The following is a 57,267-nucleotide window of genomic DNA, read 5'->3' on the forward strand; positions in this document are numbered from 1 at the left end:
AGTCGTTAGACATCCTGTCCATAAACTTCCTGGACTCCGCGTCAAAAAACTAACTGGACTCCGAGTCCAAAAAGTCAATGGACTCCGAGTCCAAAAAGTCACTAGACATCACAAAGCTAGCTGGCAAGGCGAAGGGCCACTTCCTCACAATCCGGTCTCCCGCAATGCTGGGTTTCCACATTTTGGATGCAGTCATCACAGATGAGCACCTGCTGGCGGCACGTGTTCTCATTAATGCAGTTGTGGAAGGTATTAGTTCCCTTGCCGCAGTGCACGCAGTGGCCCAATTGGATAAAGCCCGGGTCCTCTAGTCCTTGGCCAAACTCCTGGTGCATGCGCTTGTCAAAGACATACATGGAGCCTTCCCACAGCCCATCATTGCCGTACTTTTCGCCATAGCGCACGATGCCGCCATCGATTTGGTAGATCTCGTTGAAGCCACGGTTCTTCATTAGAGAGGAAAGGACCTCGCACCGGATGCCGCCGGTGCAATAGGATACGACCGGCTTGTCCTTCATCCAGTCATATTTGCCGGATTCCAGTTCCTCAATGAAGTCATGGGTTGTGCGCACATCCGGCACGACGGCATTTTTGAACTTGCCAATCTCTGCTTCCATGGCATTGCGGCCATCGAAGAATACGACCTCATCGCCGCGCTCTTCTACCAGCTTGTTGACCTCTTCCGGCTTGAGGTGCGTGCCGCCGCCCACGACGCCGTTTTCATCTACCTTCAGCTCGCCCGGCGCGCCAAAGGCCACGATTTCATCGCGCACCTTGACCGATAGGCGCGGGAAATCCTCGGCTCCACCATCGGACCACTTAAACTGCATGCGCTTAAAGCCCGGGTATTCACGGGTTTGGCGCACGTAGCGCTTGCAGGCATCCATGTCGCCGCCAACGGTGCCATTGATGCCGTGTTCCGAAATGAGGATGCGACCCTTCAAGCCCAAGGACTCGCACAGGGTGCGCTGCCACAGCATGACGGCGGTCGGATCCTCGATGGGGGTAAAGCAGTAATACAGGAGAACTTTGCCGATAGTCACGCCCATAATCTTAGGCCCGCTACCGGAAAGATCCCCAATTCCTTAGCGTTTCTGGTAGAGCGCTTTCTTGCGGGCGAAGGCCGGATCCGAGGTCACGAGCACGCCAAGGTTGCGGAAGATTCCCTCATCCACCGAGCCCAGGATGGTGGTGGTGTGGACGTCGCAGCCGGCGAGCTCCTTGATCTGCTCCAGCGCCTTGCGCGCATCCTCGTCCTTCGCGGCGGATACGGATAGCGCGATGAGCACCTCATCGGTGTGCAAGCGTGGGTTGGAAGATCCCAGGTGCTTCGTCTTCAGCGTTTGGATTGGCTCTATCGACTCCGGCGAGAGCAGGTGCGTTTCGTCATCGATGCCGGCTAAATACTTGAGGGCATTGAGTAGCATCGCCGCGGAGCACCCCAGCAGCGGGGAGGTGCGGCCGGTGATGATGGTGCCATCGTGCAGCTGCATTGCGGAGGCGGGTCCATCGGTTTCCTCCGCGCGCTTGCGGGCCGGGCCAACCACAGGGCGGTCATCGGCCTTAATGCCGGCCTTTGCCATGACGACGGCGGCGCGCTCGGACTGCTCATCGCCCAGCCCGGCGCGGGCTTCTTCTACTTTGGCCTTGAAATAGCGGCGGATGATTTCCTGCTGTGCGGCGGCGCGGCAGACCGCATCATCGGTAATGCAGTAGCCGGCCATATTCACGCCCATGTCCGTGGGCGATTCGTATGGCGTGGTGCCGGTGAGCTTTTCCAGCAGGGTCCGCAGCAGCGGGAACGCCTCGACGTCGCGGTTGTAGTTCACCGTGGATTCGCCGTGGGCGCTCAAGTGGAAGTGGTCAATAATATTGGAATCATTAAGATCCACCGTGGCAGCCTCATAGGCGAGGTTGACTGGGTGCTCGAGGGGAAGATTCCAGATGGGGAAGGTTTCAAACTTGGCATAACCAGCGTTATTGCCGCGCTGGTGCTCGTGGTAGACCTGCGATAGTGCGGTGGCGAGCTTGCCGGAACCAGGACCTGGGGCGGTCACAACGACCAAATCCCGGGAGGTTTCGGCAAATTCGTTCTTACCAAAACCATCCTCAGAGACAATGAGGTCAGTATTCGTGGGATAACCAGGGATAACGCGGTGGCGGGCAACCTTGAGGCCGAGGCGCTCAAGCTTTTCGATGAACGCCTCTGCCTGCGTATTTCCGTCTTCCACCTGGGTCATGACGATGTTTTCGACCAAGAAGCCGCGGCTGCGGAATACGTCCACTAGGCGCAGGAGGTCGTCTTCATACAGGATGTCTAAATCGGCGCGTACCTTGTGGCGGGCAATGTCTTTGGCATTGATGCACGGGAGGATTTCAATGTCCTCTTTAATGCGCTCCAGCATGGCGATCTTGTTATCCGGGGTAAAGCCCGGCAGCACGCGGGAGGCATGCATATCATCGAAAAGCTTGCCGCCCATTTCCAGATAGAGCTTTCCACCGATTTCTTCGCGGCGGGCCTGGATGTGCTTTGACTGCAGCTCTATGTATTTTTCACGGTCAAAACCGATTTCATGCGTCATGATTTATCGACCCTTCAATAGAAATAAAATCAATCCGCGCTTTGAGTTTACTCTTTTTCATTCCCCGGCGCCACGCGCCCTAGTTGGGGGCGACCAACTATTTCACTACACTGAAGTTATGCCTGAAGGTCACGTGATCCACCGCCTAGCCCACACTCTCAACGCGGACTATCGCGGGATGCCGCTCAACCTGACCAGCCCGCAAGGCCGCTTCGCCGCTGAGGCGGCCATTCTGGACGGTACAGAAATCGACCACGCAGAGGCCTTTGGCAAGCACCTCTTCGTGCACTTCACCGCCGCGGACCCGGAGCATATCCTCTATATTCACCTGGGGCTCATCGGCAAGCTCAGCTTCGAACCGCGCGAGGAAACCCGCGGTCAGATCCGCATACGCATAGACAATGGGACGCAGGCCGCACAGCTGCGCGGGCCCCAATTTTGTCTGCTGCTTACGGAGGAGGACTACCAGGCCCGGCTGACCAAGGTAGGACAGGATCCGCTCCGCGCCGATGCCGACCCCGAAGCCCTGTGGGCCAAGGTACACAAATCCCGCCGCAGCATAGGCTCCCTCATGATGGACCAGCACCTGTATGCCGGTGTGGGCAATATCTACCGCGCGGAGGCCCTCTTTCGCGCCGGCCTCTCCCCTTTCACTCCTGGCAAGGATGTTTCCCGTGAAACATTCTTCGCCATCTGGAAAGACCTGGTAGAGCTCATGAACTACGGCGTGGAGCACGGCCGCATCGATACCGTGCGGGCCGAGCACTCCCCCGAGGCCATGGGCCGCGACCCGCGCAAGGATGATCACGGCGGCGAAGTCTACGTCTACCGGCGCGCGGGCCTATCCTGCTATGTCTGCGGCACGCCGATTGCAGAGCAGGTAATGGAGGGCAGAAACCTCTTCTGGTGCCCCACCTGCCAATCCGCTGCTTAAGGCCTATAGTGGCGGGCATGCGACCTGCCTATAGTGTATCCGCCGTTCGTTCCGCCGAGTCCGCGCTCCTCGCGCAGCAGAGCCACGATGATGAGCTCATGCGCCTGGCCGCGCAGGGCATTGCCGCCACGGCGAAATCCATGCTGACAGGCCCAGCGCCTCGCCGCATCTCCATCCTGGCCGGGCCTGGCGGCAATGGCGGCGATGGCCTTTATGCAGGCGCTTTCCTCGCCGAGGAGGGCTATGGCGTCGAAGCAATCCTCGTCGCCGGTTCCGCGCACGACCCAGCGTTGCAGGCCTTTAAGGCCGCCGGAGGAACCATTACTGAGCAACCGCGCGCGGAGGCCACAGGCCTGCTTATTGATGCCGTCGCTGGCCTTAACTCCACCCGCGGCCTCAGCGGAGCGGGTCTTGCCGCGTACCGCGCGGCCAAGCAGCACGATATCCCGGTGCTTTCGGTGGATATCCCCTCTGGCATCAACGCCGATACGGGCGTGGCCGCAGAGAACGCGGTCGAGGCAACGATTACCGTGAGCTTCGGTTGGGCGCGCGCCGGTCACGTCTTCGCCCCGGAATGCGGCACGGTGGTCCTGTGCGATCTGCAGCTGCCCAACGCGCCGCGGTCCTTCGCGGAGGAACTAACGGCCTCGGCGGAGCCAGCGGGCTATATCGCCAACGAGCCCACCATCGATCTCCCCTACCAGTGGCCTGCGGAGCCCGTGCTTGCCGATGTCCACTTGGGCCACGTCACCGCCCCCAAGCCCGTGGGCTGCACAGGGCCCATCGTGGACCCCACTCCCCACGCTTCAAGCACGAAATACACCGGCGGGGTCACCGCTATCTGTGCTGGCAGCAGCGCGTATCCCGGCGCGGGCATCCTGGCGGCTACCGGCGCGGTGCGCGCCACGCCGTCCATGGTGCGGGTGATAGATAACGATGCCGTGGTCCCCCACTTGCCCGAGGTGGTTCCTCACCCGAGCGCCGAGGACAAGGTACATGCCCAGGCGTGGGTAGTAGGCCCTGGCCGCGGCACCGATGAAGCAGCGGCGCGCGAGCTCCGCACCGTCTTAGATCGCGAGCTGCCCACCATCCTGGATGCCGATGCCCTGACGCTGCTCGCCCAGAGCGCTGAGCTGCGCGATCGTGTCCGCACCCACCCGCGGGTCATCCTTACCCCGCACGCCGGCGAGTTCCGCCGCCTGTACGAGGCCGCCCTCGGCCGCGAGCTCGATCTCAGCGAGGGCGTGGGCCCGCGCCAGCGCGAGCTGGCCGAGGACTTGGACTGTTTTATCCTGCACAAGGGCCGGATCACCACGGTGACCGCGCCCGACCAGGCCATCTATGGGATGAATGCCGGTCACTCTTATGCGGCCACCGCAGGCTCCGGAGACGTATTATCCGGCATCCTCGGCGCCACCATTGCGCAGGTAAACCACGCGAAGGCCGATGCCGAGTACATCATCATGGAGATCCTCCACGCCGCCGCCCTACACCAGCACGCCGCAGCCATTGCGGCACATACCCCCGATGGTTTTGGCATTTGTTCCGCTTCCCAGATTGCCGCGGCGATGCCCCAGTCCATCGCCCGCCTGCTAGTTATGCACCGTTAACGTCCTGCTTGCTCACGCGGCCGTCTTTGACCTCGACCACGTGGTCGGCGAAGGTGAGCAAGGAACGATCGTGGGTGACCAGCACGGTGGCGGTGTGCAGCTCCTGGGTAATATCGCGCAGCAGGCGGATGATTTCCTGCGAAAGGTGGGAGTCGAGGGCGGAGGTGGGTTCATCGGCAAGCAGCAGGTTCGGCTCATCCATTAAGGCGCGCGCGATATTGACACGCTGGCCCTGGCCGCCGGAAAGCTGGCCGATGCGGCGATTGCCCATGCCCTTAAGGGCAACGAATTCTAGCAGCTCATCGGCGCGATCCTTGCGCAGCTTGCGCCCGGCCATGTGGTCCATGATGAGCAGCTGATCGCGCACCTTGAGCGAGGACAGCAGGTTGGACTGCTGGAAGATGATGGAGTTCGTGCCGTCGACCTCGACGGTGCCGGAGTCCGGCGTGATGAGCCCGGCGCCGACGGAGAGCAGCGTGGACTTACCGGAACCGGACTCGCCCACGATGGCGGTGAGGGTATCGGAGTCGGCGCTAAAGGTGGCATTATCAAGCGCCGTGGTCGTCGTCGTACCGTCCTGGAAGGTGACGGTGGCGTTGCGAATATCAAGAATGGTGGACATTTTAGGCATTTCCTCCCAATGCATCGAGGGGGTTGGCTTTGGCTACGCGGCGGGTGGAGACTAGGGCACCGGCCATGCCCAGGATCCAGATGCCGACCGCGGGAACGATGATGGTGCGCACGGTTACGTCGAAGGGGACGGTGCCAGAGGCCAACAGGCCCAGTAGCCAGCCGACGAATGCGCCGAGGATGGTGCCGGCCGCCAAAATCAGCGCGGCTTGGGCCAGGGCATCGCGCAGCAGGTAGCGCACCGAGGCGCCTAAGGCGCGAAGGATGGAGAGATCGCGGGTGCGCTGCAGGGTCCACACCGTCAGGAAGGCGACGGTGACCAGGGCGGAGATGCCGTAGAGGAAGCCCTGCATGGTCAGCAGCGAACCGCGCTCGGACTGGTAAGCGGGCAGGCCGGAGAAGGAATCAGACATCTCGACCGAACCGGGTACCTCTTCGGAGTGCAGGGCAACCGTGCCGACTACCCCCTCTGGGGCATGGCTTACCTTTTGCCAGGTCTGGGTAGATACCCACACCACAGGCGAGTGGGAGAACTGCGTTTCGGCAACGGTGCCCTCTACGGAAAGGTCTACTCCGCCGATATTCACGGTGCCGGAGGCATCAATCGTGTCAGACAGGACGGCGCCATCTTCCGGAATGGTGGCGTTAGTATTGGGGATGGTCGTACCGGCCGGAAGGCCCATCACGCCTACCGCGCCCTCGCCCTCCAGCTTGGTTTGCGCGGTGCCCAAGGCAATCGCATCCCCGGAAAGATCCTTTTCATGGATCTCGGACTCGTTATAGGCGGGCTCTTCGGTAGAAAAGCTGACGTAGGGGTGATCTTGCGCCACGGCCTCAAGCGCCGAGGTATTTTGCTTGGACAGGCCCTCCGTCAGGCCGGAGAGCATAACCAAAAGCAGGGTAATAAGCGCTACGGTGCCGCCGATGAGCCCGAAGCGGCCGCGCGCAGCGGTGATTTCACGAATAGCTAAGAACATACTTCTATAGTCCCTTTGTGCAGGTCAGAAGTAATCGACGGCCTAGTTGAACCTCCAGTCAACCAACTGGTTGATCCCTCATCCACCCTCCGGCAGATACTGTAGGAAATTGTGTTTTCTGGACAGAAATTATGGCTCTGGGGCCTACACGCCATGTTCGCGTTTCTGCTGCTTTTCGGCGTGGCCCGCGCCTATATCGATGACCGCTTGGACGCCCGCGCCATCCTTTTGGCCATCGGCCTAGCCGCGGTGTACGCGGCCGAGCGCTGGCTTCCCACCTGGCTCTGGCTCACTGGGCTGTGCCTGCTCTGGTTGGGGCTGATGGTCCACGCGCAGGATTTCATGTGGCTCGAGTTCCCGCTCATCTTCGTCTTCCTGCGCGCCTTGCCCAAGTGGCCAGGCCTTATCTCCATCACGGTGCTGTGGGCGGCGGCCGCCTTCATCCCCGCGTGGCTGCATCCGGATGGCTGGTCCATCGCCGCGGCCATGGGCCCGCTTATCGGCACGACCTTTGCAGCGGGCGTGTTTTATATCCAGCGCCGCTTGCAGGCGGAGGCGGCGCATCACAGGGACATCGCCAAGCAGCTGCAGGAAACCCAGGCGGAGCTTGCAGCCAGCGAGCACCAGGCCGGGCGCCTAGAAGAGCGCGAGCGCCTCTCCCGGGATATCCATGACACCGTGGCCCAAGGGTTGAGCTCCATCCTGTTGCTATCCCGCGCCGCCCGCACGACCGATGATCTAGAGACCAAGGACGAGCAGCTCGCCGTCATCGAGGACACCGCTGGTGAGAACTTGGCCGAGGCCCGTCGCTTCGTCCGCGAGCTCGCCGGTCCCGATGAGCGCCTAGAAACCCAGCTGGATTCCATCCTGTCGCAGATGCGCCGACGCGCGGAGGCTTTGGGCGAGGACACCACCTTCGACCTCGTCGTTTCCGGTAGCGGCAGCGTTCCCAGCGATATCAAGCAAGTGGTCGTGCGCGCCGCGCAGGAGGGCCTTAATAACGTGATCAAGCACGCGCACGCCTCCCGCGCGGTGGTCACCCTGGGCCTTTTTGAGGATGCAGTCACCCTGGACGTCGTGGATAATGGGCACGGTGTAGTTGAGCCCCCGCGCCACGGCGGCGATAGCGGCTTTGGCTTGCAAGGATTGTCCCAGCGCGTGGAGAGCGTCGGTGGCTCCCTGAGCCTCGAATCCGGCGATGGCACCGCCCTTGCCATTAGAATCCCCCTCAAGGAGCAGCCCCATGGTTAATGTCATGCTTATCGATGACCACCCCGTCGTCCGCGCCGGGCTGCGCGCGATACTCAATACGTTTGCCGATGTCCGGGTGGTCATGGAAGGCGATAATGGCGCGGACGTGGACAAGCTCTGTGCCGATGACGCCCCCGAGGTCGACGTCGTGGTCTGCGATATCCAGATGCCGGGCGTCGATGGCATCACCGCCACCAAAAAGCTGACCGAGGCCGGCGGCCCACCCGTGCTCATCCTCACCACCTATGACACCCAGGCCGATATCCTGGCCGCAGTTGAGGCCGGCGCGATGGGATACCTGCTCAAGGATTCACCCGAGGAAGAGCTGCACGAAGCGGTGCTCAATACCGCCGCGCGCCGGCGCACCCTCGCCCCAGAGGTGGTCAACCTCCTGGCGCAGCGCGTGGGCCAGCCCGAGCAGTCCCTGTCCACGCGCGAGCTGGAGATCCTCCGCGCCCTCGCGACCGGCTCTTCCAATAAGGAACTAGCCAACCAACTCTTTATTTCTGAGGCCACCGTGAAGACGCACCTCATTCACATCTATCAGAAGCTGGGCGTGGACACCCGCACGGCCGCGGTGACCGTAGCCCGCGAAAGAAAGCTCATTTAATGCTCGATTGCATCGTTATCGGCGGCGGGCAAGCCGGCCTGGCCACCAGCTATTACCTGCGCAAGAAGGGGCTCGACTTCCAGATCCTCGATGCCGAGCCCTCCCCCGGCGCGGCCTGGCGCCACGCGTGGCCGTCGCTCACGCTATTTAGCAATAGCGCCTCCTCCAACCTGCCCGGCTGGCCGATGCCCCACCACGAGGGTTTCCCGCCCGCCAGCCACGTCATCGATTACTTCGCCCGCTACGAGCAGCGCTATGACCTTCCCGTACGCCGGCCGGTGTGGGTCCAGGAAGTCACCCACGATGGCGAGAACTTTCATGTCACCACCGATGACGAACACCTCACCGCGCGCACGGTGGTGGCAGCCACGGGCACGTGGTCCTCGCCGTTTATCCCCTACTACCCCGGTTCCTTTGCCGGGCGGCAATGGCACTCGGCGGTCTACCCCGGCCCCGATCCCTTCCGCGGTGAGTCCGTCGCCGTTGTTGGGGCGGGCAATTCCGGGGCGCAGATTGCCGCAGAGCTCGTGCTCTCCGGCGTAGAGGCCACTTGGTTTACGGCAAATCCGCCGCGGTGGATGCCCGATGACGTTGACGGCCGCGTGCTTTTCCAGCGCAACCGCGCCCGCCTCAACGCCATGATGCGGGGCGAGCCCGATCCCGGCGCGGATACCAACTTGGGCGATATTGTCGTCGTTCCTCCCGTCAAACGCGCCCGCGATGAGGGCTTGCTCGAGGCCTCCCCCATGTTCTCTAACCTCGATGAGGTGAAGGCAGATCACCTCATCTGGTGCACCGGGTTCCGCCCGGCGCTGGGGCCTTTCCGCGCGCTTCTCGATGGCCGCACCCCCACCGTCGAAGGCCTGTTCCTCGTCGGCTACGGAACCTGGACCGGCCCCGGTTCCGCAACCATTACCGGGGTGAGCCCCTTTGCCAAGCAGACCGCGGGGGACATCGCCAAGCTCTGCTCCCCCGACCTTTAGCCGCCCAAAAATGGTTGCATCACAATTCACGTATCATGGTGAGCATGAGCACGCTACTTGTTACCCGTAACGAAGACAAATCCGTCACCACCTCTTTTGAGGAAGGGGAATTCCTCGGCGAGGGTGACCTGACCGTTGACGTCTCTTATTCCTCGCTGAACTACAAGGACGCGATGGCGATTACCGGCGATCCCGGCGTCGTCCGCACCAACCCGCTGGTGCCCGGTATCGACGTGGTCGGCACTGTATCCGAGTCCAACGTGCAGCGCCTGCCGGTGGGCACCCTCGTTGCCTCCTTCGGCGATGGCCTTGGCGAATTCCGCCACGGCGGCTACACCCCAAAGCAGCGCGTCAATTCTCGCGCCACCGTTGCCCTGCCAGCAGATTTCACCGCGGAACAGGCCGCTGCCGTCGGTACCGCCGGTTACACCGCGGCGCTGTGCGTTAACTCGCTGCGCGGGCTTCCCGAGGGCCCCGTCCTCGTCACCGGCGCCACCGGCGGCGTCGGCTCCATCGCCGTCAACCTTCTGCGCAATGCCGGCTACGAGGTCCACGCCATGACCGGCCGCCCCGACGATTACGCCAACTACCTCCACGAGCTCGGCGCGCACGAGATCATCGATCGCGCCGAATTCACCGAACCGGGCAAGCCCCTGCAAAAGGCCATCTACGCCGGCGCCGTGGATACCTCCGGCTCCCAGGAGCTGGCAAACGTCTTGGCCCGTACCAAGTGGGGCGGCACCGTTGCCGCTACCGGTATGGCAAGCGGCCCTGACCTGCCCGCCACCGTGATGCCCTTCATCCTGCGCAACGTGCACCTGGCTGGCGTGAACTCCGTCGATGCCCCACTGCACTATCGCCAGAATGCTTGGCAGCTCCTCGCCCGCACCTTGGACTTGTCCATCTTGGAGTCCTTGACCAATACCCTTCCACTGGAAGATGCGGTGGAGGAAGCACAATCGCTCATCAACGGCAGCCACCACGGCCGCACGGTGCTGAAGATTTCCTAAGGCCTAAGCCCTTTAGGGCCTACAGCCACAAAGGCACCCCGTCACTCCTGGCGGGGTGCCTTTTCTGTGCGCCGGGGCTCTTGGATCCTAGGCATCGCCCGCCAAGTGCCGCGTGATTTTTCTCGAGATAGACCCCAACTGCCGCAGCTCCTCTTCCGTCAGGACGGAAACCACCTTTTCCTCCACTTTCGCGGTATGACTGTTCAAGGCTGCGGCAAATACTTCCTCACCTATTTTCGTCACTGTGGCTTAAATAGCCCGGGGTCCTAGCTCCTCCGCGTGCCGCCTTGAAACCAAATCGCGCCGCTCCATCCGGACAAGCTGTCGGTGCAGCCGCGATTTCTCCCACCCAAGTTCCACAGCCAGCTCATGCGGGCGGGTGCTCTGCCCACGGCGGCGCTGCAGAACGGCCAGCACCGCATAGTCAGCCTCACTCACATTTGCGGCTGCGTGCAGTGCGTTGGCCAACTCCCTATGCAGCTCGCGCTGCATCGCTACAAAGTCCGCCCACGCCGCACTTTCTTCTGGGCGCACAGTTTCCCCCTTTGGCTTTGACTTAAATAGCATTATATACTGCACAGTTGATTACTCAACCGAGAATTGAGTAGAGCGGTTGATCCATCAACCCCCACCATTTATTAGGGCGTGGGATTTGGACTTCCAATCATTCATAATGGCCATATTTTTGCCAATTTAAACCCATATACTTTGCTTTTCATAATCTATTTATTGGTCCTGACGTTTGCTGGATACTATCTATCATTAGGACTTAATAAGTATCTATCGGCCGGATTTCGAGCCGGCTGCGACCCCCGTCGGGTAGGCGGCTGTCTATGATGGCGGACATGGATAAACTTTTTAGCGCCTGCGGATTCGACTTCCTGGACACGGAGGAACTCATCGCGGAGCTTCCCACGGAGCGGACCCTGTGGGACGCACCGGCTTTTGATCAAGTGCTCTACTATGCGGACCCCTCCGGGATCGCCGTCACGGCGATGGAGTACGAGGGGGAGTGGACCGTCTTGCCGTCATTCCGAGGCGGGGAAGACGTGGAGGCAACGCTATATCGCGCCATGCCATTTATTGGCATCCTGGAAATGGAGGATCTCCGGTGGGCGGTGCTTAGCGATGCCCCCTTCACGCTTCCCACCGGCAACCCCGTGGGCGGTGAAAAACTGCGCGGCCGGGTGCGACCCGCAGTCGTTGCGTTGGACTATGAATTAACGGAACCGGCGGAGTTCTCGCTGCAATCCCCAGCGACGGAACGGTTCTATCAAAACTACAAGCCCAGCCTGCTCAACCCGCAGGTCGAGCTAGCTGGCACCGTGAATAATGTCGAGAAAAAGACCAATGAATTTGGGGGAGGGGAGTTCTGGGTAAGCGAAATCGACGGACTCCCGCTCATTGTTGATGCCCCAGTTGAAGCGGGACAGGGAATCCGGGCGCACGGCATCGCGCTATGCGCCACGGAGTACTGGGATTAACCGCCTCGCTGATTGGAGAAGGTAGCTCCTACTGTTGCGGAGCCGCAGGTACCAAGGCTACAAGGCGCTCGAGGTAGTCCTTTACAAACTCGATGGTGCTGGACGGCTCGATCTTTCCGTCTTCACCAATGAGCTGGGGTGAATTGCCCAAGAATACCTCGGGCTGACCGGGCATCGGCATGTCGAAGTAGGACAGTGCTAGGCGGACGTTCTTGTGGGAGGAATACCCACCCATGCGGCCCACGGAGTGGCTAATGATGCCAGCTGGCTTATTCTTCCAGGACACATCGGAATTGGGTTTGGATCCGATATCGATGGCATTTTTTAAGCACGCCGGGATGGTCCGGTTGTTTTCGCTGGTGACGAACAAAATCGCGTCCGCATCCTTAATTGCATTGCGGAAATCGGTGTACGCTTCCGGCGTGGGTTTATCCGCCACGCCAGGATCGTCGTAGTCGAAATCATAGAGCGGGAGGTCACGCAGGTCGTAGCGCTGGCACTCAACGTGCTCGGGGACCAGTTCCATGGCATGGTTGGCGATCTTTTTCGCAATGCTTTCCCGCCGCAGGCTGCCGACGAGTACAAGAAGTTTCATGATATGTGTCCTTTCGTGTGGAGACTTAGTGGTTTTAGAAATCCCAGTCGGCATCGGAGGTCTCTACAGCTTTGCCGATGATATAAGAGGACCCCGAACCCGAAAAGAAATCGTGGTTTTCATCCGAACCTGGCGTGAGTGCCGCGAGGATTTTTGGGTTGACCTGACATTCCTCGTACGGGAAGAGGTTGGGATAGCCCAAATTCATCAAGGCTTTATTGGCGTTGTAGCGCACGAACGTCGCGACATCATCCATAAGCCCGTACGGTTCATAGAGCTCGCCGGAATAGCGCATCTCCAGGTCATAGAGCTCGCGCACCAAGTCAAAGGTAAATTCCCGCATGTCCTCGCGGCGAGCTTCCGTGGCGTGATCCAATCCCCGCTGGAACTTATATCCGGAGTAGTAGCCGTGGACCGCCTTATCCCGCAGGATGAGCCTGATCATGTCTGCCGTATTGGTCAGCTTTCCGTGCACGCTAAAGTGCAGCGGAAGATAGAAGCCGGCGTAAAGCAGCAAGGAGGACAAGAGGGTCGAGGCAACCTTGCGCTTTAGTGGGTCATCGCCATAGTAATGCACCATGACACTGGTCGCGCGCTGTTGCAGCACTGGGTTATCCACGGCCCACGCATAGGATTTCTCAATCTCTTCGGTGCTGGCCAGGGTAGAAAAGATTGAGGAATAGCTCCGCGCGTGTACCGCCTGCATGAAGGCGATATTGGTATAAACGGCCTCCTCATGCTCAGTCCGGGCATCTTGAATCTGGCTGATTTCTCCCACGGTGGCCTGCACGGTATCCAGTAGCGTCAGGCCGGTAAAAACGCGAATGGTGAGATCGCGTTCGGCTGGATCCATGCGCGACCAGTCATTGCGGTCATTGGAGAGCGGGACCTTTTCCGGCAACCAGAAATTCGAGGTCAGGCGGTTCCACACCTCCAGGTCCTTGTCATCCCAGATGCGATTCCAATTCACCGGGCGTAACGGGGTGGAAGCATCGTGGCGAAAATGCGGCGGGGTTTGGGATCGCTCAATGAGCTCTTGATATTTCATCGATGTTTTCTCGTTTCTTTTTCTTAGGCGTCCTTAGACATCAGGGAATGGACGCGTGTGCGGTGGACTCGTGTGCGGTGGGGGAGAGGTGGTGCGCAAAGAAGTCCTGCAAACCCTCCCGTACGCGGGCAACATCGCGGTCAGTACCGAGCAGCTCAAAGCGGTAGAGCTCTGGCACCCCGCACTTTCGGGCGATTTGTGGCCCAGCGCAGCAAAAGGCCTCGCCAAAATTGGTATTTCCTGAGGTAATGACGCCGCGCAAGAGTGCACGGTTTTCCGGAACGTTGAGGAATTGGCGCACCTGCACCGGAATTGCCGCCTTGATATTGCCGCCGCCGTAGGTGGGGACGATGAGCACAAAAGGCTCGGTGACATAGAGCATTCCTTCACGCTTCGGACGCAGAGGGATGCGTGCCGCTGGAAACCCCAGCTTGTGGACGAAACGGTGGGTATTTTCACTGACCGAAGAAAAATACACAAGATTAGCGGCGGTATTAATGCCGCAGGGTGGCGTCGAGGCTTTAGTCATCTCGCTCCTTAGTGGCTGCGCCGAAGCGCACTTTCTGCTACAACTACAGATCTAACGTACTTTTAACTACGTCGCAACTAACCACTATTGACATGCGCAAATACCCCTCCCTTCAGAAGGGAAGGGGCAGGAAAGTTATATGCGCACCCACACGGCGCGGGCTGCCTGGGAGCTCAGGGAGAAAGCCGCGGCATCTTCATTCTGGGCATGCTCGTTCTGGTTGCCCTCTACGCGCACGGCCATTCCGCCGGAATACGGCTGGCTGCCTTGCACGCTCACGGCAGCGCCGATGGTCAGGTTATTCTCGCTAAAAAAGCGCAGCAGATCGGCGTCCACATCACTAATGCGATCGACTATGCCCGCCTCACCGGGCTCCAGATCGCTGAGTTTGCGCAGATCCCCTGGCTCGGATGCCGGGGTCGCGGCATAGTCCGCGGGGTAGTCGCCCGCGGCGCTGGGGATGGGGTCTCCATGCGGATCGCGGCGCGGAAATCCCAGCTCAGCGTCTATGCGCTCTAGGAAGAAATCGGAGACGCAGTGCTCCAATTGCTCGGCTTCCGCGTGGACCTGGTCCCAGCGGTAGTGCAGGGATTCCACCAGGAAGGTTTCGATGAGGCGGTGCCGCCGCACCATGGCGAGGGCAAAGGCACGCCCCTCGGTACTCAGCCCGATGGCGCCATACGGCATATGGGTGACGAGGCCCTTTTTCTCGAGCCTCCGCACCGCATCAGACGCGCTGGAGAGCCGTACGCCTATGTGCTGGGCGAGCATCTTTACCGTCACGGGGTCGTCGTGCCATTCGCCCAGCTTAAACAGGGCCTTGAGGTAGTCCTGATTGGATGGCGAAAGGCCCGAGACGTCCACGCTCATTGGTTACTTAACCACCAGGTTCACCATCCGGCCGGGAACGTAGATCTTCTTCACCACGTTCTTGCCGGAGGTAAGGTCAGCCACCTTGGCATCGGCAAAAGCAGCCTCGAATACGGTGTCTTGGTCAGCATCGACCGCGACGTTGATGCGGGACTTAACCTTGCCGTTGATCTGGACTGGCACCTGAATCTCATCATCTACCAGGTATTTCTCCTCAAAAGAGGGGAGTGGCTCGTAGGTGATGGTCTCATCGTGGCCAAAGCGCTGCCACAGTTCCTCCGCAATGTGCGGGGCGATGGGAGAGACCAGCTGCGCGATGGGCTCCACCGCCGCGCGCGGAGCCTCGGTGCGGTAGGTCTTGGTCAGATAGTTGACGTACTCGATGAGCTTGGCCACGACCGTGTTCAGGCGCAGGTTCTCGTAATCATCGCGCACGCCAGCAATGGTGCGGTGCAGCTGTTTTAGGTCATCCTGGGTGAGCTCGGCATCGGTAGTAGCCAATTCACCGGTGTCCTCATTGATGGCCAGGCGCCACAGGCGCTGCAGGAAGCGCTGCGAACCGACGACGTCCTTGGTCGCCCACGGGCGGGAGGTATCCAACGGACCCATGGACATTTCGTACACGCGCAGGGTATCGGCACCGAAGTCGCGGCAGATATCATCCGGGGCCACGGCGTTTTTCAGGGACTTGCCCATCTTGCCGTACTCCTGGTTGACCTCCTCGCCGTTGTAGTAGAACTTGCCGTCCTTTTCCTCTACCTCTGCAGCAGGGACATACACACCGCGGGAATCGGTGTAGGCGTAGGCCTGAATATAGCCCTGGTTGTACAGGCGGCGATACGGCTCCTGCGAGCTGACAAAGCCCAGGTCAAAAAGCGCCTTGTGCCAGAAGCGGGCGTAGAGCAGGTGCAACACGGCGTGCTCGACGCCGCCGACGTACAGATCTACACCGCCCGGATCGTTCGCACCGTGCTCATCTGGGCGCGGGCCGGTCCAGTAGCGCTCGTTTTCAATATCGCAGAAGGCCTCGCTATTGCGGGGATCGATATAGCGCAGCTGGTACCAGGAAGAACCCGCCCACTGGGGCATAACGTTGGTATCGCGGTAGTAGGTCTGCGGGCCATCGCCCAAGTCCAGCTCTACCTCTACCCAGTCGCGGACCTTGGCCAACGGCGGCTGTGGCTCCGAGTCCTTATCTTCTGGATCGAAGGAGGCCGGCTTGTAGTCTTCCACCTCGGGCAGCTCAACCGGCAGCATCGACTCTGGCAACGGGTGGGCCATGCCATCCTTGTCATAGACGATGGGGAAGGGCTCGCCCCAGTAGCGCTGGCGAGCGAAGAGCCAGTCGCGCAGCTTGTACTGAATCTTGCCGCGACCGGAGCCGTCCTTTTCCAGCCATTCGATGGCCTGGGCGATGGCCTCCGCCTTATTCAGGCCATTGAGATCCAGGCCCCTATCGTTGGCGGAGTTCACCAATGCGCCGTCCTCGGTCCAGGCTTCTTCTTCGATATTGCCGCCGGAGACAACCTCCGTAATCGGCAGCCCAAAGGCCTGGGCAAACGCATAGTCACGCGTATCGTGCGCGGGCACCGCCATAATGGCGCCGGTACCGTAGCCGGTCAACACGTAGTCCGCGATGAAAATCGGGATCTGCTTGCCATTGACCGGATTGGTGGCATAGGTGCCCAGGAATACACCGGTCTTTTCCTTATTTTCCTGGCGCTCCAGGTCCGACTTCGCCGCGATATCCGCGCGGTAGGACTCGACGGCTTCCTTCGGGTCATCGTTGCCGTAGGTCCAGCGCTCGTCCACGTCATCGTCGTAAGGGATGGGGGACAAGAGGGCATCGACAAGCTCATGCTCCGGCGCCAAAACCACGTACTCCGCGCCAAAGAGCGTATCTGGGCGCGTGGTAAACACGTCGATGCCGTAGCCTTCCGCGGGGAAAGTTACCTCCGCGCCGCGGGAACGGCCAATCCAATTGCGCTGCATGGACTTAACCTTCTCCGGCCAATCCAGCAGCTCCAGATCATCGAGCAAACGATCCGAATACGCGGTAATGCGCATCATCCACTGGGACAGGTTCTTGCGGAAGACCGGGAAGTTGCCGCGCTCAGACTTGCCCTCCGCGGTGACTTCCTCGTTGGCCAAGACGGTACCCAAGCCCGGGCACCAATTCACCGTGGAATTGGACAGGTAGACCAGGCGGAACTCATCGACTGCCTGGGCTTTTTCCTGCGGGGACAAATCCTCGTAGTAGCGCCCGTCCTTGGTGGTGCGCTTATTGGCCTCTAATTCCTTGATGAGCTCAGCAATGGGGCGAGCCTTTTGCTGCTCTTCATCGAACCAGGAGTTATAAATCTGCAGGAAGATCCACTGGGTCCACTTAAAGAACTCAGGATCCGTGGATTCCACCGAGCGCCGCGGATCGTGGCCCAAGCCCAGCATGCCCAGCTGGCGGCGCATGTTGTCGATATTGGCCATCGTGGTGGTCCGCGGGTGCGTACCGGTCTGGATGGCGTACTGCTCGGCCGGCAAGCCGAAGGCATCGTAGCCCATGGTGTGCAGCACGTTCTTGCCCAGCATGCGGTTATAGCGGGCATAGGTATCGGTGGCGATATAACCAAACGGGTGCCCCACGTGCAGGCCCGCACCGGAAGGGTAGGGGAACATGTCCTGCACGTTGAGCTTTTCCTTGGGCAGCTCGCCCGCACCCGTGGCTAGCGAACCGACTGGGTTCGGCGCGTTAAAGGTCTCGTGGTCCTTCCAATACTGCTGCCAAGTCTTTTCGATCTGGTTCGCCAGCTCAGGGGTGTAGCGGTACGACGTGGAATCGCTCGGTTTAGTCATAAACACACAGTGTAATAGCCCCAACCCGGCGCGGGGTAGGCAGAGGTGGGTTTTGCTTCACTAATTCGGCGCCGTACCGGTAGCCAGGCGAAATTCCTTGACACGACTCCTGCGGTGAGTGCGGGGGAGTGGGGCAAAGAGTAAGGCGCGCTACGGGATGTTCCGGCAGTGTTTAGGAACTATTAACGCGCAGTTCCTTTCGTGGTTGAATCGCGCCTTTATCTTCAACTCAAGGCTTTGCACCCAGCCATGTCTGGGTGATTTCTCTCTTGTTTGCAGGGCCACCATCTCTTCGTCTCTCACCTCCATAAAAAACAATTCATGCGCACTTCTCTCCGCATTGGCGCCGCTGCCGTAGCCACGACCGTAGCTACCGCTGGCGCAATTGCTCCAGCCACCGCCGCCGAATCCCAGGGCCCAAAGAACATCATCTACATGATTGGTGATGGCATGGGCTACGGCCACGTGGCGTTTAATAACCTCTACGAAACCGGCCAGTCCAAGTACCTGGTCGATGGCGCATTTAGCGCCGAAGGACCAGAAGAACTCGATGGCGAATCCGTGCAGCGCTTCGAAGACTTCAACCGCCTGTCCATGACCACTTACCCAAATAACTCTTCCTATGACCCACAAAAGGCGTGGGCAACCCACGAGTACGTGGATAAGGGATACACCGATTCCTCTGCCGCCGGCACCGCCATGTTCACCGGCGTGAAGACCGATAACGGCAAGCTGGGCGTGAACGATTACGGCCACGAGCAGGAAAACACCTCCGAGCGCGCCAAGAAGGCCGGAAAGTCCGCCGGCGTGGTCTCCTCCGTGCCGTTTAGCCACGCCACCCCGGCTGCCTGGGCGGCACACAACATTTCCCGCGGTAACTACCTGGAGATTGCGGATGAGATGTTCAACTCTGATCTCGATGTCATCATGGGTGCCGGCCACCCGTTCTACGACGATGACAATAAGAAGAAGGATGAGGCCAAGTACAAGTACCTATCTGAAGAGGTCTACAACAAGCTATCGTCCGGCGAGTCCGACTGGAACTACGCAGAAACCAAGGAGCAATTTGAGGCTTTGGCCCAAGGCGATGTCGCCGCGGGGGAGAAGTACTTCGGCCTGGCCCCTGTGGCCTCTACCTTGCAGCAGGGGCGCACCGGCGAGTCCGCGGAACCTTTTGACATTCCCTTCAACGAAGTCGTGGATCTTCCCACCATGACCACCGGCGCCCTCAACGCACTGGGCCAAAATGACGAGGGCTTCCACGTCATGATCGAAGGCGGTGCCATCGACTGGAGCGGCCACGGCAACGAATCCGCCCGCGATATCGAAGAGGTACAGGACTTCAATAAGTCCGTCGATGCCGCCATCGACTGGGTAGAAGAAAACTCCTCCTGGGACGAGACCCTGCTGGTCGTTACCGCTGACCACGAAACGGGATACCTCTCCGGCGCCAATGAGCGCTCAGACGGCAAGTTCAACTCCATGAATGGTGGCGGTGGCAACACCCTGCCCTCTGGTCACCAGTGGTACTCCACGCAGCACACCAATCAGCTCGTCCCATTCTTCTTCAAGGGTGCTGGCTCTGAGGCCCTTCGCGCGAAGGCCACCCACACCGACCCCGTGCGCGGTGACTACATCGATAACACCACCTTGGCCAAGCTCACCTTGAATGAATGGTGGATAAAGCATGATGACCAGGGCGGAAACGAGCAGGCAGACGATTCTGCATCCGATCAGCCCCGGCAACAATGACAACGGCGGTGACGGCTCCTCCAAGAGCGGGCTCCTCGCCGGCATCGCGGGTGCCGGTATCGCCTCTCTAGCCATCGGGGCCATTGCCTTCTTGGCGCAAAGCTGGGCATCATCACCATCAACCCGAATGCTTGGCGGAACTTCTTCCACTAGTCCACGCGATCAATCGCGCGCAAAGGCTTTCATCACCCTCGGTGGTGAAAGCCTTCTTTTTGCCCCCTGCCTGCAGAATCCACATCTTTTCAAAAATGATCTAGGCTGGTGTAAATGAGCCAGGAGAAGTTTCGTAGCCAGCTATCATCTTTTCTAGACGCGGCGGTTTTTCAGGGGGTTCCGCATCTTCGCCTCGCGCCGGATACCGATACTTTAGAGCTTTACCTGCCAGCCGTGAGCGCGGCCTATGAACCGGAAGACCCCCAATGGACCGTGACCACGCAGTTGCTGGATGGCACGGAGGTCAGCCGCAAGTTTTATTACGTCGCCAGTGAGGAACCTGGCCTGTGGGTGTCCATGCCGCAGGCCTTTATCCACCTTGCCGTAACGTTTGCGGAACAAACGCTGGAGTTTGCGGGTATTGCCAATGGCGGCCTGCTGCTCGATTCCGCGCACCGGCCCGTCGATAGCACGCAGCCCATCCCGCAGGGCGCGTATACCTTCATCGCGCCGAACGGCACGCAGCTAACACCTGCCCCGGAGAACCAGCCGCGCCCGCATGGCGCGTGGGAAGGCTGGTCCATCCTTGAGGTAGCGGCAGAAGATTCCTTCTCCATCGCTGTGCCGCGCCAAGACAAGGCCACCATCACCGTTGCGGAGAGCGCGGATTTTTCCTGGGATATGGCGGTCAAGTCCCTGCCCAACGCGCGCGGGCTGGACGGCGAGCTGGTGTACACGAAATCCCCGCGCCTCTTGGTCAATACCCCACTTCACCTGCAGCTGACCTATGTCCCCATCGGTGGGGAAGAAGAAGAAATCTTAGAAGATGAGCTGCCGGAGGGAATCCATGAAGTCCTACCCGGTGACGTCTTCGAAGACCCTTGGGTGGGCCGGTATCGCTTTAGCCTGTACAAGGGCGAGGAGCTTGTCGATGTCCACTATCTCAACTTTGCCGAAACCCTCCACATGCGCTCCAAGAACGAGGGGCCCCGCGGCACCAACTTCCGCTTCATCGACGCCCTGGGTAACCTCTCGCCGTTTAGCTATGCCTTGGCCTCGTCCCCCGATAAGCCCATTCACATGGAGAAGGGCCAACGCGTATTTGGCGAAGACGAATCGGTGCGCGAGGAAACCATCAGCAGCGAGGCCGGCTACGAGCTGACCTTTGAGGTCATTCCGGCGACCATCCGCACGCGCGTGAAGCGCACCGCGGCCGAGCCCGTGGATTATATGGATAAGCAGGTCATCCTGGCGGATCAGCTGGATGCGGATGCGCTGTTTACGGTGCACTCGCCGGAGCCGCTACCCCTGTCGAAATTCGTGGTCATTGATAAGAACCAGAAGATCCGGGATCTTGTGACCGCCAATGGTTCGACGGAGGCGACGACCACGCTCTCCGTGCCGAATCGCGCCCTCAAGGCCGCGCTGACCAAGAAGTCCTCGCTGGAGCTCTACCTCCTGTGGTCCACACTGTCCTATGAGGAGTATTTGGAGGGCCTGCCGGATAAGGAGCGCGCGGCGCACCTCAAGCGCAGCATGGACCGCCGCGTGATGGAATACGAGGCAACCGCGGCAAACGATCTGATCTATGCCGCCATCGCCACGGTGCGCAAGGCGCCGCTGGTCGCCCGCGCCACCATCGAAGATGGCATCTTGATACCCGAGCAAACCCACGAAGAAGAAGTGGAGCTTTTGGCCTGGGCGTGGCCGCTTGGCAACCCCGCCAGCGAGCCGCTGCCCTTGGAGCCGGTGGAGGAGGGCTTCGAGCTACCGGAGGAATTGCACGAGGCTGGCGATCTCATCGTGGACTTCCGCGAGGATGAACCGGCCAGCGATCTCGCCGCCCCGCAGTACCCACCGGCAAGCTCGCTTATCATCTTCCACGACGGCGAGAGCGAGAATACCGCCGGCACGTGGGAGAACTATGCCGCCCTGCGCCGCCTCGCTCCCAAGGCCAAGGAGACCTTCGAGGGCGTTATCAAGAACATCGAGGCCGATCCGCGCGCCAGCCTTGATGCGCTCATGCAGGTGGACTTCGAGCGCGGCCAGCGCATGCGCGCGTTGGTGCGCACGGGCCTGATTACCCGTTCCTTTAGTAGCGATGGGAAAGAGGCCGCGGAACCTTCTTCCGTGCTCACCGCGCTTGCCGATGCCAACCAGGCCCACGTGGAACACTCCGGTTCCCCCTCGCTGTGGCGGACGGCCACCACGGGAGTAGACGATGTCACCCGCCCTATGCTGCTCATGAGCGCCACCGGCGAGGCCCCAACGCCCGCTACTGACAGCGCGCAGCTGTGCGATGACGCCCACCGCATCGCCGCGCTGCGCGAATGCTTCGATAACGACTTGGCGCTGACCCGCCTGGGGACCATGTCCAACCTGCGCACTACCGCGCTGCAATTGCGGGTGACGCTGCAGCAATTGGGCGTAGATAAGTCGGTATTGCACACGCTGCTCGCCCTGGACGCCTTTGGGGATGGAAACACTGATCTTGGCGGCTCTGCCTGGATGCCGTTTATTTCTTATGTCTTTGCCATCGCCGCACGTGGGGTGGCCAATGGGAAGCTGACGGATGCGGCCGTGGCCTCCGCGCTAGATAATGCCCTCCCGCAGCTCGCGGAGGCGGTCTCGCTGGCTCCTGAGCTGTTTTACCGGGATATTCTCACTGCGGAGGCCCTTACCCGCGACTACAGTGACTGATATGCAGGTTATTTCCACCAACGTCGCCGTACGCAGGCCGGATCCGAGCGGGAGGCATGAGTTTTCGGGCATCGACAAGCGCCCGCAAGACTTCATCGATATTTCCGCACCTGGCCCCAATTACGGCGATGGCTCTGGCGTGCGCGGCGATTCTATCGGCGATAGCGAGCACCACGGTGGAAGTGACAAAGCGGTCTATGCCTATGCCCGCGAGGAACTGGATTATTGGGAGGATTCGCTGGGCCACACGCTGGATTCAGGGGCCTTTGGGGAAAACCTCACTACGCGCGGCATTGATCTCTCTGCGCTGCTTATCAACCAACGCCTCCACATCGGCACGACCACGCTCGAGGTCTCCGTACCCCGCCAGCCATGCGCAACCTTTTCCGGCTGGGTCCAGGAAAAGGGCTGGCTCAAGCGGTGGACCGCGCGCGGCGATTGCGGCGTGTACTTCCGCGTCATTTCGCCCGGGCGCATTTCTGCTGGAGATGCCATCACCTGCGGCCCCGCTCCCGCGCACGATATCACCATGCGCATGGCTTTTGCGGCCAAGATGGGGGACCGGGCACTGGCTCGGCGCGTGGTCGATGCCAAGTGCTTGCCGCCCCAGCACGCAAAAAAGCTCCGGGTATAAACCCGGAGCCAAATACCTGTGCCGCTTTAGGCCGCCTGCGCGCCCTCTGCGGCGCTGATAACGGGCGCCTTCGCCTTGGGGTAGCGGCCGTGCACCATGTAGTAGTACACCGCCGCGACGACGATGAGGCCGGCGAGGATGAGGTACATCGTATCGAAGCCAGTGGCACTCACGATGGGGCCAAGCCCGAAGGGGGCGAGGCCGATGCCGAAGTCCATCAAGAGGAACATCGTGGAGATGCCCGCGCCTATCTGTGCGGCCGATACAGAGCGCACCGAGATGGCCTGGCAGGCGGGGCTTAGCGTGCCGTATCCCATGCCCGTAAATGCACCCGCGACCACGAGCATGACGTCATTGCTGGGAAAGCCCATGATGATAAGGGCGATGGCGAAGGACACCAGGCCCAGGTACATGACCGAATTATCGCCTTTGTGGTCCTGGATGCGGCCCAAGAAGAAGCGCATGATGAGCATGACTACGGCGTAGCCGATGAAAAAGAGGCCGGCGCCGGTGGCCAGGTCCTCTTCGCGCGCATAGGCGTTGAGATAGGTGACCACGCCGGAGTAGGCGATGCCCACCAGGAGCATGAAAATACCAATGGGCACCACGTTGGGGTGCACGGCATTGCGCAGCTTGAAAGCGGGCTTTTCTTCATCGAGCTCCGCCGGGTAGCGCAATACGAGCGCCAGCACGAGGGAGACGATATTGGATCCCAGGGCGACCCCAAAGAGGGTGTTGTAGCCAATATTATTGGCCAAGAACAAGCCCACTGCCGGGCCAAAGGCGGTGGCAAGTGTAGTGCCGAGGGCGAAGTAGCCGGTGCCCTCCGCGCGGCGCTGTTGGGGGATGACGGACTGCGCAACGGCCATGAGCGCCGTAGAGGTCAACGCATAGCCTGCGCCGTGAAGCAGCCGCACGAGGATGAGGACGGCCACGTTATGGACCACGAAATAGCCCACCGTCACGATACTGACAAAAGCCAGCGAGGTCAGGGCGGCGCGCTTTTGCCCCACGCGGTCCACCAACCAGCCAGAGAAGATGCGCATGAACGTCGCACCCAAAACAAAGGCGCTAGAGGCAAAGCCGCTGACGGTATCGGAGGCCCCGAAGCTTTCGACGGCATACAGGGCCATGGTCGTTACCGTTAAGTAGAAGACAAGAAACTGGCCAAAATTAGCCACCCACGCCAACAGGAACGTGGGTGTAACCAATGGCGGCTGAGCCGCTGAATTCGTTGTTGACAAGACTCACTCCAATTAAAAATAAAAAATCCTCCCAACCGCGCACGGCCCCAAAAGGGCCGCGTGCGGGGAGAAGGAAAGCAATCACAATTATGCGGGGAGTGAGTATACGCCGCTGGCACTTAAATGTTTAATCAAACACGGTTATAAGCGCGCTCTAAACAGTGATTGCGTTGCCGATTGAAGGCCTAAGCGTTGGCATAAGGGTCGCGGATGCCCAGGTACTGCACGGAGGTGTATTCCTCGATACCTTCCGCGCCACCCTCGCGGCCCATTCCGGATTGCTTGACGCCACCGAAGGGGGCAGCGGCGTTAGAGATAACGCCGGCGTTGAAGCCCATCAGGCCGAACTCTAGGCCATCGGCGATGCGCCACAGGCGGTCGGAATTCTCGGTAAAGACGTAAGACGCCAAACCGTACTCGGTATCGTTGGCGATCTCGAGCGCTTCTTCCTCGGTGCTGAAGGTGATAATCGGGGCGACTGGGCCGAAGATCTCTTCCTGGGCGACGCGTGTTTCACGTGAAACATTGGTAATCACTGTTGGCTCGTAGAAGTAGCCGGCGCCATCCCCGCGCTTACCGCCGGTGGCGATGGTAGCGCCCTTTTCTGCAGCATCGTCCACCAGTGCCGCAATGCTCTCCAAAGCCTTGGACTCGACGAGCGGACCGCAGGTAACACCTTCGTCCATGCCATTGCCCAAATTGAGCTTCTCGAATTCCGCAACGAGCTTCTCGGAGAACTCCTCGGCAACAGACTCGTGGACCAAGAAGCGGTTAGCCGCGGTGCAGGCCTCGCCAATATTGCGCATCTTAGCGCCCATCGCACCCTGGACTGCTTGGTCAATATCTGCGTCCTCAAAGACAATGAATGGGGCATTGCCGCCCAGTTCCATGGAGGTACGCAGCACATTATCGGCCGCGCCCTTCAAAAGGGTCCGACCCACTGGGGTAGAACCAGTGAAGGAAAGCTTGCGCAAGCGGTCATCGGCAAGCAATGGCTCCGAAATTGCAGATGCAGACTTACCGGCAACGACGTTAAGCACGCCCTTTGGAAGCCCAGCATCGATCATGGTCTGCGCAAAGTACTGCGCAGTCAGGGGAGTCAGCTTGGCCGGCTTGAGCACCATCGTGCAGCCTGCTGCCACCGCGGGAGCGACCTTGCGGGTAGCCATGGCCAACGGGAAGTTCCACGGGGTGATCAAGAGGCAGGGACCCACCGGCTTGCGGCGAGTGATCATCCGCAGCGTGCCTTCTGGAACGGTCGCGGCGCGACCGTAATCGCGCACCGTTTCCTCACTGAACCAACGCAGGAACTCGCCGCCATAAGTGACCTCACCCTTAGCTTCCGCGAAGGGCTTACCCATCTCTAGTGTCATCAGTGCTGCGAATTCATCCGCCCGCTCCTGTACTAGATCGAATGCTCGGCGCAGAATCTCCGCGCGCTCGCGCGGTGTGGTGCGTGCCCATTCATCCTGCACGGCACAGGCAGCGTCGAGGGCAGCAATCGCATCATCCGAGTTTGCGGAAGACAGCGTCGTCAGCGTCTCGCCCGTCGCTGGGTTTTCTACGTCAAAAGTCTCACCGGAGGTGGAATCGCGCCACTCACCACCGATAAGCAATTGGGTGGGAACCTTTGCAATTACCTCTTCGATATTAATACTCACTTATCGTCACCTTTCTTGAAGATATAGACCTGCACCACATTACCCTTAACGGACGCGAAGACCACTTATTAGATACCGATTGAATATTTTTCACTTGTTTCTTCCGCGCTATAGAAATTTAGGCTAGGCTAGTGCCCATGAAGAAAATGACTACTCGTTGGTGGTGGCGCGCGTAACTCGCGGGCCTTTCTTCGCAACCCATTTTTAGGCTCGCATTCTGCGGGCCTTTCGGCGTTTTCAGTGCCTTTGCTCGCGGATACCTCGGGTCCCTCGCACTCCGTTCCTCAGTTACTCCTGAAAGGGCACTGCAATGACATACACCGCCACCCGCGATATTGCCTATTGCCGGGATGCCTCAGCGCTATTTCATAGCTTGGCGCGATCGAGCGATTCCTTATTATTGGAAAGCGCTGATATTGAAACCAAGAAGAGCCTCACGTGCTTGGCCGTGCTTGATGCCGCGGCAAAAGTCACCTGCACCGGCCAGCGGGTTCGCGTCCTGGCGCTCAGCCCAGCGGGGGAGCAGCTCATCACCATGCTGCAATCGCGCTTTACAGACCGGATTGTTTCACGTGAAACCACGGAAATTGTTTTTGAGTTCTCGCCCTCCAACGAGTCCGATGAACGGCAACGGCTCCTAGATGAATCGACGGCGGATATCCTCCGCGCGCTGCAGCGCGATGATTCCTATTCCTCGCCCCTATTGCCCTTCGTCGCCGGCGGGTTTGCCTATGACTATTTGGCCACTTTTGAAAACTTACCTGAGGTAGGCGAGGGGCCCAATAAGTTTCCCGATTATGAATTCCTCGTCGCCCAAACCGTCCTCGCGGTGGACCACCTAACGCAGACGGCGCACGTAGAGGGCTGGGATATCGACCGAGCCCGCTTGGAAGACACGCTCGATGCGCTCGCCGGGACACCCGTGGCCGAGGTAAAGAATCCAGCGCCCAACCAGCCCGCGGGAACCTTGACTGCAACCGCGGATATTGACGATGCCGCGTTTTGCGAACAGGTAACGCGGCTCAAGGGCAATATTGATTCCGGCGATATTTACCAAGTTGTCCCCGCCCGCGCATTCACCGTGGACTGCCCCGATGCCTTCGCGGCCTACCGCCAGCTCCGTGAGACCAATCCTTCGCCGTATATGTTCTATCTCCGGGGAGAAGATTACGAGCTTTTCGGCGCATCACCGGAGTCCAATTTGAAGTTTGACCCAGAGACGCGGCAGGTTGAGCTCTATCCCATTGCCGGAACCAGACCCCGCGGGCTCAACCCGGACGGCACCATCAATGATGAATTAGATATTCGCAACGAACTCGAAATGCGCACGGACACCAAGGAGCTAGCCGAGCACACCATGCTGGTAGATCTCGCCCGCAATGATCTCGCCCGCGTAGCAGAACCCGGCACGCGGCGGGTAGCAGACTTGCTCCAAGTAGACCGCTACTCGCGGGTCATGCACTTGGTCTCCCGCGTGACCGCCACCTTGCACAAAGACTTCGATGCCCTCGATGCCTACCGCGCCTGCATGAACATGGGAACGTTGACCGGCGCGCCCAAGCTACGCGCCAGCGAGCTCATCCGCCAAGCCGAACACAAACGCCGTGGCTCCTACGGCGGCGCAGTGGGGTACCTGCGCGGCGATGGCGCCATGGATACCTGCATTGTCATTCGCTCCGCCTTCGTGCACCGCAGTACGGCTGCTGTTCAAGCCGGTGCCGGGGTGGTGCACGATTCCGTCCCGCAATCCGAAGCCGATGAAACCCTGCACAAGGCCTATGCCGTTCTCCACGCCATTGCCCTCGCGCACAACGCCACCCTGGAGGTACAGCGATGAATTCGCCGCATGTGGTTCTGCTCGATAACCACGATTCCTTTGTCTATAACCTCGTCGACACCCTCGCCGGCTACCGCACCACCGTCTACCGCAACAGCGTCTCCGTCGCGGAGGTGCTCGCAGCCGAGCCCGATATTATTGTGCTTTCCCCGGGCCCTGGGCATCCGCGCGATGCTGGCTGCATGATGGAGCTTATCGATGCCACCTTGGGCACCATCCCCATCCTCGGCGTCTGCCTAGGTTTCCAGGCGCTACTGGAATACCACGGGGGCGGGGTAGGGCCCTGCGGGCCGGTGCACGGTAAGTCCATGCCCATGACGCTTACCGATGCCGGCACCGCCCACCCAGTCTTCGCCGGCCTAGCCACCGATGCCGACCCCGCCCAGCCCGGCGTCCCCGGTACCCAGGTCCCGGTGGCGCGGTATCACTCCTTGGGGTGCACGCAGGTGCCGGCCGGCATGCGGGTGCTCGCGGAGACGAAGGCGGGTATCGGCACCATCGCGATGGCGGCCGAAACGGACGATGGCATGGCGCTGGGGATGCAATTCCACCCAGAGTCGATTCTTTCTCCTCGTGGCCCAGACATGCTGAACCGTTGCATTCACCGACTATCCACTCACCCCACTATGGAGCTAAAAGACTAATGACGAACCAGAGCCCGCTGAAAACACTGCAAGCCTTCCTGGATAATCCCGCGCCCACCGTGGAGGAGGCCACCGAGGTCTTCACCCCAGTTGCCGTGGGCGATTACGACGATATTCAAATCTCCGCGCTGCTTACACATATCCGCACCCGCGGCGAGACCCTCGCGGATATTACGGGCGCCGCCAAGGCGTTCCTGAAAGTTGGCCACCCATTTCCCATTACCGGAAAGGGACTCATGGACTCCGCGGGGACGGGCGGCGATGGCGCGAATACCATCAATATCACGACAGCCGCCTCCTTAGTCGCCGCCGCTGGGGGAGTGAGGATGGTCAAGCACGGCAATCGATCCGTCTCCTCCACGTCCGGTTCTGCCGACGTGCTTGAGGCACTGAATATTCCGCTGGACCTCGACGTGGATCGCGCCGTCCGGCAGTTCGAAGCCTCCAACTTCACCTTCCTCTTTGCTCCGGCCTACAACCCGGCCGTGGCCCACGTGCAACCGGTGCGCAAGGCGCTCGGGGTCTCCACCATTTTCAATACCTTGGGGCCCTTGCTCTCCCCGGGCCGCCCCGAGCTTCAGATCATGGGCATCGCCAACCCAGCACAAGGCCCCATGATCGCGGAAGTTTTCCGGGAGCTGGGGCGCACACGGGCGCTCGTCGTCCACGGTGCGGGTACCGATGAAATCGCTACCCACGGCACCACACAGGTCTGGGAACTAAAGGACGGCGAAATTTCGCACTATGAGCTAACGCCGGAGGCGCTGGGCATCGCCAAGCATGAGCTCAGTGAGCTCGCCGGCGGCGACGGACAAGATAATGCCGAGCACGTGCGCGCCATCTTTAATGGCTCGGGTAAGCCGGCGCACTATGATGCGGTCGCGGCATCGGCTGGAGCGATGTTTTATCTGGGTGGCACCGCGGCAACGATTGCGGAGGGCGTCGCGCACGCCAAGGGGCTCATCGATAGCGGGGACGTGGACCGCTGGCTGCGCACCCACGAGGAAGCCGAATACTAAAGAAACCACACTAGGGATAAGAAATGACAGAAGAGAAACTGCCGACGGTGCTCGAGGGGATTGTGGCTCAGCGCCGCACAAACCTTGCCGGCATTCGCGAACGCATCGCGCACGTAGACGTAGACAGGCTTGAGCCGTCCCGTTGTTCGCTTTTTGCCGCGCTCAATGGCACTAACCGCTTCATCATGGAGTGCAAGTCTGCGTCGCCATCCCTCGGAATGATTCGCGAGGATTACCGCCCCGGCGATATCGCGCGCATCTATTCCCGCTATGCGGATGCAATTTCCGTACTGTGCGAGCCCGAGCGGTTCGGCGGGGATTACGATCACCTCCAGACCGTGGCCCAGTCCACACACCTGCCGGTATTGTGCAAGGATTTCATCGTCGATCCGATTCAGGTTTATGCCGCGCGCTACTACGGCGCGGATGCAATTTTGCTCATGATGTCCATCGTGGATGATGAGACCTTTGCGCAGCTGAAGGCTTTGGCAGATAAGTTAGGGCTCGACGTTCTCACTGAAGCCATCACCAAGGAAGAGGTGGACCGCGCCCTGTCCTTCGGGGTGGAGATCATCGGTATTAATAACCGCAACCTCCATGACTTGAGCATCGATCTCTCCCGCACCGAGCAACTCGCCGGGTACGTGCCTGACAATAAAGTGGTCGTTTCCGAATCCGGCATTCGCGATAACCACACCGTCCGACGTTTAGGCGCCCACGCCAACGCCTTCCTCGTCGGCTCCCAACTGACCTCCCACAAGGACATCGACCGCGCCGCCCGGGATCTGCTCTTCGGTGCGAATAAGGTCTGCGGACTCACCGCCGCCTCCACCGCCCAAGCCGCCCGCGCCTCCGGTGCCCGCTACGGAGGGCTCATCTTCGCCCCAGATTCCCCGCGAAATGTTTCACGTGAAACCGCCGAGGAAATCATCGCCGCCGAACCCGACTTGGATTTCGTAGCAGTGAGCCGCAGCGACGACCCCGCCGAATTGCGAGAGATAGCGGCAACCCGTGGGCTGTCCGGAATTCAGTTGCACGCCCCATTCCAAGGCAGCGTGGATGGAGAGCTAGCTTTCATCGACCGTACCCGCGCGGCCCTCGCGGACACCGACGCAGAATTAGTCTGGCGGGCCATCGATATGACCAACCCCCAGTGGGTAGAAATGGCGCCGCAGCTTGCCGGACGGGTTGACCGCCTCGTGCTCGACTCGGGTAGGGGAGGGACCGGACGCAGCTTTGATTGGTCAGAAATCCCGGACGACATCAAAGCCCACAGCTTGTTGGCCGGTGGCCTCAACCTCGACAACCTGGATGGCGCGCTCCAAGTGGGAACAGCGGGGCTCGACCTGAACTCGGGATTAGAAACACACCCCGGGGACAAAGACGCCGCCCTGATTTCTCAAGCCTTCCGCACCATCCGATTATTCAATGAACCTGACAAGAAAGATTAACCATGCCCGATTCACGTGAAACACTCCTTCCCGCATACTTCGGGGAATTCGGCGGACAATACGTTCCGGAATCCCTCATCCCCGCATTGGATCAATTGGAGCAGGCTTTTGTCGATGCCCAGAATGATCCCAGCTTCCGCGAAGAACTCGCCGGATTGCTGCGCGATTACCTAGGCCGTCCGACCCCCGTCACCGAGGTTAAGAAGCTCGGCGGCAATGCGCGGATTTTCTTGAAGCGCGAGGACCTCGTCCACGGCGGGGCCCATAAGACGAACCAGGTGCTTGGCCAAGCCCTTTTGGCTAAGCGCATGGGCAAGAAGCGAATCATCGCCGAGACCGGCGCGGGCCAGCACGGCACGGCGACCGCTTTGGCCTGTGCGCTGCTCGATCTCGAGTGTGTGGTCTACATGGGCGCCAAGGATGTCCAGCGCCAGCAACCCAACGTCTTCCGCATGGAACTCATGGGCGCAAAGGTCATCCCCGTCGATACCGGCTCCGGGACGTTGAAGGATGCCGTCAACGAGGCGCTGCGCGATTGGACCGCTACTTTCCATGAATCGCACTACCTACTCGGCACCGCCGCCGGCCCACACCCATTTCCCACGATTGTGCGTGAATTCCACCGCGTCATCTCCACCGAGGCCAAGGCGCAGCTCCTCGAGAAGACGGGCAGCCTGCCCGATCTCGTCGTCGCCTGTGTGGGCGGCGGTTCCAACGCAATCGGCATGTTCGCAGATTTCATCGACGAAGAAGAAGTGGAATTGGTAGGTGCTGAGCCAGGCGGCGCGGGCCTCGATTCCGGGGAACACGGTGCCACCATTAACAACGGCACCGTGGGCATCCTCCACGGCGCGCGCAGTTACCTCATGCGCAATTCTGACGGCCAGGTGGAAGAATCCTATTCCATTTCCGCCGGCTTGGATTACCCCGGCGTGGGCCCACAGCACGCGCACCTGCACGCCACCGGTCGCGCTAAATATGTGGGGATCACAGATGCAGAGGCTCTACAGGCCTTCCAACTGTTGTCCAAAAAGGAGGGCATCATTCCCGCCCTCGAATCCTCCCACGCCCTGGCCTATGCACTGAAGCGCAAGGACGAGGACATCACCATCCTCGTATCACTTTCCGGCCGGGGCGATAAGGACATCGACCATGTCCGCCACACCCTGGATTCCCAGCCCGAACTGCAACTCAAGGAGAACTAATCATGGGCAGCCGTTACGATAAACTTTTTGCCGCGTTGAGTGAGAAGAAGGAAGGCGCGTTTGTACCTTTCATCATGCTGGACGATCCAACTCCTGAGGCTAGCCTGGATATCATCCGCACCGCAGTCGTCGCCGGGGCGGACGCCCTGGAGCTCGGCGTCCCCTTCTCCGATCCAGTGGCGGATGGCCCAACCATCCAGGCCTCCCATATCCGCGCCCTCGATGGGGGAGCAACCCTTGATAGTGCTTTGGAGCAGGTGCGGACGATTCGCACGGAGTTCCCTGATCTGCCCATCGGCATGTTGATCTATGGCAACGTTGCCTTCGCCCGCGGGGTGGAGCAATTCTATGCGGAGTTCGCGGAAGCTGGTGCCGATAGCATTTTGCTTCCCGATGTCCCCGTGCGCGAAGGCGCCCCTTTCATCGCCGCGGCAAAGGAAGCTGAAATCGACCCCATCTTCATCGCACCCGCGCGGGCCGCTGAACGCACGCTTGCCGGCGTCGCCAAGCATTCACAGGGATATATTTACGCGATCTCCCGCGATGGCGTGACGGGAACCGAGAAAGAATCTGAGACCACTGGCCTCGATGAGGTGGTTGCCAGCATTCAGCGCTTCGATGGTCCACCGGTGCTGCTCGGTTTCGGTATTTCTTCGCCACAGCACGTCGCCGAAGCCATCGCTGCAAACGCTGCGGGCGCCATTACCGGCTCCGCCATTACCAAGATTATCGACCGCCATGTTTCACGTGAAACCGGTGCCGCCGGGACGATCAATGATGCGAATGCCTTGCATGCGGAGCTGACCGAATTCATCGCCGGGATGAAGGAAGCGACCAAGAAATAGGGCGCGTCCGAACGGTGGCGCCACAAAAAGCCCCCTGGCTTCCTCCCAAATTTGTTGGGTGGGGAAGCCAGGGGGCTCAATTGTTTCACGTGAAACTAGGCCGCAGTCTCTGCCTCTTCTTCATTGAGAGTATCGACCTTATCGCGGGCAAACTTATCAACGACCATCGCGATGGCACCATCGCCAGTAACGTTTGCCGCGGTACCAACGGAATCGATCGCGATATAAGCGGCGATCATCAACGCCACCATTCCGTCATCAAAGCCCATCATGTCCGCCAATAGACCAACGGCCACCATAACGGCACCACCCGGCACACCTGGTGCGGCGATCATCATGATTCCCAACAGGAAGATAAAGCCTAGGCCGGTACCAGTGCTGATATCCATATTGGCCATAAAGACAATGGCGAATGCGTAAAGCGTCAGCTTCATCATAGAGCCGGACAGGTGGATCGTCGCGCACAGCGGGATCACGAAGCTCGCGACCGGCTTCGAAATGCCGTTGCGCAAGCTGGACTCCAGGGAGACCGGAATGGTTGCCGCAGAAGAAGACGTGCCCAATGCCGTGAAGTAAGCCGGAAGCATATTCCGCAGCGCCTTAAAAGGGTTCTTCCCTGCGATTGCACCGGCAACCACGTACTGGAGCACGAGGTACACCAGCGTCATAACCACTGCCAGGATCAGTACCTTCGCGAAGGCAGAGAGGACATCTCCAATATTGCCATTCATACCCAGGCCAAGGAACATGCCGAAAATGTAGAACGGCAAAATGGGAATGACGAATCCCCAAATGACCTTAACCACCACATTTTCCAGTTCCTTAGTGACGGTGTAGAGCGTATCGGACTTCACCGTCGTCATAGCGACACCAATGCAGAAGGAGAGCAATAGCGCCGTCATCACCTCAAACGGTGGTGCCATCTCCACCTCGAAATAAGGGGAGAGGGAGCCTTCGTCCACGTCCGACACGTTGGTTACTAGGGTTTGGCCCGCCAACATCGAGGGATAGAGCCACTGTGCCAAGCCATAGGCAATCAACCCCGCAAGAATGGTGGAGCCATAGGCGATGCCCGCCGTAACCCCCAACCATTTTCCAGCGCCCTTGCCTAGACCGGCGATCGCCGGGGCGACAAGGGCAAAAATCAAGACAGGAATGAAGAAATTGAGGAAGTTACCAAATAGCCCGTTAAACGTGGCAAAGGCTCGACCGAACCATTCGGGCGCAAAAAGGCTAACGACGATGCCAAGCACGATGGCGAGAACGATGCGGAAAAGGAGAGAGTCCGCTATTTTCTTGAGATTCATGCAATCACAATCAGGTTAGGTGTTCCCAGTCCGAGAACGCACGTGGGTGCGGTCCAGCGGAAGGAGAAACAACGTGGTGCAGGTGCAAAACCGAGCGAATATCTATCGATCGATCCAAATTGAATATTACCCGAGCCGCCTTATATTTAAGACACAAGCCCCGTAGCTTAATTTCCAATATGGTGTTGCAGGATTAAACTAGGGATATGGTCGCAGTGGGAATCATATTTTTAGTCCTTGCCGTTTTCCTTATCGCGGTGGGCGCACTCGCCGCCACCAAGCGGTTGCCAGGCAATAAATACATCGGCTTGCGTTTACAAGAAATCCGAAAGTCGCGAGAAGCGTGGGATAATGCCCACGCGGTCGCCGGTCCCTTCTGGGCCCTAGGCGGAGTATCGCTACTTTTCGGTGGCGTCGTAGCTTTCCGCGCGGAGGGTTGGATGTGGCTCATTCCGGTCACCACTTTCGTCATCGCGATCCTCGCGCTTTCCGTCGGTTCGAACCTTGGATCGCGCGCGGCATTTCTTTATGAGCAAGCGCATGCGGATGACGATGGTTGTGGCGATAGCTGCAACTGTGGCTCCGGCAGCTGCAGTGGGGAAGATTCCTCCACAGAGTCTGTCACCCAACCGGAGGTTGATCTGGGCGCACTCCGCCAGGCCGCCCGGCACTCTGATAATTAAATAATTAGCTTTCGCGTTACTTTTCTCCCTCCCTTTCCTGTTCGGCGACCGCCACACACAGAGACAGGGGAGGGAGATTGTTTATGACACAGTGACGTTATTACTCTAAGTGAGGAATCATCACATTTTAGTCACAACTAAATTAAAAGGGTCATGCGGTGATGTACCTATATTGGCCTTTAGCTATAGTGGACCCACTCCACTAAATGCAATTCCTGTGGAAATTCATAGAACTCGCATAAAGGTTCCGCACAGTGCCACTCAGCCGCTACACCTAATACAGGCAAGGGTAGACAATGGGAGGCATGAAGAAAACTACAGCTCTCGCCGCAATCGCCGTCTCCACTTTTAGCATCGGTTCTTATGTCGCCGATTCCCACCGCCTCGATCCCGAGTCACAAGTCGCAGGAGGGGAGGGGCCACACCCCATCGTTAATGATTTGGGTTTAGATTCCGGCACCTATGAACTCACGCCCACCGAGTCCGGTTCCGTCGCCACCTGGAACGGTAACTTTTCCTAATTGTATGTTTCACGTGAAACCTGCACCTGATACTTCCTCGTTATGATTTCCGCACAAGTATTACTACCCGCCGACGAAATCATATTCCGACCTTAAACCATTCAGGATAGAGTAGGGGCTATGGCTATTTGTTCGCGTCGCATGTTTTTGCTCGGATCCGCTACAACTTTCGCAGGTGCGTACCTCGCGGCCTGCGGCTCAGAACCGTCCGCGGAGATCGCGGCTACGGACATTCCCGTAGGCTCCGGAATCATCGTCGATGGGGTTATCTTCACACAGCCGCAAGAGGGGGAGTTTAAGGCCTACTCCCAAACCTGCCCGCACCAGCAAAACCCCATTACAGAAATCGACGGTATGACTGCCACCTGCACTGCGCATCATACGTCCTATAACCTGCAAGACGGTTCGGTCATCGAAGGGCCCGGCCGAGACCCACTCAAAGAGTTTGAGGTAAGCCAAGAGGGCGCAAAGGTCACTACCGCGTAAATACCCGCGGATGCCTCACCTTCTACCCGCATGGTTTCACGTGAAACTATGCGGCTTAAAGGGTACACGGGAGAAAATTATCTCCACAACCTTTCGTGGAACCACGCGCGACGGTTTACACTTTTGGTCATGCTGCACAGACTCAAAAAGCCGGATCCGCTCATCGTCCTCATTCTTATTGCCGTGGCAATCGCGATCATTGCACCGGCCCGCGGCACCTTCGCTGACGTCTTTGACAGTCTGACGAATGTGGCGATCGCACTGTTATTTTTTCTCTATGGCGCGCGGTTATCCACCCAAGAAGCTTTAAATGGGCTCAAGCACTGGCGGCTCCACCTCACCATTCTCGCGTTCACCTTCGTTATTTATCCCCTCATTGGCTTGGCACTGCAGCCGCTCACTGGATTCATTACGGACGATATGTACATGGGGATCCTATTCCTCACGCTAGTCCCGTCCACCGTGCAGTCCTCAGTGGCGTTTACCTCCATTGCCAAGGGAAACGTATCTGGGGCCATTGTCTCCGCCTCAACCTCCAACTTGGCCGGCGTCCTTATCACACCAGTCCTAGTCATGCTTCTCATGGGTACCGGTTCCGGGCTGCATATCGATACCTCCGTCTTTGGGGAAATCTCCCTCCTACTCCTCGCTCCATTCGTGCTGGGCCAATTAACCCGACGTTGGATAGCGGACCTCGCACAAAGCAAGGCTACAAAGGTGGTGGACCGCGGCTCCATTGCCATGGTGGTCTATTCGGCCTTTTCTAAGGGCGTGGTCGATGGAATTTGGTCCTCCATTTCTGTTTGGGAGATTGTCTTCCTCGTCGTATTCGCTGCGGCATTCGTCATTTTCATGTTGTGGCTGACGCGGTTTATCTCTGGAAAACTGGGGTTTTCTCGCGCCGATACCATAGCGATCCAGTTCTGCGGATCCAAGAAGTCCTTAGCCACTGGTCTTCCCATGGCCTCTGTCATCTTTGCCTCCGGATCGACATCGCTCGGGCTCTTGATTCTCCCACTCATGATTTACCACCAGGTGCAGCTGATGATCTGTTCATTGTTGGCATCCCGGTACGCCCAGCAGGACGAAGAACAACTACACTAGGTGGCCATGGCTAACTACCTTTATGTACGCACCGAACTCTCCGTCCCGGGAGTGGGCTCAGCGGTCCACCTCGCAGAATTAGAAGAACACGATGCCCAGCGCTGCCGCATGCACCGCATGATCGCTCTGGACCCCGCGGACTCCGTCGTCGGGGTAGCGACCCCAAATAGTTCCACGGGAAACGTGGACAAGCCGCAAGAAATGGTTCCGCACCCCGATACCTACGATGAGTTCCCGGATATTAGCGCCCGCTACATGGACCAAGAACAGTTTGAGGCGCTCTGGACGGAAGCTACCACCAAGTTTGGCCTTTAGCTAAGCGCGGGCTAAAGCACCACGTTCACCAGCAGCATGTAGAAAGCGGTACCGCCAAAGATGGATAATCCGGAATCCCGCTTCCACCTGTGCAGCCCGACGGTGACCAACACGCCCAGCAACACTGGCCATAAACCGCCGGTGTCGTCCGCCTGTCCGGCAACGGCATAGACCACCAAGATGGTCATAACGCCCACGGGCATCATCATGCCCAGCAGCGAAAAGAACTCGCTATCCTTCATCCATTTCTTTGCGGAGAAGGGAAGCTCCCGCAATAAAACGGTCACGATGCCTACGGGGATAAGGACTGCGGCAATCGCACCTAAGCTGACTCCAGCTGGCATTTAGTTCTCCTCCTTCGCGGTCGTGGAGGCAAGCGGCTGCAGCCGCCAGGTGAGCGCGTTATCTACGCGAGGCGAAAGATAGCGAATGATGAGCAACAGGAAATAAGCGCTCAAGGAGACCATCAGCAACTGTCCCGGGGTAATGAAGGCAGCGAGAATGCCCAAGACCGCGGCTGATAGCGGGAGCGACAGATCCTGATTATTGCGGAAAGAGTCCATCGCTAGAACGACGAATAGGGCGACGAGGGCGAATTCCATTCCCTCAACGGAGGAGGGGATTACCTGGCCGGCGAGCGCACCAACGAGTCCGCCACCCACCCACAGAATTTGGCAAAAGATTTGAATACTCAAAATGCGGATGCCGGTAGGCCGCTCCTCGCGCGGCAGCGCCGAGACGATGGCATACGTTTCATCCGTGAGGGCATAGGTGGAATAGGCCTTGCCCACGGGGGAATTAATCCGCTTGCGGGGAAACGTTAGCCCATAGAAGATATGGCGGAAATTCACCATAAACCCGGTAAGGAGCGAGGAGAGCGCGGAGACTCCGCCGGTAACCATGGAAATGGCGAGAAACTCCATAGAACCGGCGTAGATGACGATGGAAAATATGGGCGTCCACCACCAGCTAAAGCCGGATTGGACCATCAAGAGGCCAAACGCCAAGCCCAATGGAATTAGCCCGAGAGCCGCCGCCCACGTGTCTTTAATGCCCTTGTGGATTTCCTCGCGCATACGGGTTAGTGTAACCGATCACTTTCCGCCGCCTAGGAATTAATTATCATCCACATTTACGGGATAGGTGGAATACAACGGCAGGGGCATAGGCTGGCGTTTCATGACATCGGCCCATAAATCGGCCTGGCCAGGGGCCACCACGTCCTGCGCTAGGGCGGGTGCCACGAACCATTCACCGGCCTCGATTTCTTCCTCCAGCTGCCCGGGGCCCCACTCGGCATAACCGGCAAACATGCGCATGCCGGTAACCAGCGGCTCGATATCTTCCGGGTTGGAGCGCAGATCCACGTGCGCTAGGCGCGGTGCAAGGCGGCTGAGTTGTTCTTCTTTATCTGGGTCCACGCCTTGCTTAGTCTGCGCCAAGCCCACGACGGATTGTTGGTTGAGCGGGCCACCGATATACAGCGCCTGCGGTTTAGCGACGACGGGCATCCATTCTGGGAGCACGTTAAAAATGGCCACCTCTGAGCGCTTGGTAAGGTCCACGCCGAAGGTCATCATGTCATTGTGCTCAACCAGCAGGATGACGGAGCGGGCAAATTCCGGGGACAGCATCCCCGGTGCGGACACGAGTAGTTGCCCTGGGGCGGGTTCGTTGCGCTCGAGGGCGTTAAATAATCTATCGGCAAACATCACTGTTTAGACTCCCACCACTGGCGCAACTTCGCAATAGCTTCTTCCCGCTCGAGGGGGCCGTACTCCAAGCGCATTTCCTTCAAATAGGACCAGGCCTGACCCACTTCGGGCCCAGGGGAGAGGCCCAAAATCTCCATGATCTCGTTGCCATCTAGATCCGGGCGCACCCGTGCGAGGTCTTCCTTGCGGCCGATCTCCGCAATTCGCTCCTCCAGCTGGTCATAGGTGCGCTGCAAGCGGCGCGCCTTTTTCGCATTGCGGGTAGTGCAATCGGCACGCACCAGCTTGTGCAGGCGGGGGAGAAGATCACCCGCGTCGTTAACATAGCGCCGCACGGCAGAATCGGTCCATTGATTTTCCCCAAAGCCGTGGAAGCGCATGTGCAGGTAGACCAACTGACCAATATCTTCCGTCGTGGCCTTGGGGTATTTCAGCTTCCGCAGCCGCTTCCGCGTGAGCTTGGCGCCCACCACTTCGTGGTGGTGGAAAGAAACCTTGCCGTCGGTGTTATCGAAGGTATCGGGCTTGCCGATGTCGTGCAGCAATGCCGCCCACCGCAATACTAGGTCGGGGCCGTTTTCTTCTTGATCCATCGCCTGGCGCAGTACCTTCAACGAATGCGCATATACGTCCTTGTGCTGTGCGTGCTCGTCCGTGGTCATGCGCAGGGCAGGGATCTCCGGGAAGATATAGTCCGCAATCCCGGTATTGACCAACAGGTCGATGCCATCCCACGGCGCTTTGCCGCACATGAGCTTATCCAGCTCCACTTGAACGCGCTCTACCGTAATGCGCTGGATCTCTGCCGCCATATCGCGCATGGCAGCAACCACGCGGTCTGCCACGTGAAACTCTAATTGGGACGCAAAACGCGCGGCACGCAGCATCCGCAGTGGATCATCGTGGAAGGAGATTTCCGGTTTATCCGGGGTGTCGAGCACCTTATTGGCCACATCGTGAAGGCCGCCGAGAGGATCGTGGAACTCAAAGGTGGCATCGGCAAGCAGCTCAATAGCCATGGCATTGACCTTGAAATCGCGCCGGACCAAATCGCCTTCCAGGCTATCGCCGTAGATGACCTCGGGGTTGCGGGACTGCCCATCATAGGAATCAGAGCGGAAGGTGGTGATTTCTATCTGTTGGCCCTTGTACACGGCGGATACGGTGCCATAGGCAATGCCGGTATCCCATACCGTTTCGGCCCACTCATCCAGGATTTCCTTGACCACCTCTGGGCGCGCTGGGGTGGTGAAGTCCAGATCATTGCCCAAGCGGCCGAGGAGGGCATCGCGCACCGAACCGCCCACAAGGTAGAGGGCATGTCCACGCGCGCTGAATTTCTCCACCAGCCCGCTCAATAAGCCACTGAGCGAGTTCACGGTAGACTCCGCGCGCGCAAGAACGCCGATTAACTGAGTGTCCTGAAAATTCACGGGTGAGAGTCTACTACGATTGGCAGGGATGACTAACCAAGAACAAGGCTCCGCGCAAGGCCCCTCCAAAGGAGGCGGCCGTAGCCGTAACCGGCGCCGGCGCCGGCGGCGGCCGGATAACCGCACGCGCCGCACTAACCAGCAGCGCAGGCAGCAACGCGGTGGCAATAATCACGGCACCTCCACCGTCATGGAGACCCGCGATGAGACATCTGCGGGCGGGCTCGTAATCTCTGGGCTCGCCGAGTGCGTCGATGGCAACGGTAAAGCGGACCTGTCCCGCGTCTACGTAGCGCTGATTGGGCGCTTAGACCGCCGCGGCCGTTTATTGTGGTCCATGCCCAAGGGGCACGTGGAAAATGACGAGGCCAAGGAGGTCACCGCAGAGCGAGAGGTATGGGAAGAAACCGGTATTTCCGGCGAGGTTTTCGCTGACCTCGGCGTGATCGATTATTGGTTCGTCTCTGATGGCGTCCGCATTCACAAGACGGTGCACCACCACCTGCTGCGCTTTGTGGACGGCATCATGAATGATGAGGATCCAGAGGTCACCGAGGTGTCCTGGATTCCCGTTTCTGAACTCATCGAGCACTTGGCGTACGCGGACGAACGCAAGCTCGCGCGCATCGCGCACGATCTCCTCCCAGATCTCGCACGAAAGGAAGCCGACGCAGGGAAAGCGACCCCACGCTAATGCACAAGCGCCTCAAATCACTTGCCGCGGCTGGCGGTTGCGCGGTACTTGCCGGTTGGGGATTGTTCTTACCAAGCGCGGCGGCCCAAATGGACTCTGTTCCGGACGAGCAGATGGATATCCAAGCCTGGTTGGGCGCGCGCGGGCCGGAGCGCGCCGATCTGGATCTTATCGATGCCCAGCCCTTTACCGTAGGCACTGACATGCGGCTGCGCTTCCGCGTGCATAACCCCACCGATCAGCCCTTGGAAGATCTGCAGGTAACGAGCCGCCGCGGCGATAGCGTTGCTGATGCAGCAGAAGCGCGTACAGAAATGGCCACCGGTGATTTTCCTTATTATGGCTCTGGCATGACCACCGCACCGCTGCAGCCAGGTGAAACCCGGGAAATAAGCTTTACCGTGCCCAGTGGCTTAGATGCCGAGCGCACCTTGGCAATCAATGAACCGGGCGCCTATCCGCTGCTATTTACCCTGACCGGTACTCTCGAGGGCGATGCGGTGAGCCTAGCGGAAGAGCGGTTTGTGGCCCAATTCTCCGGAGAAGAGCCGACTGGTGTCGCGGCGGCCGCGACACCAGAAGAAGCGGCACCAGAAGAAGAACACGACGATGCCGAGGAGTCCCAACCGCACGATCTCACGGTGGTTTATCCCATCAGCGCGAACCTGGACATCCTCCCCGGCGGGCTTGGGGGAGAAGAGCTCATCTTGTCCTCCGATGAGTTAGGGCACGAACTGCGCGAAGGCGGCCGCCTCGATACGTTGGTTTCTACCTACGAGGATCATGACCTGCAGGGGGCCGGCTGTGTGGCCATCGACCCCGCGCTGCTCGATACCGTCAACCGCATGTCGCAAGGCTATACGGTCAATTCCACGCGCCCCGCGCAAGGCGATCGCCCCAAGCGCCTGCGCGATTCTTGGTCGCGGAGCAGTGACGATGACAAAGGAGAGCCAGGCGAAGCTAAAAATGATGCCGCGCGGTGGCTAGAGCGCCTGCGCGAGTTGGATTGTTTCATCGCCATGCCCTGGGCCAATGCGAATGCCTCTGCGGTGGCTAGGGCCAATAATCCTGCCCTTCTCTTTGAAGGTTTACAGCGCGGCAACCAGACCATCGAGCGCATCCTGGGCAAGGCGCCGGCCAGCAATATCCTGGCGGTAGGTTCCGGTTATATTGACCAAAAATTGCCGGTGCCATCCCTAGTTGCGGATAATTCGAACTGGTCCGGCGAGGCCGCGACTTTCGATGCCTCCCTTGGCGCCCTGCTATCCCAAACCGGCTCCAAGCCACAGACGGTTGGTTATTCCAACCCGGAGCTGCGCTATGACTACTCCAAAGATTCTGCTTTGTCTCGCGCCATCACGGGCGGGGCGGCCCTCAGCCTTGCGGGCGGGGAAGATACCGTGGCCAAGCTTCCCAACTACCTTGACCCAAGCGCGGCCGAGCATGCACTCGCCGCCGCGGAAGACCTGCTCAAGTCCGGCCACTCCCGCCCCCGCGGGATCAGCTCGGTGGAATTGCAACAAGGCGATCCCAACGCTCCTACCGGTAGTCCCTTTATCGATCCGGCGGTCTTTTCGGAGCCGGAATTGGCCCGCGTTGAGCAACAGGCGCGCTATACCGATGAGCTGATGAATATCGTGGTCGATGACCCTGATATCACCATGACGCGCTCTGAATTCGTGCTGCCGCTGCGCCGCGATCTCCTCAACTCGTTATCGCTTAATAATCGCGATAGCTTGGGCACCCACGCCGCGGCGCGCGAGTCCTTTTCCCGCACCATGGAGATGCACTCCAATACGCTGCGGGATCTGCGCGATTCTGTCTCCCTCATCCCCCCGGGAAATGTTTATACCCGCGTATCTGAGTCATCGCCGCTACTCATCGTGGCCGAAAATGGCTTGCCATTGCCGGTGGAGGCAAAGCTGCAATACGATGCCCCCGATGGCGCGCGGCTCAACACACCCAAAAGCGTCCGTATTCCCGCTAAGGGCTCTATTACTGTATCCATGACCGCTGATATGCCGAAGGACGCGGATCGCACGGACATTGGGCTGTGGCTGGCCACTCCTAAAAATCAGACCATCTCGCAGCCCATCACTATCTCCGTGCAGACACGTGCCGGTATCGTAACCTTATACGCTGCCGGCATAGCCGGCGCTCTCGTGCTGGTTTTGGCTACGCTCTTTCGGCTTGGCCGTCACCGACGCAAAAATCACAAGGCTGAAAAGTAAAAGTTGAAGTTGTATCCTCTATGACCGAAAAAGATGGCCGCCAGGCCCACCACGCGGAGAAGGCACCTGCGGGCGCGGTAGACCCCACGGATACCGCCCCCAATGCGGAAGAGAACCGTGTCCCGGTTACCGTCGGCGCGCGCGGCCGCATCGTGCGCGCCTCTCCACCCGCACCGGTACCAGAAAAGCGGCCCAAGCCCTCAATGCAGAACACGACTGTTCCCCCTGAGGAAGATAAGTCCGCGCTGACTGGCCGCAATGCGGAGATCGAGGCCTCCAATCAGGACGTGATCCGCGCGACGGGAACGATGGCCATTGCCACGCTGCTCTCGCGCATCACCGGCTTCCTGCGGCAGATGCTTATTGGCGCCACCCTTGGTGCCACGGTGGGAACGGCCTTCAGTAGCGCCAACCAGATCCCCAACCTGGTCACCGAAATCGTGCTGGGCGCGGTACTGACCTCACTGGTGGTTCCGGTCTTGGTGCGCGCGGAGAAGGAAGACTCGGACCGCGGCGAAACCTTCGTCCGAAGACTTTTTACCCTGGCGTTTTCCATCCTGGGCATCGTTACCATCCTCTCCGTTATCTTCGCGCCATTATTAACGAGGATGATGCTGCCTGAAGATTCCAAGGCCAATGCCGTGCAGGCAACATCATTGGCCTTCTTGCTCTTGCCGCAGATCCTTTTCTACGGCCTTTTCGCCCTCTTCCAGGCGGTCTTAAATACCAAGAATATCTTCGGCCCTGGCGCCTGGGCACCGGTGATCAATAACATCATCTCCATCAGCGTCCTGCTGGCTTATCGCTTTTTGCCGGGCCGCCTCGACCCGCACGAGCCTACGCCGGTGGCGGATCCACACATCATGCTGCTGGGCCTGGGCACCACCACTGCAGTGATTGTGCAGTGCCTGATCCTTGTGCCGTACCTGAAAAAGGCCGGCATCAACCTGCGCCCGAAGTGGGGCCTCGATGCCCGCATCAAACAATTCGGCGGCATGGCGCTGGCCATTATTACCTACGTGGCCATCTCCCAGCTGGGTTATGTGGTCACCTCCCGCGTGGCGGCGTATGCCGATGCCGGTGCGCCGCTAGTGTACCAGAACGCGTGGCTGATGCTGCAGGTGCCCTATGGCGTTATCGGCGTGACCTTGTTGACCGCCATCATGCCGCGTCTTTCGCGCAATGCCGCCGATGGCGATGTCGATGCCGTGGTACGCGACCTCACCTTGGGCACCAAGCTGACCTTCATCGCGCTAATCCCCATCGTCATTTTCATGACGGGCTTCGGCGTGCCCATTGCTCGCGCCCTGTTCCAGTACGGCGCCTACGGCGCGGATAGCGCAGAGCAGCTCGGCCTCACCATCAGTTTTTCCGCCTTTACCTTGATCCCCTATGCGCTGGTGCTGCTGCACCTGCGCGTTTTCTACGCTAGGGAAGAGGCGTGGACGCCCACCTTCATCATTGCCGGCATCACGCTGACTAAGGTCGTGCTGACCTTGCTGGCGCCGTTGATGACCAGCAACCCGGACCGAGTGGTTATCCTCCTCGGTACCGCCAACGGCTTTGGCTTTGTCTCCGGTGCGGTCATCGGCGGCTTCCTGCTCAAGCGCAAGCTGGGCAGCCTGGGAGGCAAGGCCGTAACCCAAACGGTCCTTTGGTCCGCCGGCGCCGGCGCGGTCGGCCTGGTTGTGTCGTGGGCGCTGTACTGGCTCATGCAATTGGTCTTGCCGGAGCAACTGCCTTCAATCGTCTCGCTGGTCAAGGTCGTGGCGCTGGGCATCGTCTTTGTGATTATCACCGGGCTCGTCCTGTCCAAGTCCTCCCTGCCTGAGGTGCAGAACCTGGCCCGCGCCCTCCAGCGCATCCCGGGAATGTCCCGGTTCATCACGGTGGACAGTTCCAAGGCCATCGAGGTCGAGGAACCAGACCTGCAGGAAATCCAGCCGGTCTATACGCAGGATTCCTTCAATGCCACCTTGGTGCCGCCACCGATGTCCGCCGGTATCGTCCGCGGCCCGCGCTTGGTCCCCGGCGCCCCTGTCTCGGACGGCCGCTTCCGCCTCCTGCAGGATCACGGCGCTGTATCCGGCGCCCGGTTCTGGCAGGCCCGCGAACAATCCACCGGCCGCCTCGTGGCGCTGACGTTCGTCGATACCAATACCCAGGCGCCCATCGCACCATCGACGCCCACGGTCTCTGCCCGCCGCTCCGCCGAAATCTCCCGCAATACGCGGCGTTTGGCCGAGCTCAACCTGGAGACCATGGCGGATAATATCGAGATTTTGTCCTACCGCACCGGCTGCCTGGTGGTGGCGGACTGGTTTGAGGGCACCTCCCTCAAGCAGGTGGCAGAGGCAGATAACCTCGACCCCAATTCCGTTGCCCGCGCAACCGCGCCGCTGTTTGCCGATGCCGCCACGGCCCACGACGCCGGCCTCATCCTCGGCGTGGAACACCGCGACCGCTTCCGCGTATCCACCTCCGGCATCGTCAAGGTTGCCTTCCCCGCAGTGCTGGATGGGACGTCTGCAGAAAGCGACCGCGAGGCCCTCAGCTCCGCGCTGAGCATGCTGGTCGAATCCACCGAACCATCGCCGAAGAAGCTGCGCGATATTTCCGATGACGCCAATCTCACCGCCGATGAGGCTGCAGAGCGCCTCGAAGCAGCGCGGCTGGCCTTTGACGCCGCGGATGCAGAAACCCGCGAAGAAAAGTTGGAAGAGCTGCAGGAGGCGGAGGGGCTGACCTCGGCGGGCATCGCCAAGCGCCTGCGTGAATTCGCCCCAGAAGAACAGGAAGAAAAAACGGAGGCCCTCCCCGTGGTCGTTGAAGATGAACCCTCGCAGGAAGAGGATCCGAAGCAAGAACCAGGTTTTGGTGGCCGCGGTTACTCGGGTTCCGGCGTCGTGGTCATCGGCATTTTCGCCACTATCTTCGTCGTGGGCATGGCAGCGCTGACGACGTGGGTGATGTCCCTGCTCAGCGATGTGGAAAAGACCGGTTCCGTTACCGAAACCGTGCAGGGCTCCACGATGATCCCGAATACCCCGCCGGTGCACCTCAAGGAATCTTCCGCTATTACGGTGCCAGACGGCGAGGATAATGAGCAGCTTATCGATGGCAAGACGATCACCACCTGGTCCACGAAGGAAACCGGTTCAGGCGTGTTACTTACGCTGGATAACCCGGCCCACCTTTCGGTCATGACCGTGACCCACACCAGGTCCAATGGCGCGCACTATGACATCTACGGCGTCAACAAAGACGATTTCGATCCGGAACACCCGCAGCTGAGTTCCCTTCCCAAATTGGCGGAGGGCAAGTTCAAGCACGCAAACGAGGATTTAGAGTTGAAGGAGACGCCCCAGAAATTCGATGCCGCGCTCATAGTCATCACGGATCTGCCTAAGTCAAAAGAGGTTACACTGGGGGAGGTCCAGCTTGTGGGCCATCCTTAATACCGAGGTCAGCGGGTTGGAAAAAGAATTTTTACTTCAAGGCTTGACTAAAGTGCGTAGTCGAGTATCGTAGTTGGTGTTACATCAACAACAACGTTAGGAGAATCAATTATGTCCCTCGCAGCAGGTACCTACACCATCGACAAAGAGCACACCGTTATCGGCTTCGTTACCAAGCACGCCATGGTCACCAAGGTGCGCGGCAACTTCGGTGAATTCGAAGGCACCATCAACGTCGCCGAGAACATCGCGGACTCCACCGCAGAGGCCACCATCAAGGCTGACTCCATCTCCACCGGCAACGAAGACCGTGATGGCCACGTAAAGAACGAAGACTTCTTCAACGTGGAGGAGTACCCAGAGCTTTCCTTCACCACCACCAACGTCAACGTTGATGAGGACGGCAACGGCACCGTCACCGGTGACCTCACCATCAAGGGCACCACCAAGTCTGTCGACCTCAAGGTTGAAGAGGTCGCTACCGCTGAGGACCCATTCGGCAACTTCCGTCTGGGCTTCGAGGCACAGACCAAGATCAACCGCAAGGACTTCGGCATCGACTTCAACGCTCCGCTCAAGACCGGCGGCGTCCTCGTTTCTGAAGACATCAAGATCGAGCTCGAGGTTTCTGCCATCAAGCAGTAATCGCACTTCCTTGAAGATCTTGGGCCTCACAGCCCCCCTGGTTACCAACCACTAAAGCCCGCGCCGCCTCGCCGCCCGGCCGCGGGCTTTAGTCATATTCCCTGCCCAAGGCTTTCAAGCCTGCGCCCGCGCTAGGGTGGCACGGGCCCATACCAGAGCAAACTCACCCTTCCTCTGCTCCTAGCATGCAATAATGATGGTGTACACCTCCCTTAGGTACGCGGATTTGATGTGTGAGTCTGCGCCTACGCGAATGATCGAGCAGATCTTGATTGCCGGGACGAGACGCAAGGAGAACACCATGAAAAAGGCCACTACTTCACGGGGCCTCACCTACGCATCGCTGGGGATATTAGCGTTCTCCTCGTCTCTGTGGGCTATGTACATGCAAGACAATGCATTTGCGATTATTGGCCTGCTTTGTGGAACGGCGGTCACCGCGTGGCAGATTCATCACTATAAGGCGACGATTCCACTTGCCGTTGATTCCATTGCGATAACTTTCGGGATTGTGTCAGCTGTGGGCTTTGCGCTCAGGGAGAGCCTTTCAAGTTCCGCAATGGCATCGTTTAGCTATGCCACGGCTGGCGCATTGATCGTATACCTTATTTTCGCTATTGATCGTATACCTTATTTTCGCTGCTATCGCGATTATCGAATCTCGGGAAAGTGAGAGCTGAGCCCGGCAGCACAACACTCCATTTATCGTTTTCACATCCGATATCTCGTTAAATCTCTCACTGCGGTAACTATAGTTTCTAACTATGACGACACAACGCGATAAAACCCAGCACGAGCTGCTTCAGGAGCGCGCCGCAGCAGTAGACCTGTGGGCATACCACCTGCACCTGGACTTATCTCAGGTGAAGGAAAGCCCCACGTTCGGCGCGACGAGCCGCATAGAGCTCACCACCACCGAGCCCGAGCTTTTCGTGGACTACTTGGGAGAATCGGTAGAGCAGGTAACGGTTAACGGTCAGGCGCAGGACGTCGATTTTGATGGCAGCCTTATCCGCCTCCACGGGCTACCGGTGGGGGAGGAGCTGACGATTGAGGTCACTGGCGCCTCGCGCTACTCGCGCACGGGCCAGGGTTTGCACCGCATGCACGACCAGGCCGATGACGCGACCTATCTGTACTCGCACCTCGAGCCTTCCGATGCCCGCCGCATCTTCCCCTGCTTTGAGCAGCCGGACCTCAAGGCGCCGTTCCACGTCACCATGACCGCGCCGAAGGACTGGCAGATCCTCTCCAACCAGCCGGAGGCTGAGCGCGAGGAGCACGGGGACAATGCTACGGTCCGTTTTGCGCCCACCCCGCCGCTTTCTACATACCTCACCTCTTTTGCGGCTGGGCCATATAAGTATCAGGAGCGCACCTGGATCTCGCCGGATGGAGGTCACTCCGCGCAGCTGCGCGCCTTTGCCCGCGCCTCCATGTTTGAGTATTTAGACGAGGAAATCCTGGAGCTTACCGCGCAGGGCATGGACTATTTCCACGAGAACTTCGGCTTTGCCTACCCTTGGGGCAAGTACGATTCCATCTTCGTTCCGGAATATAACCTCGGCGCGATGGAGAACCCGGGCCTGGTGACCTTCACGGAAAGCTATATCTTCCGCTCTAAGGCCACGCGCAGCCAGAAGGCCGCTCGCGCAAATACCATTTTGCACGAGATGTCCCACATGTGGTTCGGCGATCTTGTCACCCCGCAGTGGTGGGACGACCTCTGGCTCAAGGAGTCCTTTGCCGAGTTCATGGGCGCCGATGCCTCCGTGCACGCCACCGCCTATGAAGAGGCCTGGGTCAACTTCGCCGGCCAGCGCAAAAACTGGGCCTACCTGCAAGATCAGCTTCCCACCACACACCCCATCAAGGCCGAGATCCCAGACGTGGATGCCGCGCGCCAGAATTTCGATGGCATTACCTATGCCAAGGGCGCGGCGGTGCTCAAGCAGCTCGTGCACTACGTGGGACGCGATCACTTTTACGCGGGTGCGCGGGATTACTTCCAGGAGCATGCGTTTGCCGCGGCCACCTTCGATGACCTGCTCACGGCCCTGAAAAAGCACACTGACCGTGACCTCGATTCCTGGTCAAAGGCGTGGCTGCGCACCTGGGGTCCGGACACCCTCACCCCGGAGCTGCACACGGAGGGAGAGAAGATTACCGAGCTCGCGGTGAACGCCGAGGCCGAGGATACGACCCGCCCGCACCGCCTGAGCGTGGCGCTTTTTGATGCCCGCCTGAACAAGTACCGCGAGTTCGACATCGACCTTCCCACCGGTGGTCACCGCACCATCGTGGATGAGGCAGCGGGGGAGAAGGCCCCGGCATTGCTGCTGCTTAACGATGCCGACCACACCTACACCAAGGTCCGTTTCGACGATGCTTCGCTTGCCACCATCAAAGATCACCTCTCCGAGGTCCAGGATGGGCTCAGCCGCGCGGTCATCTGGACCTCGCTGTGGAACCTCACCAGGGACGGGGAGTGGACTGCGGAGGAGTACGTGGGGGTCGTCGCCAAGCACGCGCCCGCAGAGACCAATGCCACGCTGCTGACCACCGCCTACGGCAATGCGCACTTTGCCATCCAGCACTATGTGGCCGAAGACCGCCGCGAACAGGTGCGCGCCGAATTCGCCGATGCGCTGTGGGAACAGCTCGGCACTGCGGATCCAGGCTCCGATGCGCAGCTCATTCTGGCCCGCACCGCCATTGCCGCGCTGGCCGCAACGCCTAAGGCCTCCGGAACCGAGCGCCTGCGTGACCTGCTCGCTGGCACGGTGGAGGGCCTGCGCCTCGATCCGCAAATCCGCTGGTCCATCCTGCGCGCCCTGGCCGCCCGCGACGCCGTCGAACTGGCTGAGCTGAAAGCAGAAAAGCAGCGCGATAATACGCTGACCGGCGCCGCCGAATTCTTGGGCGCTAGCCACGCCTTCCCCACGCCGGAGACCAAGCGGGCCGCCTTCGATAGCGCGCTGACGCCAGAGGAATATTCCAATGCGGAGGTCGATGCCCTGCTGGCAGGCTTCAATGCCCCACGCTCGGCAAAGCTGCAAGAAGATTTCGCCGAAGAGTTCTTCCGCCGCGTCGAAGACATCTGGGATAACCACCCGATAGAGATAGCCAACCGGCTGATCCGCGGCCTCTACCCGGAATCTTCCATGGCGGAGTCCGCTACCACGGATCTCCTGCACAAGGATCTGCCGGGTGCGCTGCGTCGCGTGCTTCTGGAGTGCCGCGACCACCTGCGCCGCACCCTGCGTGTGCGCGCCCAACAATAGAAGGTCAATAAACTGTACCGCCGCCGGTTAGCGCCGGCGTTCTCCTCGGGTCACAATTGCTTTAACACTTGTTGATCCGGGGGGAATCTACAGATGCCATTAAGTCCTGACCACAGCGACGAAGAATTAGTTGATGCTTTTATCGAGGGGGATAATAAAGCCTTTTCCGCCATCGTGGAACGCCACCGCAAGCGGCTGACCACCGTGGCGCGGCGGTATACAAGGAATGAATACGATGCGCAGGATGTCGTGCAAGAAGCCTTCCTGCGCGCTAGCTGCAATCTGCATAACTACCGGCGGGAATCGGCCTTAAGCACGTGGCTACACCGCCTGGTGAAAAACACCGGCTACGACTATTTAAATCACCGGGCTAATAGGGAAAACGCCTCGCTCGATAGCGATGATTTTGCCGATGATCGCAATCCGCTGCTGGCACACAACCCATCCGAAAATCTGGCGGAACAGCTCGTCGTCCGCGAGACCATGGAGCTTTTAAGGCAAGATCAGCGCGAAGCCCTCATGCTTACCGATGTCGCCGGGTTCCGCGTCAACGAAGTCGCCACCGCCCAGGGCGTAAAGCCTGGCACCGTTAAATCTCGCCGGGCACGCGCGCGGGAGGTCTTACGCGAAGCCATCTGCTAATTACGCGGCCCAAGTCAGAAAGCTTGGGCCCTAAACTACATCTCGATATCGCATCATTCTTGCATCAATTTCGCAGCCGCTAGCCTTTGCAATATGAACGATTCGCAATCAGGCGGGTAGACTCTTGACGTTACGCAAAATGACACTGTGATTTTAGGGAGTTAGCAATGACCGTCCACGATGTTGCCATCGTAGGTTCCGGACCTGCCGGTTATACCGCCGCGCTTTATGCCGCTCGTGCTGAACTCAGCCCCATTGTATTCGAGGGATTTGAATACGGTGGCGAATTAATGAACACCACCGAGGTGGAGAACTACCCAGGCTTCCAAAAGGGCATCATGGGCCCAGAGCTCATGGAAGAAATGCGCGCACAGTCAATCCGCTTTGGTGCGGATCTGCGCATGGAAGTCGTCGACTCCGTCGAGTTGGAGGGCGATATTAAAAAGCTCCACGTGGGCGACGAGGTTTTTGAAGCCCGCACGGTAATCCTCGCCACCGGCGCCGCACCACGCCACCTTGGCATTCCCGGCGAAGAAGAGCTCTCCGGCCGCGGTGTTTCTACCTGCGCTACGTGCGATGGCTTCTTCTTCAAGGGCCACAATATCGCCGTCATCGGCGGCGGCGATTCCGCTATGGAGGAAGCTACCTTCCTGACTAAGTTCGCGGAGTCTGTCACCATTGTGAACCGCTCCGAAAACTTCCGCGCCTCCAAGATCATGTTGGACCGCGCCCAGGAGAACGAGCAGATTAAGTGGGAAACCAATAAGGTTGTCGAGCGCGTGCTTGAAGATGACGGCAAGGTCGGCGGCCTAGAGCTCAAGGACGTTGAGACTGGGGAAACCTCCACCTTGGACGTGACCGCCATGTTCGTTGCCATTGGCCACGATCCGCGTTCGTCCTTCCTCAACGGCCAGGTCAAGCTCAATGACAATGGTTACGTTGAGGTTGACCAGCCCTCTACTAAGACCTCTCTGCCTGGCGTTTTCGCTTGCGGTGACTTGGTAGATGACCACTATCAGCAGGCCATCACCGCTGCAGGTTCCGGCTGCCGCGCTGCCATGGATGCGGAACAATTCTTGGCTGCAAACCGTTAGATTCAGTATGAGTAACGTCAAAAAGGTAACCACTGAAACATTCCGTTCTGATGTCATCGAGGCGGATAAACCCGTCGTCGTGGACTTCTGGGCGGAATGGTGCGGGCCATGCAAGAAGCTGTCTCCGATCTTGGAAGAGGTCGCAGATGAGCTCGACGGTGAAGTCACCATCGCCCAGGTCAACGTCGATGAAGAACGAAACCTCGGCGCCATGTTCCAAATCATGTCCATTCCAAATGTATTGATTTTCAACAACGGCGAAAAGGTCGACGAGTTTGTGGGCCTGCGTTCTAAAGATGACATCGTGGCGCAAGTGAAAAAGCAGCTATAGCTGTTACTCTTGTTACTAAAGTTACCGAGTAGGAAATCTGCCATGCGGCCTAAAGTCCTAGGCCGTGGAAGGGGTGAAAGGCGTGAATCGCGTTCTTCGGGTTGGTGATTCAAGTGTGCGCGTAGCAGAAGCTCGCGCCACCTTGGCTCGCCTTGGCCTCTTATCAGATTTCACGGGCGAACTCTCTGCCTGGAAAAAGCAGAAGTACTCCGAGACTGATAAGACCTTTGATGCCGATCTCGCTGAAGTGCTCAAGGCATTCCAGCAATCGCGCGGCATCCTCCCAACGGGAGAGATCGACGATCTCACCCTGCGCGAATTGCGCCAAGCCTCTTATACCCTGGGCAGCCGCGTATTGAGCTATGAACCCACCAACCCATTGGTGGGCGATGACATTTCGCAATTGCAGCAACAACTGCAAGAGCTCGGTTTCTATCAAGATCGCGTCGATGGTCATTTTGGCCGCAATACCCACGCTGCCTTAACCGAATACCAGCACAATTGCGGGCTGCAGGAAGACGGCGTGTGTGGACCGGCTACCATTCGCGCGCTCAGCTTGCTCGGCCGCCGCATCACCGGCGGTTCGGCGCACAATATTTTGGAGCGCGAGCGTGTGCGCAATGCTGGTCCAAAGTTGGCGGGCAAGCGCGTGGTCATTGACCCTGCACTAAGTGGCCGGGACTCCGGCTTCACGGTCAAGGGCCGTTTTGGTGATATTTCTGAGCAAGAAATCCTCTGGGATCTCACCCAACGCATCGAAGGCCGAATGATCGCCGCCGGCATGGAAACCATTATTTCGCGCCCCCGCACCGATGATGCGGACGTGCAATCCCGTGCCGAGCTAGCCAATGCCTTTGATGCCGATATGGTCATCTCTTTGGCGTGCGATTCTTATCCCAACGAGAAGGCCCACGGCGTAGCCACGTTCTACTTTGGTTCCGAATCCGGAAACTCCTCACTCATTGGTGAAACCCTTTCCGGCTTCATCCAGCGTGAAATCGTGGCGCGCACCGATCTGCAGGACTGTTCTAACCACGGCCGCACCTGGGATCTTTTGCGCCTGACGCAGATGCCGGTTGTTCAGATCTTTTTGGGTTACCTCACCAATCCTGAGGACGTCAAAATTCTTACCAACCCGAAGCGCCGTGACGATATTGCAGAAGCAATCGTTATCGCCGTCAAGCGCATGTACCTCATGGAGCAGGACACCGCCATTACCGGTACCTACAAATTCTCCGAGCTTCTTCAAGCGGAGCAGGCTTAGCCTGCACAAGCTGGAGCGCACAGAGCGGACTTAATCACTGGCCGCTGCGCAAGATTAACTGCGTTATCTTGCACCAATAGAATTCATTCGATTAGTATCAGTCCAAGCTATTGATATCTACTAATTGAATGGATTCCTATAATGGGCAGCTCAACCTCCGCCCCAATTTCCAGAAAAGAAACGCGCCGCGTAGTAGCTGCCACCACAATCGGAACCGCGATTGAATGGTACGACTACTTTCTCTATGCCGCCGTCGCCGGCCTAGTTTTTAACCAGGTAATGTTCGGCCCCTTAGAAGGTGGGGTAGCCAGCATCGTCTCCTTCGCCTCCGTGGGCCTATCCTTCCTTTTTCGCCCACTTGGCGCCTTCCTAGCGGGCCATTTTGGTGACCGTCTTGGCCGCCGCCTCGTCCTCATGGTCACCCTTTTTGCCATGGGTGGGGCCACCACTTTAATTGGCCTCCTGCCTACCTACGATACGGCGGGAGTATGGGCTCCCATCCTGTTGATTTTCCTCCGCATCATTCAAGGCATCTCTGCCGGGGGAGAATGGGGTTCCGCGGTACTGCTTGCAGTTGAACACGCTCCCAACGATAAGCGCGGCCTCTTTGGCGCTGGGCCACAGATCGGAGTCCCCATCGGCCTGCTGATGTCCTCTGGCGTGCTTTCCATCATGAATATCATCGCCCCAGGGGATGCCTTCCTTGAATGGGGTTGGCGCGTGCCGTTCTTGCTTTCCTTCGTCCTAGTCATCATTGGCTATGCCATCCGCATCGGCGTGGATGAGTCACCGGTCTTTCAAGAGATCTCAGATAATAAGAAACGCGAGGCGGCAAACCCCATTGGTATCTTGTTCAAGCGCTATTTTCCGCTTGTCCTCGTCGCGGCCCTAGTTTTTGCAGGTAACGGCACCGTGGGCTATATGACCACCGGTGGCTATATCCAAAATTACGCCACCAACCCCGAGGGTCCGGTCTCGCTCGCGCGTGGCGATGTCCTCAATGCCGTCACGCTATCGGCCTTCACGTGGCTCATCTTTACGCTTTTCGCTGGCTGGTTATCGGATTATATCGGGCGCCGCACGACGTATCTCGTCGGATTTGTCATTCAAGCGATCGGCGCTGCGGCCCTTTTCCCGCTGGTTAATACGGCGTCCCTGGGATTGCTTTATTCCGCCCTCATCTTCCTGACGGTTGGGCTCGGCTTAACCTATGGTGCGCAATCTGCCATGTATACAGAGCTTTTCCCAGCATCCATTCGCGCTTCGGGCGTATCGATTACCTATGCCATCGGCTCCGTTCTCGGCGGTGCCTTCGCCCCGATGATCGCGGCCTCGTTGGTAGAAGCAACGGGCACGACCTTTGCGGTATCCGTATATCTTGTCTCCGCAAGCATCGTCGGATTTATTGCAGCCCTACTCCTGCGCGAGCGCAAGGGCATTCCGCTGGGCGCCGAACATGAGGAAGAACAAGCCAAGGGCCACTTCATCTTTTCTAAAAAATAGTGCCCTCGCTCTAAAGAGGAGGGCACTAACTTTGCGAATGTGGCAGGCAGCTGGGGAACCTGCCACAGGAGCAGGTTATTTATCCCGCTCCATCAGCGCCATGATGCGCTCGAAATCTTCTTGGTCGCCGAACTCTACGACCATTTTGCCCTTGCGCTTGCCCATGGTCACGGTGACCTTAGTATCGAAGCGATCCGAGAGGCGCTCGGCCGAGTCGGTGAAAAATTGCGGCTGTGGTACTTGGGACTTCTTCTTATTCTCTGCGGGTTTCCCGTCGCGCTTATATAGCGTCACGGCTTCCTCGGTGGCACGCACGGACAAGCCCTCCGAAATTACCCGGTCCGCGATGTAGTCCATCGCTTCCTTATCGTCGAGGCCCAAGATAGCGCGCGCGTGACCGGCCGAGAGGGTGCCTGCGGCAACTCGCTTCTGCACATCCACCGGCAACCGTAGCAGGCGGAGCATATTGGTCACCTGTGGGCGCGAGCGGCCAATGCGATCCGCTAATTCGTTCTGGGTTACTCCGAACTCTTCCAAGAGCTGCTGATAGGCGTGTGCCTCTTCCAAAGGGTTGAGTTGGACGCGGTGGATGTTTTCCAGCAGGGCATCGCGCAGCAGGTTGTCATCTTTGGTGTCGCGGACGATGGCCGGGATGGTGGCCAAGCCAGCCTTGGAGGAAGCTCGCCAACGACGCTCACCCATGATGAGCTCGAATCCGCCCTCCTCGGAGGGGCGTACGACGACCGGCTGCAGGAGGCCGAACTCGCGGATGGAGTGAACCAGCTCGCTGAGCTCATCCTCATCAAAAACGGTGCGCGGCTGCTTGGGGTTGGGGACGATTTCCCCCACGGAAATCTCACGGTAAGTCGCACCGATTGCCGCCGGCGTAGCTTGCCGCTTTTTGGAGGACTTGGACCCAGAGCCTTGTTGGATGGTGGGAGCTCCTTTTACGCGCTTTTCGCCGCGTGCCTTGCGCTCACTATTTCCCGTGGAGTTTCCCAAGATAATATCTGCGGCGGAATCACCCAGCCGTGGTTTGCGGGTGGGTGCGTCGGGGCCGGACGGGATGAGAGCGGCTAGGCCTTTGCCTAGGCCACCTTGCTTTTGTTCTGCCATGAAATCCTATCCTTCCAATTCCGCATAAATTTCGGGGCTCACGCCAATCGCTCCCGTGGTGGGATGCGGGCGATAATCACCACGCCTGTTGAGCTCGCGAGCCGCGGCGAGGTACGCCCGTGCGCCGGTGGACGAAGGGGCGTAATCAATCACCGTGGTCCCGTAACCAGGCGCCTCTGAGACGCGCACTGAACGCGGGATGACATTGCCCATGACAACGGCGCCAAATTGCTCGCGGACGTTTTCGGCCACATCCTCGGCCAAACGTGTACGTGCATCATACATGGTAAGGAGCACCGCAGAGATATGCAGATCTTCATTGAGGTGCTCGCG

General features: G+C 59.2%; 50 protein-coding genes and 1 pseudogene (1 of these 51 only partly in view). 32 read left to right on the forward strand and 19 right to left on the reverse strand.

All coding sequences use genetic code 11. The annotated features are described in order from the left end of the window. Positions 1-116 precede the first annotated feature (116 nt). Positions 117-1,043 carry an oxygen-dependent tRNA uridine(34) hydroxylase TrhO gene (gene trhO, locus ABRP95_RS07075; protein ID WP_284770828.1) on the reverse strand — a complete coding sequence of 309 codons (927 nt, stop codon included), beginning with the start codon at positions 1,041-1,043 and terminating at the stop codon, positions 117-119. A gap of 42 nt (positions 1,044-1,085) precedes the next feature. After that, complete coding sequence (locus ABRP95_RS07080) at positions 1,086-2,582, reverse strand: DUF1846 domain-containing protein (RefSeq protein ID WP_284770827.1); 1,497 nt, start codon at positions 2,580-2,582, stop codon at positions 1,086-1,088. Positions 2,583-2,700: 118 nt separating this feature from the next. Here ABRP95_RS07080 and ABRP95_RS07085 point away from each other — a divergent pair, with 118 nt between their 5' ends. Together ABRP95_RS07085 and ABRP95_RS07090 are read left to right on the forward strand one after the other, a co-directional pair. After that, positions 2,701-3,516 carry an Fpg/Nei family DNA glycosylase gene (locus ABRP95_RS07085; RefSeq protein ID WP_284770826.1) on the forward strand — a complete coding sequence of 272 codons (816 nt, stop codon included), beginning with the start codon at positions 2,701-2,703 and terminating at the stop codon, positions 3,514-3,516. 17 nt (positions 3,517-3,533) lie between these two features. Then, positions 3,534-5,126 carry a bifunctional ADP-dependent NAD(P)H-hydrate dehydratase/NAD(P)H-hydrate epimerase gene (locus tag ABRP95_RS07090; protein WP_284770825.1) on the forward strand — a complete coding sequence of 531 codons (1,593 nt, stop codon included), beginning with the start codon at positions 3,534-3,536 and terminating at the stop codon, positions 5,124-5,126. Here the strand turns inward: ABRP95_RS07090 and ABRP95_RS07095 are convergent. Next, positions 5,113-5,748 (reverse strand): ABC transporter ATP-binding protein, encoded by a 636-nt coding sequence (locus ABRP95_RS07095; protein WP_284770824.1) that lies wholly within the window; start codon positions 5,746-5,748, stop codon positions 5,113-5,115. The genes ABRP95_RS07090 and ABRP95_RS07095 overlap by 14 nt on opposite strands. A 1-nt stretch (position 5,749) precedes the next feature. Beyond that, a complete protein-coding gene (locus ABRP95_RS07100) occupies positions 5,750-6,733 on the reverse strand; it encodes an ABC transporter permease (RefSeq protein WP_284770823.1) in 984 nt (327 codons plus the stop codon). Positions 6,734-6,886: 153 nt separating this feature from the next. Here ABRP95_RS07100 and ABRP95_RS07105 point away from each other — a divergent pair, with 153 nt between their 5' ends. The 4 genes from ABRP95_RS07105 to ABRP95_RS07120 are packed head-to-tail and all read left to right on the forward strand — an operon-like array spanning position 6,887 to position 10,587. Further along, positions 6,887-7,984: a sensor histidine kinase gene (locus ABRP95_RS07105; protein WP_284770831.1), complete on the forward strand. Its 1,098-nt coding sequence runs from the start codon at positions 6,887-6,889 to the stop codon at positions 7,982-7,984. Beyond that, positions 7,977-8,594, forward strand: a complete 618-nt coding sequence (locus ABRP95_RS07110) for a response regulator (RefSeq protein WP_284770822.1) — start codon at positions 7,977-7,979, stop codon at positions 8,592-8,594. Before ABRP95_RS07105 ends, ABRP95_RS07110 begins: the two co-directional genes overlap by 8 nt. Continuing rightward, positions 8,594-9,577 carry an NAD(P)-binding domain-containing protein gene (locus ABRP95_RS07115; RefSeq protein ID WP_284783151.1) on the forward strand — a complete coding sequence of 328 codons (984 nt, stop codon included), beginning with the start codon at positions 8,594-8,596 and terminating at the stop codon, positions 9,575-9,577. Before ABRP95_RS07110 ends, ABRP95_RS07115 begins: the two co-directional genes overlap by 1 nt. Positions 9,578-9,612: 35 nt before the next feature. Beyond that, positions 9,613-10,587 (forward strand): MDR family oxidoreductase, encoded by a 975-nt coding sequence (locus ABRP95_RS07120; protein ID WP_284770821.1) that lies wholly within the window; start codon positions 9,613-9,615, stop codon positions 10,585-10,587. A gap of 249 nt (positions 10,588-10,836) precedes the next feature. Here the strand turns inward: ABRP95_RS07120 and ABRP95_RS07125 are convergent, their stop codons facing one another. Then, on the reverse strand, positions 10,837-11,154 hold the full coding sequence (locus tag ABRP95_RS07125; RefSeq protein ID WP_349839145.1) for a MarR family transcriptional regulator: 318 nt from the start codon (positions 11,152-11,154) through the stop codon (positions 10,837-10,839). A 278-nt stretch (positions 11,155-11,432) separates the two neighbouring features. Here ABRP95_RS07125 and ABRP95_RS07130 point away from each other — a divergent pair, with 278 nt between their 5' ends. Next, entirely contained in the window at positions 11,433-12,071 is a 639-nt protein-coding gene (locus ABRP95_RS07130; RefSeq protein WP_284783148.1) for a hypothetical protein, read from the forward strand. A 28-nt stretch (positions 12,072-12,099) separates the two neighbouring features. Here ABRP95_RS07130 and ABRP95_RS07135 read toward each other — a convergent pair whose 3' ends face one another. The 5 genes from ABRP95_RS07135 to leuS form a co-directional block, all read right to left on the reverse strand. After that, on the reverse strand, positions 12,100-12,666 hold the full coding sequence (locus ABRP95_RS07135; RefSeq protein ID WP_284770818.1) for an NADPH-dependent FMN reductase: 567 nt from the start codon (positions 12,664-12,666) through the stop codon (positions 12,100-12,102). A gap of 34 nt (positions 12,667-12,700) precedes the next feature. Then, on the reverse strand, positions 12,701-13,714 hold the full coding sequence (gene nrdF / locus ABRP95_RS07140) for a class 1b ribonucleoside-diphosphate reductase subunit beta (RefSeq protein WP_284770817.1): 1,014 nt from the start codon (positions 13,712-13,714) through the stop codon (positions 12,701-12,703). 40 nt (positions 13,715-13,754) lie between these two features. After that, on the reverse strand, positions 13,755-14,243 hold the full coding sequence (nrdI, locus tag ABRP95_RS07145) for a class Ib ribonucleoside-diphosphate reductase assembly flavoprotein NrdI (protein WP_349839146.1): 489 nt from the start codon (positions 14,241-14,243) through the stop codon (positions 13,755-13,757). Positions 14,244-14,378: 135 nt separating this feature from the next. Beyond that, the gene (locus ABRP95_RS07150) at positions 14,379-15,113 is read right to left on the reverse strand and encodes a metal-dependent transcriptional regulator (protein ID WP_284770815.1); all 735 of its coding nucleotides are present in this window, start codon (positions 15,111-15,113) and stop codon (positions 14,379-14,381) included. Between the two features lie 3 nt (positions 15,114-15,116). Continuing rightward, positions 15,117-17,963 carry a leucine--tRNA ligase gene (leuS, locus tag ABRP95_RS07155; RefSeq protein ID WP_284853898.1) on the reverse strand — a complete coding sequence of 949 codons (2,847 nt, stop codon included), beginning with the start codon at positions 17,961-17,963 and terminating at the stop codon, positions 15,117-15,119. A 321-nt stretch (positions 17,964-18,284) separates the two neighbouring features. Here leuS and ABRP95_RS07160 point away from each other — a divergent pair, with 321 nt between their 5' ends. The 3 genes from ABRP95_RS07160 to ABRP95_RS07170 all read left to right on the forward strand — a co-directional run bounded on the left by ABRP95_RS07160 (position 18,285) and on the right by ABRP95_RS07170 (position 23,202). Next, a complete protein-coding gene (locus ABRP95_RS07160) occupies positions 18,285-19,715 on the forward strand; it encodes an alkaline phosphatase (protein WP_284785343.1) in 1,431 nt (476 codons plus the stop codon). Between the two features lie 267 nt (positions 19,716-19,982). Continuing rightward, positions 19,983-22,568 carry a hypothetical protein gene (locus ABRP95_RS07165; protein ID WP_349839147.1) on the forward strand — a complete coding sequence of 862 codons (2,586 nt, stop codon included), beginning with the start codon at positions 19,983-19,985 and terminating at the stop codon, positions 22,566-22,568. Between the two features lies 1 nt (position 22,569). Further along, the gene (locus ABRP95_RS07170; RefSeq protein ID WP_349839148.1) at positions 22,570-23,202 is read left to right on the forward strand and encodes an MOSC domain-containing protein; all 633 of its coding nucleotides are present in this window, start codon (positions 22,570-22,572) and stop codon (positions 23,200-23,202) included. 26 nt (positions 23,203-23,228) lie between these two features. Here the strand turns inward: ABRP95_RS07170 and ABRP95_RS07175 are convergent, their stop codons facing one another. Next, positions 23,229-24,392: an MFS transporter gene (locus tag ABRP95_RS07175; RefSeq protein WP_284783176.1), complete on the reverse strand. Its 1,164-nt coding sequence runs from the start codon at positions 24,390-24,392 to the stop codon at positions 23,229-23,231. Positions 24,393-24,631: 239 nt separating this feature from the next. Continuing rightward, complete coding sequence (locus ABRP95_RS07180; RefSeq protein ID WP_349839149.1) at positions 24,632-26,107, reverse strand: NAD-dependent succinate-semialdehyde dehydrogenase; 1,476 nt, start codon at positions 26,105-26,107, stop codon at positions 24,632-24,634. A 310-nt stretch (positions 26,108-26,417) separates the two neighbouring features. Here ABRP95_RS07180 and ABRP95_RS07185 point away from each other — a divergent pair, with 310 nt between their 5' ends. From ABRP95_RS07185 to trpA, 6 genes are read left to right on the forward strand one after another with little or no spacing between them, the layout of a single operon-like run. Further along, a complete protein-coding gene (locus ABRP95_RS07185) occupies positions 26,418-27,944 on the forward strand; it encodes an anthranilate synthase component 1 (RefSeq protein WP_284852478.1) in 1,527 nt (508 codons plus the stop codon). Continuing rightward, positions 27,941-28,588: an anthranilate synthase component II gene (locus tag ABRP95_RS07190; RefSeq protein ID WP_284783140.1), complete on the forward strand. Its 648-nt coding sequence runs from the start codon at positions 27,941-27,943 to the stop codon at positions 28,586-28,588. The genes ABRP95_RS07185 and ABRP95_RS07190 overlap by 4 nt, the downstream gene beginning before the upstream one ends. Continuing rightward, entirely contained in the window at positions 28,588-29,607 is a 1,020-nt protein-coding gene (gene trpD / locus ABRP95_RS07195; RefSeq protein ID WP_349839150.1) for an anthranilate phosphoribosyltransferase, read from the forward strand. The genes ABRP95_RS07190 and trpD overlap by 1 nt, the downstream gene beginning before the upstream one ends. Before the next feature lie 23 nt (positions 29,608-29,630). Further along, positions 29,631-31,058 (forward strand): bifunctional indole-3-glycerol-phosphate synthase TrpC/phosphoribosylanthranilate isomerase TrpF, encoded by a 1,428-nt coding sequence (gene trpCF / locus ABRP95_RS07200; RefSeq protein WP_284770806.1) that lies wholly within the window; start codon positions 29,631-29,633, stop codon positions 31,056-31,058. Between the two features lie 2 nt (positions 31,059-31,060). Then, positions 31,061-32,263 carry a tryptophan synthase subunit beta gene (gene trpB / locus ABRP95_RS07205; protein ID WP_284783135.1) on the forward strand — a complete coding sequence of 401 codons (1,203 nt, stop codon included), beginning with the start codon at positions 31,061-31,063 and terminating at the stop codon, positions 32,261-32,263. A 2-nt stretch (positions 32,264-32,265) separates the two neighbouring features. Then, entirely contained in the window at positions 32,266-33,108 is an 843-nt protein-coding gene (trpA, locus tag ABRP95_RS07210; protein WP_284783133.1) for a tryptophan synthase subunit alpha, read from the forward strand. Positions 33,109-33,203: 95 nt separating this feature from the next. Here trpA and ABRP95_RS07215 read toward each other — a convergent pair whose 3' ends face one another. After that, on the reverse strand, positions 33,204-34,415 hold the full coding sequence (locus ABRP95_RS07215; protein WP_284770803.1) for a dicarboxylate/amino acid:cation symporter: 1,212 nt from the start codon (positions 34,413-34,415) through the stop codon (positions 33,204-33,206). 206 nt (positions 34,416-34,621) lie between these two features. Between ABRP95_RS07215 and ABRP95_RS07220 the strand changes: the two genes are divergently transcribed. The 5 genes from ABRP95_RS07220 (at position 34,622) to ABRP95_RS07240 (ending at position 37,524) form a co-directional block, all read left to right on the forward strand. After that, a complete protein-coding gene (locus ABRP95_RS07220; RefSeq protein WP_349839151.1) occupies positions 34,622-35,098 on the forward strand; it encodes an SdpI family protein in 477 nt (158 codons plus the stop codon). Between the two features lie 305 nt (positions 35,099-35,403). Then, positions 35,404-35,619, forward strand: a complete 216-nt coding sequence (locus ABRP95_RS07225; protein ID WP_284853906.1) for a catechol 1,2-dioxygenase — start codon at positions 35,404-35,406, stop codon at positions 35,617-35,619. Positions 35,620-35,739: 120 nt separating this feature from the next. Next, entirely contained in the window at positions 35,740-36,105 is a 366-nt protein-coding gene (locus ABRP95_RS07230; protein WP_349836821.1) for a Rieske (2Fe-2S) protein, read from the forward strand. 129 nt (positions 36,106-36,234) lie between these two features. Beyond that, on the forward strand, positions 36,235-37,209 hold the full coding sequence (locus ABRP95_RS07235; protein ID WP_349839152.1) for a bile acid:sodium symporter family protein: 975 nt from the start codon (positions 36,235-36,237) through the stop codon (positions 37,207-37,209). A 6-nt stretch (positions 37,210-37,215) separates the two neighbouring features. Then, on the forward strand, positions 37,216-37,524 hold the full coding sequence (locus ABRP95_RS07240) for a hypothetical protein (RefSeq protein WP_349839153.1): 309 nt from the start codon (positions 37,216-37,218) through the stop codon (positions 37,522-37,524). A gap of 11 nt (positions 37,525-37,535) precedes the next feature. On the opposite strand, the gene ABRP95_RS07245 is transcribed toward ABRP95_RS07240, so the two are convergent. Genes ABRP95_RS07245 through ABRP95_RS07260 form a run of 4 tightly spaced genes read right to left on the reverse strand, consistent with a single transcriptional unit; the run spans position 37,536 to position 40,672 of the window. Continuing rightward, positions 37,536-37,868 carry a branched-chain amino acid transporter permease gene (locus ABRP95_RS07245; RefSeq protein WP_349836826.1) on the reverse strand — a complete coding sequence of 111 codons (333 nt, stop codon included), beginning with the start codon at positions 37,866-37,868 and terminating at the stop codon, positions 37,536-37,538. Beyond that, positions 37,869-38,600, reverse strand: coding sequence for an AzlC family ABC transporter permease (locus ABRP95_RS07250; RefSeq protein WP_284853911.1), 732 nt, complete (start codon positions 38,598-38,600; stop codon positions 37,869-37,871). It lies immediately after the preceding gene. Between the two features lie 39 nt (positions 38,601-38,639). Further along, on the reverse strand, positions 38,640-39,236 hold the full coding sequence (locus ABRP95_RS07255; RefSeq protein ID WP_349836827.1) for a YqgE/AlgH family protein: 597 nt from the start codon (positions 39,234-39,236) through the stop codon (positions 38,640-38,642). After that, positions 39,236-40,672, reverse strand: a complete 1,437-nt coding sequence (locus ABRP95_RS07260; RefSeq protein WP_284770795.1) for a CCA tRNA nucleotidyltransferase — start codon at positions 40,670-40,672, stop codon at positions 39,236-39,238. The genes ABRP95_RS07255 and ABRP95_RS07260 overlap by 1 nt, the downstream gene beginning before the upstream one ends. A 31-nt stretch (positions 40,673-40,703) precedes the next feature. Between ABRP95_RS07260 and ABRP95_RS07265 the strand changes: the two are divergent. The 11 genes and pseudogenes from ABRP95_RS07265 to ABRP95_RS07315 form a co-directional block, all read left to right on the forward strand. Beyond that, a pseudogene (locus ABRP95_RS07265) lies at positions 40,704-41,366 on the forward strand (NUDIX hydrolase); the annotation flags it as partial. Continuing rightward, positions 41,366-43,597: a DUF6049 family protein gene (locus ABRP95_RS07270; protein WP_349839154.1), complete on the forward strand. Its 2,232-nt coding sequence runs from the start codon at positions 41,366-41,368 to the stop codon at positions 43,595-43,597. The pseudogene ABRP95_RS07265 and the gene ABRP95_RS07270, both read left to right, overlap by 1 nt. Positions 43,598-43,617: 20 nt before the next feature. Then, positions 43,618-47,055: a murein biosynthesis integral membrane protein MurJ gene (gene murJ / locus ABRP95_RS07275; protein WP_349839155.1), complete on the forward strand. Its 3,438-nt coding sequence runs from the start codon at positions 43,618-43,620 to the stop codon at positions 47,053-47,055. Positions 47,056-47,166: 111 nt separating this feature from the next. Then, positions 47,167-47,700, forward strand: a complete 534-nt coding sequence (locus ABRP95_RS07280; RefSeq protein ID WP_023024584.1) for a YceI family protein — start codon at positions 47,167-47,169, stop codon at positions 47,698-47,700. 301 nt (positions 47,701-48,001) lie between these two features. After that, positions 48,002-48,373 carry a hypothetical protein gene (locus tag ABRP95_RS07285; RefSeq protein WP_284770791.1) on the forward strand — a complete coding sequence of 124 codons (372 nt, stop codon included), beginning with the start codon at positions 48,002-48,004 and terminating at the stop codon, positions 48,371-48,373. Between the two features lie 91 nt (positions 48,374-48,464). Beyond that, positions 48,465-50,984, forward strand: coding sequence for an aminopeptidase N (gene pepN, locus ABRP95_RS07290; protein ID WP_284770790.1), 2,520 nt, complete (start codon positions 48,465-48,467; stop codon positions 50,982-50,984). A gap of 93 nt (positions 50,985-51,077) precedes the next feature. After that, positions 51,078-51,626, forward strand: a complete 549-nt coding sequence (locus ABRP95_RS07295) for an RNA polymerase sigma factor (RefSeq protein ID WP_349839156.1) — start codon at positions 51,078-51,080, stop codon at positions 51,624-51,626. Positions 51,627-51,793: 167 nt separating this feature from the next. Beyond that, complete coding sequence (gene trxB / locus ABRP95_RS07300) at positions 51,794-52,720, forward strand: thioredoxin-disulfide reductase (protein WP_005275966.1); 927 nt, start codon at positions 51,794-51,796, stop codon at positions 52,718-52,720. 7 nt (positions 52,721-52,727) lie between these two features. Then, entirely contained in the window at positions 52,728-53,051 is a 324-nt protein-coding gene (trxA, locus tag ABRP95_RS07305; protein ID WP_005280453.1) for a thioredoxin, read from the forward strand. Positions 53,052-53,133: 82 nt separating this feature from the next. Next, positions 53,134-54,315 carry an N-acetylmuramoyl-L-alanine amidase gene (locus ABRP95_RS07310; protein ID WP_034659476.1) on the forward strand — a complete coding sequence of 394 codons (1,182 nt, stop codon included), beginning with the start codon at positions 53,134-53,136 and terminating at the stop codon, positions 54,313-54,315. Positions 54,316-54,456: 141 nt separating this feature from the next. Then, positions 54,457-55,818, forward strand: coding sequence for an MFS transporter (locus ABRP95_RS07315; RefSeq protein ID WP_284770787.1), 1,362 nt, complete (start codon positions 54,457-54,459; stop codon positions 55,816-55,818). A gap of 75 nt (positions 55,819-55,893) precedes the next feature. Here the strand turns inward: ABRP95_RS07315 and ABRP95_RS07320 are convergent, their stop codons facing one another. Both ABRP95_RS07320 and ABRP95_RS07325 read right to left on the reverse strand, forming a co-directional pair. Further along, the gene (locus tag ABRP95_RS07320; RefSeq protein WP_005275978.1) at positions 55,894-56,934 is read right to left on the reverse strand and encodes a ParB/RepB/Spo0J family partition protein; all 1,041 of its coding nucleotides are present in this window, start codon (positions 56,932-56,934) and stop codon (positions 55,894-55,896) included. Between the two features lie 6 nt (positions 56,935-56,940). Then, positions 56,941-57,267, reverse strand: the final stretch of a protein-coding gene (locus tag ABRP95_RS07325; protein WP_284783121.1) for a ParA family protein. It continues 522 nt past the right edge of the window; only the last 327 of its 849 coding nucleotides appear in the window; its start codon lies beyond the right edge, outside the window; the stop codon is at positions 56,941-56,943.

This window comes from Corynebacterium sp. KPL2895, from assembly GCF_040225815.1.
GTDB lineage: Bacteria > Actinomycetota > Actinomycetes > Mycobacteriales > Mycobacteriaceae > Corynebacterium > Corynebacterium rhinophilum.

What these genes read in the sequence shown, in the direction of transcription:
- ABRP95_RS07160 (WP_284785343.1), top strand. Translation starts at nt 18,285, where the DNA reads ATGCGCACTTCTCTCCGCATTGGCGCCGCTGCCGTAGCCACGACCGTA.
- ABRP95_RS07285 (WP_284770791.1), top strand. Translation starts at nt 48,002, where the DNA reads ATGAAAAAGGCCACTACTTCACGGGGCCTCACCTACGCATCGCTGGGG.
- ABRP95_RS07255 (WP_349836827.1), bottom strand. Translation starts at nt 39,236, where the DNA reads ATGTTTGCCGATAGATTATTTAACGCCCTCGAGCGCAACGAACCCGCC.
- trpA (WP_284783133.1), top strand. Translation starts at nt 32,266, where the DNA reads ATGGGCAGCCGTTACGATAAACTTTTTGCCGCGTTGAGTGAGAAGAAG.
- nrdI (WP_349839146.1), bottom strand. Translation starts at nt 14,243, where the DNA reads ATGACTAAAGCCTCGACGCCACCCTGCGGCATTAATACCGCCGCTAAT.
- ABRP95_RS07280 (WP_023024584.1), top strand. Translation starts at nt 47,167, where the DNA reads ATGTCCCTCGCAGCAGGTACCTACACCATCGACAAAGAGCACACCGTT.
- ABRP95_RS07225 (WP_284853906.1), top strand. Translation starts at nt 35,404, where the DNA reads ATGAAGAAAACTACAGCTCTCGCCGCAATCGCCGTCTCCACTTTTAGC.
- trpB (WP_284783135.1), top strand. Translation starts at nt 31,061, where the DNA reads ATGCCCGATTCACGTGAAACACTCCTTCCCGCATACTTCGGGGAATTC.
- trpD (WP_349839150.1), top strand. Translation starts at nt 28,588, where the DNA reads ATGACGAACCAGAGCCCGCTGAAAACACTGCAAGCCTTCCTGGATAAT.
- ABRP95_RS07295 (WP_349839156.1), top strand. Translation starts at nt 51,078, where the DNA reads ATGCCATTAAGTCCTGACCACAGCGACGAAGAATTAGTTGATGCTTTT.
- nrdF (WP_284770817.1), bottom strand. Translation starts at nt 13,714, where the DNA reads ATGAAATATCAAGAGCTCATTGAGCGATCCCAAACCCCGCCGCATTTT.
- ABRP95_RS07095 (WP_284770824.1), bottom strand. Translation starts at nt 5,748, where the DNA reads ATGTCCACCATTCTTGATATTCGCAACGCCACCGTCACCTTCCAGGAC.
- trxB (WP_005275966.1), top strand. Translation starts at nt 51,794, where the DNA reads ATGACCGTCCACGATGTTGCCATCGTAGGTTCCGGACCTGCCGGTTAT.
- pepN (WP_284770790.1), top strand. Translation starts at nt 48,465, where the DNA reads ATGACGACACAACGCGATAAAACCCAGCACGAGCTGCTTCAGGAGCGC.
- ABRP95_RS07085 (WP_284770826.1), top strand. Translation starts at nt 2,701, where the DNA reads ATGCCTGAAGGTCACGTGATCCACCGCCTAGCCCACACTCTCAACGCG.
- trxA (WP_005280453.1), top strand. Translation starts at nt 52,728, where the DNA reads ATGAGTAACGTCAAAAAGGTAACCACTGAAACATTCCGTTCTGATGTC.
- ABRP95_RS07150 (WP_284770815.1), bottom strand. Translation starts at nt 15,113, where the DNA reads ATGAGCGTGGACGTCTCGGGCCTTTCGCCATCCAATCAGGACTACCTC.
- ABRP95_RS07105 (WP_284770831.1), top strand. Translation starts at nt 6,887, where the DNA reads ATGTTCGCGTTTCTGCTGCTTTTCGGCGTGGCCCGCGCCTATATCGAT.
- ABRP95_RS07240 (WP_349839153.1), top strand. Translation starts at nt 37,216, where the DNA reads ATGGCTAACTACCTTTATGTACGCACCGAACTCTCCGTCCCGGGAGTG.
- ABRP95_RS07110 (WP_284770822.1), top strand. Translation starts at nt 7,977, where the DNA reads ATGGTTAATGTCATGCTTATCGATGACCACCCCGTCGTCCGCGCCGGG.
- ABRP95_RS07230 (WP_349836821.1), top strand. Translation starts at nt 35,740, where the DNA reads ATGGCTATTTGTTCGCGTCGCATGTTTTTGCTCGGATCCGCTACAACT.
- ABRP95_RS07245 (WP_349836826.1), bottom strand. Translation starts at nt 37,868, where the DNA reads ATGCCAGCTGGAGTCAGCTTAGGTGCGATTGCCGCAGTCCTTATCCCC.
- leuS (WP_284853898.1), bottom strand. Translation starts at nt 17,963, where the DNA reads ATGACTAAACCGAGCGATTCCACGTCGTACCGCTACACCCCTGAGCTG.
- ABRP95_RS07090 (WP_284770825.1), top strand. Translation starts at nt 3,534, where the DNA reads ATGCGACCTGCCTATAGTGTATCCGCCGTTCGTTCCGCCGAGTCCGCG.
- ABRP95_RS07165 (WP_349839147.1), top strand. Translation starts at nt 19,983, where the DNA reads ATGAGCCAGGAGAAGTTTCGTAGCCAGCTATCATCTTTTCTAGACGCG.
- ABRP95_RS07190 (WP_284783140.1), top strand. Translation starts at nt 27,941, where the DNA reads ATGAATTCGCCGCATGTGGTTCTGCTCGATAACCACGATTCCTTTGTC.
- murJ (WP_349839155.1), top strand. Translation starts at nt 43,618, where the DNA reads ATGACCGAAAAAGATGGCCGCCAGGCCCACCACGCGGAGAAGGCACCT.
- ABRP95_RS07270 (WP_349839154.1), top strand. Translation starts at nt 41,366, where the DNA reads ATGCACAAGCGCCTCAAATCACTTGCCGCGGCTGGCGGTTGCGCGGTA.
- ABRP95_RS07130 (WP_284783148.1), top strand. Translation starts at nt 11,433, where the DNA reads ATGGATAAACTTTTTAGCGCCTGCGGATTCGACTTCCTGGACACGGAG.
- ABRP95_RS07220 (WP_349839151.1), top strand. Translation starts at nt 34,622, where the DNA reads ATGGTCGCAGTGGGAATCATATTTTTAGTCCTTGCCGTTTTCCTTATC.
- ABRP95_RS07235 (WP_349839152.1), top strand. Translation starts at nt 36,235, where the DNA reads ATGCTGCACAGACTCAAAAAGCCGGATCCGCTCATCGTCCTCATTCTT.
- ABRP95_RS07250 (WP_284853911.1), bottom strand. Translation starts at nt 38,600, where the DNA reads ATGCGCGAGGAAATCCACAAGGGCATTAAAGACACGTGGGCGGCGGCT.
- ABRP95_RS07320 (WP_005275978.1), bottom strand. Translation starts at nt 56,934, where the DNA reads ATGGCAGAACAAAAGCAAGGTGGCCTAGGCAAAGGCCTAGCCGCTCTC.
- ABRP95_RS07315 (WP_284770787.1), top strand. Translation starts at nt 54,457, where the DNA reads ATGGGCAGCTCAACCTCCGCCCCAATTTCCAGAAAAGAAACGCGCCGC.
- ABRP95_RS07115 (WP_284783151.1), top strand. Translation starts at nt 8,594, where the DNA reads ATGCTCGATTGCATCGTTATCGGCGGCGGGCAAGCCGGCCTGGCCACC.
- ABRP95_RS07120 (WP_284770821.1), top strand. Translation starts at nt 9,613, where the DNA reads ATGGTGAGCATGAGCACGCTACTTGTTACCCGTAACGAAGACAAATCC.
- ABRP95_RS07125 (WP_349839145.1), bottom strand. Translation starts at nt 11,154, where the DNA reads ATGCTATTTAAGTCAAAGCCAAAGGGGGAAACTGTGCGCCCAGAAGAA.
- ABRP95_RS07185 (WP_284852478.1), top strand. Translation starts at nt 26,418, where the DNA reads ATGACATACACCGCCACCCGCGATATTGCCTATTGCCGGGATGCCTCA.
- ABRP95_RS07135 (WP_284770818.1), bottom strand. Translation starts at nt 12,666, where the DNA reads ATGAAACTTCTTGTACTCGTCGGCAGCCTGCGGCGGGAAAGCATTGCG.
- ABRP95_RS07170 (WP_349839148.1), top strand. Translation starts at nt 22,570, where the DNA reads ATGCAGGTTATTTCCACCAACGTCGCCGTACGCAGGCCGGATCCGAGC.
- ABRP95_RS07215 (WP_284770803.1), bottom strand. Translation starts at nt 34,415, where the DNA reads ATGAATCTCAAGAAAATAGCGGACTCTCTCCTTTTCCGCATCGTTCTC.
- ABRP95_RS07100 (WP_284770823.1), bottom strand. Translation starts at nt 6,733, where the DNA reads ATGTTCTTAGCTATTCGTGAAATCACCGCTGCGCGCGGCCGCTTCGGG.
- trpCF (WP_284770806.1), top strand. Translation starts at nt 29,631, where the DNA reads ATGACAGAAGAGAAACTGCCGACGGTGCTCGAGGGGATTGTGGCTCAG.
- ABRP95_RS07080 (WP_284770827.1), bottom strand. Translation starts at nt 2,582, where the DNA reads ATGACGCATGAAATCGGTTTTGACCGTGAAAAATACATAGAGCTGCAG.